The sequence below is a fragment of the Allobosea sp. genome (assembly GCF_017308075.1).
Lineage (GTDB): Bacteria > Pseudomonadota > Alphaproteobacteria > Rhizobiales > Beijerinckiaceae > Allobosea.
Genome location: NZ_JAFKFX010000044.1, coordinates 1 through 57,671, shown reverse-complemented (window position 1 = coordinate 57,671; position 57,671 = coordinate 1). Strand labels below are relative to the sequence as shown.

45 protein-coding genes and 3 pseudogenes (1 of these 48 running past the window's edge) are annotated in these 57,671 nt (G+C 65.5%); 19 read left to right on the top strand and 29 right to left on the bottom strand.

The features are described from left to right. From J0J10_RS22815 to J0J10_RS22800, 4 genes are all read left to right on the top strand, one after another. Positions 1-503, top strand: partial view of a hydantoinase/oxoprolinase family protein gene (locus J0J10_RS22815; RefSeq protein ID WP_291649481.1) — the final stretch only. It extends 1,564 nt beyond the left edge of the window; only the last 503 of its 2,067 coding nucleotides appear in the window; its start codon lies off the left edge, out of view; its stop codon occupies positions 501-503. Positions 504-650: 147 nt separating this feature from the next. Next, on the top strand, positions 651-1,694 hold the full coding sequence (locus J0J10_RS22810) for a TRAP transporter substrate-binding protein (RefSeq protein ID WP_291649480.1): 1,044 nt from the start codon (positions 651-653) through the stop codon (positions 1,692-1,694). Positions 1,695-1,883: 189 nt separating this feature from the next. Further along, positions 1,884-2,504 carry a TRAP transporter small permease subunit gene (locus J0J10_RS22805; RefSeq protein WP_291649479.1) on the top strand — a complete coding sequence of 207 codons (621 nt, stop codon included), beginning with the start codon at positions 1,884-1,886 and terminating at the stop codon, positions 2,502-2,504. Then, on the top strand, positions 2,504-3,790 hold the full coding sequence (locus J0J10_RS22800) for a TRAP transporter large permease (protein WP_291649478.1): 1,287 nt from the start codon (positions 2,504-2,506) through the stop codon (positions 3,788-3,790). Before J0J10_RS22805 ends, J0J10_RS22800 begins: the two co-directional genes overlap by 1 nt. 91 nt (positions 3,791-3,881) lie before the next feature. On the opposite strand, the gene J0J10_RS22795 is transcribed toward J0J10_RS22800, so the two are convergent. The 11 genes from J0J10_RS22795 to J0J10_RS22745 form a co-directional block, all read right to left on the bottom strand. Next, a complete protein-coding gene (locus J0J10_RS22795; protein WP_291649477.1) occupies positions 3,882-4,229 on the bottom strand; it encodes a hypothetical protein in 348 nt (115 codons plus the stop codon). A gap of 138 nt (positions 4,230-4,367) precedes the next feature. Then, positions 4,368-5,993, bottom strand: a complete 1,626-nt coding sequence (phnE, locus tag J0J10_RS22790) for a phosphonate ABC transporter, permease protein PhnE (protein ID WP_291637127.1) — start codon at positions 5,991-5,993, stop codon at positions 4,368-4,370. Beyond that, the gene (phnC, locus tag J0J10_RS22785) at positions 5,990-6,778 is read right to left on the bottom strand and encodes a phosphonate ABC transporter ATP-binding protein (protein ID WP_291637125.1); all 789 of its coding nucleotides are present in this window, start codon (positions 6,776-6,778) and stop codon (positions 5,990-5,992) included. The genes phnE and phnC overlap by 4 nt, the downstream gene beginning before the upstream one ends. Before the next feature lie 20 nt (positions 6,779-6,798). Next, positions 6,799-7,857, bottom strand: a complete 1,059-nt coding sequence (gene phnD, locus J0J10_RS22780) for a phosphate/phosphite/phosphonate ABC transporter substrate-binding protein (protein WP_465247242.1) — start codon at positions 7,855-7,857, stop codon at positions 6,799-6,801. 98 nt (positions 7,858-7,955) lie between these two features. Next, positions 7,956-9,053 carry an ABC transporter ATP-binding protein gene (locus tag J0J10_RS22775; RefSeq protein ID WP_291649476.1) on the bottom strand — a complete coding sequence of 366 codons (1,098 nt, stop codon included), beginning with the start codon at positions 9,051-9,053 and terminating at the stop codon, positions 7,956-7,958. Positions 9,054-9,055: 2 nt separating this feature from the next. Next, positions 9,056-10,771 carry an ABC transporter permease gene (locus J0J10_RS22770; RefSeq protein WP_291649475.1) on the bottom strand — a complete coding sequence of 572 codons (1,716 nt, stop codon included), beginning with the start codon at positions 10,769-10,771 and terminating at the stop codon, positions 9,056-9,058. 152 nt (positions 10,772-10,923) lie between these two features. Next, complete coding sequence (locus tag J0J10_RS22765) at positions 10,924-12,261, bottom strand: ABC transporter substrate-binding protein (RefSeq protein WP_291649474.1); 1,338 nt, start codon at positions 12,259-12,261, stop codon at positions 10,924-10,926. Positions 12,262-12,466: 205 nt separating this feature from the next. After that, entirely contained in the window at positions 12,467-13,819 is a 1,353-nt protein-coding gene (locus J0J10_RS22760) for a sigma-54-dependent transcriptional regulator (protein WP_291649473.1), read from the bottom strand. After that, a complete protein-coding gene (locus J0J10_RS22755) occupies positions 13,816-15,759 on the bottom strand; it encodes an ATP-binding protein (protein ID WP_291649472.1) in 1,944 nt (647 codons plus the stop codon). The genes J0J10_RS22760 and J0J10_RS22755 overlap by 4 nt, the downstream gene beginning before the upstream one ends. Then, the gene (locus J0J10_RS22750) at positions 15,756-17,129 is read right to left on the bottom strand and encodes an ABC transporter substrate-binding protein (RefSeq protein ID WP_291649471.1); all 1,374 of its coding nucleotides are present in this window, start codon (positions 17,127-17,129) and stop codon (positions 15,756-15,758) included. Before J0J10_RS22750 ends, J0J10_RS22755 begins: the two co-directional genes overlap by 4 nt. A 104-nt stretch (positions 17,130-17,233) precedes the next feature. Next, positions 17,234-17,524 carry a hypothetical protein gene (locus tag J0J10_RS22745; protein ID WP_291637111.1) on the bottom strand — a complete coding sequence of 97 codons (291 nt, stop codon included), beginning with the start codon at positions 17,522-17,524 and terminating at the stop codon, positions 17,234-17,236. A 288-nt stretch (positions 17,525-17,812) separates the two neighbouring features. Here J0J10_RS22745 and J0J10_RS22740 point away from each other — a divergent pair, with 288 nt between their 5' ends. After that, positions 17,813-18,457, top strand: coding sequence for a DUF47 domain-containing protein (locus J0J10_RS22740; protein WP_291649494.1), 645 nt, complete (start codon positions 17,813-17,815; stop codon positions 18,455-18,457). A gap of 12 nt (positions 18,458-18,469) precedes the next feature. After that, positions 18,470-19,483 (top strand): inorganic phosphate transporter, encoded by a 1,014-nt coding sequence (locus J0J10_RS22735; protein WP_291649470.1) that lies wholly within the window; start codon positions 18,470-18,472, stop codon positions 19,481-19,483. 21 nt (positions 19,484-19,504) lie between these two features. On the opposite strand, the gene J0J10_RS22730 is transcribed toward J0J10_RS22735, so the two are convergent. Continuing rightward, positions 19,505-20,521: a LacI family DNA-binding transcriptional regulator gene (locus tag J0J10_RS22730; protein WP_291649469.1), complete on the bottom strand. Its 1,017-nt coding sequence runs from the start codon at positions 20,519-20,521 to the stop codon at positions 19,505-19,507. Positions 20,522-20,706: 185 nt separating this feature from the next. Here J0J10_RS22730 and J0J10_RS22725 point away from each other — a divergent pair, with 185 nt between their 5' ends. The 5 genes from J0J10_RS22725 to J0J10_RS22705 all read left to right on the top strand — a co-directional run bounded on the left by J0J10_RS22725 (position 20,707) and on the right by J0J10_RS22705 (position 26,974). Beyond that, positions 20,707-21,723, top strand: coding sequence for a TRAP transporter substrate-binding protein (locus J0J10_RS22725; protein ID WP_291649468.1), 1,017 nt, complete (start codon positions 20,707-20,709; stop codon positions 21,721-21,723). 84 nt (positions 21,724-21,807) lie between these two features. Then, positions 21,808-23,685 carry a TRAP transporter large permease gene (locus J0J10_RS22720; protein WP_465247241.1) on the top strand — a complete coding sequence of 626 codons (1,878 nt, stop codon included), beginning with the start codon at positions 21,808-21,810 and terminating at the stop codon, positions 23,683-23,685. A 30-nt stretch (positions 23,686-23,715) separates the two neighbouring features. Continuing rightward, a complete protein-coding gene (locus J0J10_RS22715) occupies positions 23,716-24,255 on the top strand; it encodes a VOC family protein (RefSeq protein ID WP_291649467.1) in 540 nt (179 codons plus the stop codon). Positions 24,256-24,409: 154 nt separating this feature from the next. After that, positions 24,410-25,687 carry a ribulose-bisphosphate carboxylase large subunit family protein gene (locus tag J0J10_RS22710; protein WP_291649466.1) on the top strand — a complete coding sequence of 426 codons (1,278 nt, stop codon included), beginning with the start codon at positions 24,410-24,412 and terminating at the stop codon, positions 25,685-25,687. Between the two features lie 6 nt (positions 25,688-25,693). Continuing rightward, a complete protein-coding gene (locus tag J0J10_RS22705; RefSeq protein ID WP_291649464.1) occupies positions 25,694-26,974 on the top strand; it encodes a four-carbon acid sugar kinase family protein in 1,281 nt (426 codons plus the stop codon). Positions 26,975-27,076: 102 nt separating this feature from the next. On the opposite strand, the gene kce is transcribed toward J0J10_RS22705, so the two are convergent. The 5 genes from kce to J0J10_RS22680 all read right to left on the bottom strand — a co-directional run bounded on the left by kce (position 27,077) and on the right by J0J10_RS22680 (position 34,021). Next, positions 27,077-28,009, bottom strand: coding sequence for a 3,5-dioxohexanoate:acetyl-CoA acetone transferase (kce, locus tag J0J10_RS22700; protein WP_291649462.1), 933 nt, complete (start codon positions 28,007-28,009; stop codon positions 27,077-27,079). A 34-nt stretch (positions 28,010-28,043) separates the two neighbouring features. After that, positions 28,044-28,985 carry a 3-hydroxyacyl-CoA dehydrogenase gene (locus J0J10_RS22695; protein ID WP_291649460.1) on the bottom strand — a complete coding sequence of 314 codons (942 nt, stop codon included), beginning with the start codon at positions 28,983-28,985 and terminating at the stop codon, positions 28,044-28,046. 211 nt (positions 28,986-29,196) lie between these two features. Beyond that, positions 29,197-31,722 carry a branched-chain amino acid ABC transporter ATP-binding protein/permease gene (locus tag J0J10_RS22690; RefSeq protein WP_291649458.1) on the bottom strand — a complete coding sequence of 842 codons (2,526 nt, stop codon included), beginning with the start codon at positions 31,720-31,722 and terminating at the stop codon, positions 29,197-29,199. A 7-nt stretch (positions 31,723-31,729) separates the two neighbouring features. Beyond that, the gene (locus J0J10_RS22685) at positions 31,730-32,611 is read right to left on the bottom strand and encodes a branched-chain amino acid ABC transporter permease (protein WP_291637176.1); all 882 of its coding nucleotides are present in this window, start codon (positions 32,609-32,611) and stop codon (positions 31,730-31,732) included. A 153-nt stretch (positions 32,612-32,764) separates the two neighbouring features. Continuing rightward, a complete protein-coding gene (locus J0J10_RS22680; protein ID WP_291637091.1) occupies positions 32,765-34,021 on the bottom strand; it encodes an ABC transporter substrate-binding protein in 1,257 nt (418 codons plus the stop codon). Positions 34,022-34,139: 118 nt separating this feature from the next. On the opposite strand from J0J10_RS22680, the gene J0J10_RS22675 reads away from it, so the two are divergent. The 5 genes from J0J10_RS22675 (at position 34,140) to J0J10_RS22655 (ending at position 38,376) form a co-directional block, all read left to right on the top strand. Further along, positions 34,140-34,907 (top strand): GntR family transcriptional regulator, encoded by a 768-nt coding sequence (locus J0J10_RS22675; RefSeq protein ID WP_291649456.1) that lies wholly within the window; start codon positions 34,140-34,142, stop codon positions 34,905-34,907. A 68-nt stretch (positions 34,908-34,975) separates the two neighbouring features. Further along, the gene (locus J0J10_RS22670; RefSeq protein ID WP_291649454.1) at positions 34,976-35,752 is read left to right on the top strand and encodes an SDR family oxidoreductase; all 777 of its coding nucleotides are present in this window, start codon (positions 34,976-34,978) and stop codon (positions 35,750-35,752) included. 179 nt (positions 35,753-35,931) lie between these two features. After that, positions 35,932-36,369: an SxtJ family membrane protein gene (locus J0J10_RS22665; protein ID WP_291649452.1), complete on the top strand. Its 438-nt coding sequence runs from the start codon at positions 35,932-35,934 to the stop codon at positions 36,367-36,369. 13 nt (positions 36,370-36,382) lie between these two features. Further along, positions 36,383-36,532, top strand: a complete 150-nt coding sequence (locus J0J10_RS22660) for a DUF5989 family protein (RefSeq protein ID WP_184231721.1) — start codon at positions 36,383-36,385, stop codon at positions 36,530-36,532. An 11-nt stretch (positions 36,533-36,543) separates the two neighbouring features. After that, a complete protein-coding gene (locus tag J0J10_RS22655; protein ID WP_291649449.1) occupies positions 36,544-38,376 on the top strand; it encodes a carbamoyltransferase family protein in 1,833 nt (610 codons plus the stop codon). Between the two features lie 106 nt (positions 38,377-38,482). Here J0J10_RS22655 and J0J10_RS22650 read toward each other — a convergent pair. The 10 genes and pseudogenes from J0J10_RS22650 to J0J10_RS22605 form a co-directional block, all read right to left on the bottom strand. Next, positions 38,483-38,782, bottom strand: a pseudogene (locus tag J0J10_RS22650) (5-methyltetrahydropteroyltriglutamate--homocysteine S-methyltransferase); the annotation flags it as partial. 83 nt (positions 38,783-38,865) lie between these two features. After that, entirely contained in the window at positions 38,866-39,183 is a 318-nt protein-coding gene (locus J0J10_RS22645; RefSeq protein WP_291649447.1) for an ABC transporter substrate-binding protein, read from the bottom strand. 679 nt (positions 39,184-39,862) lie between these two features. After that, on the bottom strand, positions 39,863-40,906 hold the full coding sequence (wecB, locus tag J0J10_RS22640) for a non-hydrolyzing UDP-N-acetylglucosamine 2-epimerase (protein WP_291649445.1): 1,044 nt from the start codon (positions 40,904-40,906) through the stop codon (positions 39,863-39,865). Positions 40,907-40,921: 15 nt separating this feature from the next. After that, positions 40,922-42,895: an asparagine synthase (glutamine-hydrolyzing) gene (asnB, locus tag J0J10_RS22635; protein ID WP_291649443.1), complete on the bottom strand. Its 1,974-nt coding sequence runs from the start codon at positions 42,893-42,895 to the stop codon at positions 40,922-40,924. A gap of 137 nt (positions 42,896-43,032) precedes the next feature. Then, a complete protein-coding gene (locus J0J10_RS22630) occupies positions 43,033-46,245 on the bottom strand; it encodes a methyltransferase domain-containing protein (protein WP_291649441.1) in 3,213 nt (1,070 codons plus the stop codon). Positions 46,246-46,269: 24 nt separating this feature from the next. Beyond that, complete coding sequence (locus J0J10_RS22625; RefSeq protein WP_291649440.1) at positions 46,270-47,601, bottom strand: glycosyltransferase; 1,332 nt, start codon at positions 47,599-47,601, stop codon at positions 46,270-46,272. Further along, on the bottom strand, positions 47,598-49,403 hold the full coding sequence (locus J0J10_RS22620) for an ABC transporter ATP-binding protein (RefSeq protein WP_291649437.1): 1,806 nt from the start codon (positions 49,401-49,403) through the stop codon (positions 47,598-47,600). Before J0J10_RS22620 ends, J0J10_RS22625 begins: the two co-directional genes overlap by 4 nt. Continuing rightward, complete coding sequence (locus tag J0J10_RS22615; RefSeq protein WP_291649435.1) at positions 49,396-50,196, bottom strand: ABC transporter permease; 801 nt, start codon at positions 50,194-50,196, stop codon at positions 49,396-49,398. Before J0J10_RS22615 ends, J0J10_RS22620 begins: the two co-directional genes overlap by 8 nt. A gap of 8 nt (positions 50,197-50,204) precedes the next feature. After that, the gene (asnB, locus tag J0J10_RS22610) at positions 50,205-52,136 is read right to left on the bottom strand and encodes an asparagine synthase (glutamine-hydrolyzing) (RefSeq protein WP_291649433.1); all 1,932 of its coding nucleotides are present in this window, start codon (positions 52,134-52,136) and stop codon (positions 50,205-50,207) included. A 319-nt stretch (positions 52,137-52,455) separates the two neighbouring features. Beyond that, positions 52,456-53,568, bottom strand: a pseudogene (locus J0J10_RS22605) (IS3 family transposase). Between the two features lie 60 nt (positions 53,569-53,628). Between J0J10_RS22605 and J0J10_RS22600 the strand changes: the two are divergent. The 3 genes and pseudogenes from J0J10_RS22600 to J0J10_RS22590 all read left to right on the top strand — a co-directional run. After that, a pseudogene (locus J0J10_RS22600) lies at positions 53,629-53,805 on the top strand (IS3 family transposase); the annotation flags it as partial. Positions 53,806-53,857: 52 nt separating this feature from the next. Further along, positions 53,858-54,526: an IS5 family transposase gene (locus tag J0J10_RS22595; protein WP_465247244.1), complete on the top strand. Its 669-nt coding sequence runs from the start codon at positions 53,858-53,860 to the stop codon at positions 54,524-54,526. A gap of 173 nt (positions 54,527-54,699) precedes the next feature. Next, positions 54,700-56,154, top strand: a complete 1,455-nt coding sequence (locus J0J10_RS22590; protein ID WP_291649431.1) for a glycosyltransferase family protein — start codon at positions 54,700-54,702, stop codon at positions 56,152-56,154. Positions 56,155-56,195: 41 nt separating this feature from the next. Here the strand turns inward: J0J10_RS22590 and J0J10_RS22585 are convergent, their stop codons facing one another. Next, a complete protein-coding gene (locus J0J10_RS22585) occupies positions 56,196-57,044 on the bottom strand; it encodes an IS3 family transposase (RefSeq protein WP_291649492.1) in 849 nt (282 codons plus the stop codon). Next, positions 56,993-57,343 (bottom strand): transposase, encoded by a 351-nt coding sequence (locus tag J0J10_RS22580; protein WP_291649491.1) that lies wholly within the window; start codon positions 57,341-57,343, stop codon positions 56,993-56,995. The genes J0J10_RS22585 and J0J10_RS22580 overlap by 52 nt, the downstream gene beginning before the upstream one ends. Between the last annotated feature and the right edge of the window lie 328 nt (positions 57,344-57,671).

Here is a 57,671-nt window from a genome sequence, read left to right as displayed (position 1 = left end):
CGACGGCGCATCTGAAGTCCTGGTTCAACGGACCGATCCGGATCGAGCGCTCGGCCGAGATGCGTTATGGCGAGCAGATTTTCGAGGTCGACGTGCCGCTCGACGGGCTCGACCTCGACGATGCGGGCGCGATGACCGAACTGGTCGAGCGCTTCCATCGCCGCCACGAGGAACTCTACACCTATTGCTCGCCCGGCCAGGAGGTGGTGCTGGTCAATGCCCGCGTCGCGGCCGTCGGCCTGGTCGAGCCGCCGCGCGACGAGCCGGGCGTCGCCGTTTCCGGCGAGGCGCCGCAGCCGGCGGGGACGCGCCGTGCCTTTTTCGGCGAATGGCGCGAGGTGCCGGTCTTCCGCTTCGAGACGCTGGGCCCCGGCAACGCGGTCGAGGGGCCGGCGATCGTCGAGGCGGAGACGACCACCGTGGTGCTGAATGATGGGGACAAGCTCGGCGTCAACGGGCTCGGCTGGCTCGACATTGCGCTGAAGCCGCGGCCCGGTGCCTGAAACCCGGCGCTGTCGCCGTTTTCGCAGGCATCATATGCGCAGGCTAATAATCGTATACGAACTGGGTATTTGACGATCAAGCTGCTGAAAATTCAAGGTATTTCAGCAGGGAAACCGAAAGCTACAACCAAGAAGAGGGGTCGTGTCATGTCCGTCCTGAACTGGCTCGGAGGAGCCTTCATCACTGCGGCCATGGCCGTAAGCGGCCAGGCCGCCGCGCAGACCAATCTCAAGGTCGTGGCGCCCTGGTCGAACCTCAATGCCTATGGCAAGGTCGAGCAGCCTTTCTGGTCGAAGACGTTCGGCGAGCTCACCGGCGGGCAGGTCACGGCCCAGGTCACCTCCTATTCGGAGCTCGGACTGTCCGGCGTCGAGCTGCTGCGTCTCGCCAAGCTCGGCGTCTTCGACATCGCCCATATCGTCGTCGGCTATTCGGTGGCGGACGATCCGGTGATCGAGGGGCTCGAGCTCTCGACCCTGATCCAGGACATTCCGACCGGCCAGAAGGCGCTCGACGCCTATCGCCCGGCCGTCGCCGAGACGCTGCTGAAGAAGCACAATCTCGTCCTGCTCGGCGCCTATCCCAATCCGAGCCAGGTGCTCTATTGCCGCGAGCCGGTGAAGAGCCTCGCCGATCTGAAGGGCCGCAAGGTCCGCTTCTACGGCGCCAGCATGAACGACTTCATCTCGGCGGCCGGGGCGGTCGGCGTCAGCGTGCCGCTGGCCGAGGTCGTGCCTTCGCTGCAGCGCGGCGTGGTCGATTGCGGCATCACCGGCACGCTGACCGGCTATTCGTTCAAATGGCCGGAGGTGACCAAGAACCTCTACACCATGCGCTTCGGCTGGGGCCTGACCCTGATCGCCGCCAGCAAGGCGAAGTGGGATGCGCTGCCGAAGGATCGCCAGGAGGCGACGCGCAAGGCCGTCGGCACCCTGGAGCAGGAACTCTGGGCGCTGGCCGCCTCCGACGACAAGGCCGGCGTCGACTGCAATACCGGCCGCGCCGCCTGCCCCTATGGCGCCCCTGCCGCCATGGCGCTGGTCGAGCCCTCGGCGGCCGACGAGGCCGAGCGCAAGCGCATCCTCCAGGATGTCGTGCTGAAGAAGTGGGCGGGCCGCTGCGACAAGGCCTGCGTCGAGCAGTGGAACGCCACGGTCGGCAAGGTCGCCGGCGTCACCGCGGCTCCCTGATCGCGATCTCGCCCGGCGCGTCAGGCGCCGGGCGAGATTGTTTGCCGGAGCCGGCAAGCGGGCATTGCCAGAGGGGCCGCGATACGGTCTTTCGTCTTGGCGCCAGCCGTGCGGTTCGCACGGCTCCGCAAATCGCATCGCAGTGCCTTTGCCCCGATGCGAGCCCAACCAGCGCGAGGGAAGAGAGTGATGGATCCGGTGACGCGCCCGCAGGGGCGAGAAGGCGGTACGCTGGGCCGGCTGGACGATACCTTGCGCCGCCTCGCGCGGGCGATGCTGCTGGTCGCGGGCTGGGGCCTGCTGCTGCTCGGCATGCTGGTCGCGGTCGACGTCGCGGCGCGCAACACGATCGGCCGCAATATCGGCGGCGTCGACGAGATCGCCGGCTACATCTTCGCCATCGGGATCTCCTGGTCGCTGGCCGAGGCCTTCTACGCCCGCAGCCATGTCCGGATCGACTTCCTCTACCAGAAAGCGCCGCCCGGCCTGCGCTCTCTGCTGGACGTTTCATCGATCCTGGCGCTGGGCTTTGCCGCCGCCTTTCTCGCCTTCAGCGGCTGGCTGGTGGTGTCCGGTTCCTGGGGCATGGCTTCGCGTTCGGCGAGCGTGCTGCAGGTGCCGCTGGTGATCCCTCAGGCGCTCTGGTTCGCCGGGATGCTCGTCTTCCTGGCTGCGCTGCTGGTGTCCTCGCTTCAGGCCTGCCTTGCCCTCGCGGCCGGACGGCATCCGGAGCTGGCGGCACGCTTCGGCATCATGTCGGCTTCGGAAGAGGCCCAGGAAGCGCTCGGCGCCCGCGAGGAGAAAGCCTGATGCTCGCCAATGCCTCGCTGCTGCTGGCCATTCTGATCGGCGCTAGCCTGCCGATCGCCGCGACGCTGATCATCTGCGCGCTGCTGCTCAGTGCGATCTATTCGCCGCTGCCGCTGTTCCTGGCGGCCTCCGAGATCTTCTGGAAGGTCTCGACCGAGTTCACCCTCACCAGCGTGCCGCTCTTCATCCTGCTCGGCGAGATCCTGCTGCGGGCGGGCATCGCGGAGCGCATGTACGGCGCCGTCGCGCTCTGGCTCAACCGCCTGCCCGGCGGGCTGCTGCATGCCAATATCGGCGCCTCGACCCTGTTCGCTGCTACCTCCGGCTCCAGCGTCGCGACCGCGGCGACGATCGGCACTGTGGCGCTGCCCGAGGTGCGCCGGCGCGGCTACAATGAACGCCTCTTCCTCGGCAGCCTCGCCGCCGGTGGCACGCTCGGCATCCTGATCCCGCCCTCGATCCACCTGATCATCTACGGGATGATCACCAACACCTCGGTGCCGAAGCTTTATCTCGCCGCGGCCATTCCTGGGCTGTTGCTGGCGGCGTTGTTCTCATTGATCATCGTCGTGATCTGCATGGCCAAGCCCGGTTTCGGCGGCGAGCCGATCAGGGCGACCTGGCGCCAGCGCCTTACCAGCCTGGTCGATCTCGTCCCGATCCTGCTGCTCTTCCTCGTCGTCATCGGCTCGATCTATGCCGGCTTCGCAACCCCGACCGAGGCGGCCTCGCTCGGGCTCGTCTTCGCGGTGGCGCTCTCCTGGTGGTATGGCAAGCTCTCGCTGGCGCTGCTGCATGAAAGCTTCATCGGCGCGATGAAGGCGACGGCGATGATCATGCTGATCGTGCTCGCCTCCTATTTCCTCAATTTCGTGCTCTCGGTGATCGGGCTGTCGCAGCAGCTGACCAGCTTCATTTCCGGGCTCGGCCTGTCGCCGCTGCAGACCATGCTGGTGATCATCGCCTTCTTCGTGGTGCTCGGCTGCTTCCTGGAATCGCTGTCGATGCTGGTGACGATCACGCCTCTGGTCGCGCCGATCGTGATCGGCCTCGGCTACGACCCGATCTGGTTCGGCGTGATCCTGACGATCCTGCTCGAGCTGGCGCTGATCACCCCGCCGGTCGGCATCAATCTCTACGTTGTCCAGGCGATCCGCGGCCGGGGCAGCATCCAGGACGTCATCGCCGGTTCGTTGATCTTCGTCGTCAGCATGTTCGCGCTGATCGGGCTGCTGCTGGCCTTCCCCGAGATCGCGATGTGGCTGCCGACGCATTACGGCGATTAGAAGAGCCGGTCTTCGGTTCGCACCGACATCTTCCGTCCTCCCGGGCCGGGCCCTGGAGGACGTTTTGTTTCTGGCACCTCTGTGTCCCGGCTCAGCCGCAGCCCGTACGACAGGTGATGCGGCTGACTCTCGCACGCTCCTCGCCATAGGTCGCGACTTCGATCGTCACGGCGCCGCGGCGCCAGAGAAAGAGGCAGGGCGCCACGCCCGTGCCGGCACAGGCGAACATTTCCGGCCGGCCGGCGCAGCGCCTGTCGCCCGGTCGGCACGGATCGGCGCCCGGAAGGTGCAGTGGTGCCCAGCCCTGGGCCAGCAGCGCCTTGCGAGCCCGGCCATAGTCCTGTCCCTTTGGAAATCTCGGCAGCGCATCCATGGTGCTGGCGCTGGCGCAAAGAGCGAGCAGCGCAGCCAGAGACAGGACAGAGCGCGTGGCGGGCATCGGCCTGTCCTCCGGCGCGGCGGCCTTCGCCTGCGTCCGCCCGCGCCCAGCAATAGCCGGGGTTCGCGCCCTGGCGCGATGCCGGCCCGGACGCGAAGCCCGGGCGCGGCGATATCGTGGCCGATGACGAGCCCGGGGTCAGATGACGCGGGCGCGGATTACCGAGGTGACGAGCTCGGTCGCGACGACGACGGCGAAGATCACCACGAGGACGAGGCCGACCTGGTCCCAGTAGAGATTGTCCATCGCCGCCTGGAGCGCGACGCCGAGGCCGCCGGCGCCGACCAGGCCGAGCACGGCGCTCTCGCGGACATTGATGTCCCAGCGGAACAGGCTGACGGCCAGGAAGGCCGGCTTCACCTGCGGCCAGAAGCCCTTGAGCAGCACGGCGCGGCGGGGTGCCCCGGCGGCGCGCAGCGCCTCGATCGGGCCGGGCTTGGCCTCCTCGATCGCCTCGGCCAGGAATTTCCCGGTGAAGCCGATCGAGTGGACGGCGACCGCCATCACGCCGGCGAGCGCGCCGGGACCGAAGACCGCGACGAAGAGCAGGGCCCAGACCAGGGTGTGGACCGAACGGGTCGCGACCAGGATGAAGCGGCCGAGCGTGTTGACCCAAACGGAGGAGGAGACGTTCCGGGCGCACATCAGCGCGACCGGCGTCGCCAGCAGGATCGCCAGGATGGTTCCAAGCGTGGCGGTGTGCAGCGTCTCGACCAAGGCCGTCTGCACCGTGCTGGCATAGTAGCTCCAGTCGATCGGCCACATCCGGGCGAACAGGTCGACCGTCTGCTGCGGCGCGTCGTAGAGGAACTCCGGGATGATCTCGATGGTCTGGAACGACCAGCCGAGCGCCAAAGCGGCGATGCCCCAGAAGGCGAGCCGCAGCGTCCGCTCCGTCGTGGTGAAGCGGTGCCAGACCATACCGGAGGGGCCGCGCTTGACCTCGCCTGTCGGCGCCTCGTCCTGGTAGATCCGGCGCATGAAGGCCGAGAGCACCTCGCCCGCCATCACGGCCGCGATGATCGCGATGATGATGGTCAGCACGAAGTCATAGTCGAAGCGCTGGAAGGCGGTGAACAGGGTCGCACCGATGCCGCCGCCGCCGACCAGGCCGACCAGCGCCGAGTTCCTGAGATTGGAATCGAGCTGATAGGCGGCGAAGCCGATGAAGCGCGGCAGGACCTGCGGCACCACGCCCATCACCACGACGGAGAGGAACGGCGCGCCGGCGGCGCGCAGCGCCTCGATCGGCTTCATCGACATTTCCTCGATCGCCTCCGCGATCAGCTTGGCGATGAAGCCGAGCGTCGCGACGATCAGGGCGAGGATGCCGGCGAGCGCACCGAAGCCGACCGCCTTGACGAACAGGATCGCGACGATGACCGGGTGGAAGGTGCGGCAGAGCGCGATCAACCCCCGCGCCGCCACCGTCACCGGCAGCGGCATCAGGTTGCGGGCGGCGAACAGGCCGAGCGGCAAAGCGAGGAGAACGCCGGCGCCGGTCGCGATGATCGCGATCTGCAGCGATTCCAGCATGCCGTCCAAGAGCAGCTGCATCTTGTCGGCTGCGGTGTTGGGCGGGAACATCCGGCCAAGGAAGCGGGCACCGTTGTCGAGCCCCTGGACGAAGCGCTCCCAGCGAATGTCGAGGATCTGCGCGGCATAGGCGACATAGGCAAGGAACAGCAGGGCGCCGATGCGCAATGGCCAGTTCGGCGGGAAGGCGCGGCTGCGCAGGCTGCCGGTGGCGGGAAGCGCGCTCATTCCATCCAGCCTTCGCCGCCATAGATCTCGGCGAGATGGGAATCCTGCAGGCCCTCCGGCGGGCCGTCATAGACGATAAGGCCCTTCGACATGCCGATGATGCGCCGGGCGAAACGCTTCGCCAGCGCGACATTGTGGATGTTGACCAGGACCGGGATCGAGCGCTCGCGGCCGACCTCGGCGAGCAGCTCCATGATCTCGACCGAGGTTTTCGGATCGAGCGAGGAGGTCGGCTCGTCGGCGAGGACGAGATCCGGTTCCTGCATCACGGCGCGGGCGATGCCGACGCGCTGGCGCTGGCCGCCGGAGAGCTGGTCGGCCCGGCGCGTCGCGAAATCGCCGAGCCCGACGGATTCGAGCAAAGCGAAGGCGCGGGCGATGTCGGCCTCCGGGAAACGCCGGGTCCAGCTGCGCCAGACCGGGACGTAGCCGAGCCGGCCGCAGAGCACGTTCTCGATCACGGTCAGCCGCTCGACGAGATTGTACTCTTGGAAGACCATGCCGAGGCGGCGCCGCGCCTGGCGCAGTGCGTCGCCCTGGAGCTTCGCCAGATCGACGCCGTCGAGCATGATCGAGCCCGAGGTCGGGTCGACCAGCCGGTTGATGCAGCGGATCAGCGTCGATTTGCCGGTGCCGGACGGGCCGATGATGGCGACGGTGCCGGGCTCGTCGATGGTGAGGGAAATATCACGCAGGACGGGCTGGCCGGCCCGGTATTCCTTGACGAGATTGCGGATGATCAGCGTCCGGCAAGTGCCGGACGCTTCGTTTGGCAGGGCGCTCATGAGATGCGGCTGCTTTCCGATCAGGGAGCCTTGGCCGGCGCGGGCTGCGCCTTCTTCTTGGCGGCGGCATCCGCCTCGCGCTTCGCTTCGGCGTCGTAGGCGGACTTGTTGTAGGGCGTGCCCGACTTCTCGGCGACGTCGCGCACGATCGCCCAGTCCTTCTGGTAGGTGATCGGCAGGAAGCGGTCGTCGCCGTTGAACTCCTTGGTCATCTCCGGGGTGAAGCGGAAGGAGAAGAAGCAGTCGGTCAGCTTCTTGGCGAGCTCGGGCTTCAGATCGTGCGCATAAGCGAAGGAGGAGGTCGGGAACACGGCGCTGCGGTAGATCTCGCGCGTGTCGTCCTTCTTGATCGTGCCGCGCACGATCATCCGCTCATAGACGTCGCCGGCGACGGCGCCCATGTCGTAGTCGCCCGAGACGACGCCGAGGATCGACTTGTCGTGCCCGCCGGACATCAGCGGCTTGTAGTCCTTCTCGGCCTCGAGCCCATGTTCGGGGAAGAGCACGCGCGGGGCGAGATTGCCCGAGTTGGACGAGGGCGAGGTGTGGGCGACCTTCTTGCCCTTGAGGTCGGAAAGCTTCTGGTAGGGGCTGTCCTTCTTGACGACGGCGACCAGGTTGTAGCCGCGCACGCCGGCCTCGGAGCCCTTGGCGGCGAAGGGGATCGCGCCGGCGAGATTGACGGCAAAGCCCGTCGGGCCGGTCGAGAAACCGGCGAAATGCAGGCGCCCGGACCGCATGGCCTCGATCTCGGCCGAGTTGGACTGGACGGGGTAGTAGACGATGCGCTTGCCGGTGCAGGTCGCGAGATGGTCGGTCAGCGGCTTGAAGATGTTGGCATAGACCGCGGGATCCTCGACCGGCGTATAGGCCCAGACCAGCGCCGAGGGGTCCTTCAGCTTGGAGGCATCGGTCGGGACGTCGGCGACGAGATCATTGTTCGCATCGCAGTAATTGGTGTCGAGCTGGCCGCGGTTCGGGCAGGAATCCTGCGCCTGGGCGGGGGCGGCGACGACGGTCGCGAGGGCGAGGGCCAGCGGCGCGACCGTGGCGAAGCAAGCGGATTTCAGGTTGAACAAGGCGTCTTCACTCCCTTTCGACGAAGCTCCACTCGAGGAAGCCTTGTCGGTACTATGTGACACAAAACTGTCACAATCCAGTCATGCGGCAAAGACCATCAGCCGGCAAGCCACATCAAAGCGTGCTGCGGCAGGGTCAAAGTCGCGTCGCTGCCGATCTCGTGGAGGTCCGCGCCGGACTGGAAAGGCAGATCGACGGAGACCTCCGCATTGCCGATCCGGGCGCCGTAGCGGACGCTCGCCCCGAGGAATTCGCGATGGACGATCCGGCAGGGCAGGGCGATCAGCCCGGGGGCGGCAGCACCCGCGGCCAGCAGGTTGGCGTGCTGCGGACGGAAGACCAGCCGGGCGCCTTCCGGCACTTTGCGATCGGCCGGGATCGGCAGCGAAAAGCCGCCCTCGATCGCGAAGCTACGCGCCGCGCCGGCGCCGGTGACCTTGCCTTCCAGGATGTTCGCCGTTCCCAGGAAGTTGGCGACGAACAGGTTCGCGGGGCGCTCATAGAGCTCCATCGGCGTGCCGACCTGCTGGACCACGCCGTCGCTCATCACGGCGATGCGGTCGCAGATCGTGTTGGCCTCTTCCTGATCGTGGGTGACGAAGATCGTCGTCAGCCCGAGGCGCTGCTGCAGGTCGCGCAGCTCGCGGCGGACCTGCACGCGCATCTTGGCGTCGAGATTGGAGAGCGGCTCGTCGAGCAGCAGCACCTTGGGCTCGACCGCGACGGTGCGGGCGACGGCGACGCGCTGCTGCTGGCCGCCGGAGAGCTGGGAAGGCCGCCGGTCGGCGAGATGGGCGAGCCCGACCAGCCCGAGCGCGGCCTCGACGCGGCGCTCGACCTCGGCGCGCTTCACGCCGCGCTCCTCGAGCCCGAAGGCGACGTTGCGGCGAACCGTCATATGCGGCCAGAGCGCATAGGACTGGAAGACCATGCCGACATCGCGCTTCCAGGGCGGCAGGTCGGTGATCTCCTTGCCGCCGATCCGGACATGGCCGGTATCGGCCTGGTTGAACCCGGCGATCAGGCGCAGCAACGTGGTCTTGCCGCAGCCTGAGGGGCCCAGGAAGGCGAAGAACTCGCCCGGCTGGATCGCGAGGCTGACATCCTTCAGCACATGGTTGGTGCCGTAGGATAGGTTGACGCCTTCGATGTCGACGGAGACAGCCGGCGTGGTCAGTGAGACGTTTGCGTTCATGGTCAGTGGCCCATTCCCTTGGCCTTCTGGCTGCGTTCGATGATGAGATGCGAGATGAAGGTGCAGGCGGCGACGAGGAGGACCGCGACGACGCCGAGCGCGGCGCCGGGCCCCCGGCCGGCGGCCGATTGCATGAAGACGTAGAGTCCGTAGGCGAGCGGCGCGTCCGAGTTCGACTGCACCAGCATCAGCGTCGCCGAGAGCTCGACCGCGGCGGTCGAGAACGAGGTGACGAAGCCGGCGAGGATGCCGCCGGCCATCAGCGGCACGACGATGCGGCGCACGGTGCGCGACTTGGTCGCCCCGAGATTCTCCGCAGCTTCCTCGAGCGAGACCGAGATCTGCTGGAGCGCCGCATAGCAGGCGCGCAGCGCATAGGGCAGGCGCCTTATGGCGAGCGCCAGCACGATGGTGATCCAGAGCGACGCCAGCGGCGTGCCGTCAGGCAGGGTCACGCCGTAGAAGGTCCTGAGATAGCCGATGCCGAGCACGACGCCGGGGATGGCGAGCGCGGCCGTGGCCATCCAGTCCAGCCATTCGCGGCCGATCAGCTTGGTGCGCAGCACGAGATAGGCGATCGCCACGCCGAGCACGATGTCGATGCCGCCGGCGAGGGTGGCATAGATCAGCGTGTTCTTGATGTAGACCGAGCTCTCGCCGAAGACGCGGCCGTAATGGGCGAGCGTGAAGGCGTCGGGCAGCGGCGAGTACGACCAGATCGTCGCGAAGGAGAGCAGCAGGAGGCCCATATGCGGAGCCAGCACCAGCGCCAGGATCAGGAAGACGGTGCCGTAGCCGAGCACGGCCTCCCAGCGCGTCATCTCGCGCTTGGCGAGACCGCCGCCGCCGCGCTGGGTGGTGGCGTAGTCGCGCCCCTTCAGAGCCCGCGCCGAAAGCCACATGGCGGTGACCGAGGCGACGATCAGTACGACCGAGATGACGTAGCCCATCGGGTCGGCGATGCCGATCGAGGTGACGCGTAAATAGGCCTGCGGCGCCAGCATGTCCTTGACGTTGAGCAGGAGCGGGGTCGCGAGGTCGTCGAAGACCTTGACGAAGACCAGCGAGGCGCCAGCGAGATAGCCGGGCATGGCAAGCGGGAAGACGATGCGCCGGAACAGCCGGAAACCCGAGGAACCGAGATTCTGCGCGGCCTCCTCCATGGCGCGGTCGATATTGCGCAGCGCCGCCGAGAGATTGATCAGGATGAATGGGAAATAATGGACCGATTGGACGAAGATGACGCCGTTCAGCCCTTCCATGAAATCGATCTTGAAGCCGAACCAGTCGTCGAGCAGCAGGTTGATCGAGCCGTTGCGGCCGAAGAAGAGCTGCATCGCGACCGCGCCGACGAAGGGCGGCATGATCAGCGGCAGGAAGCCGAGGGTCTGGACGATGGCGGCGCCGCGGAAGACGAAGCGCGTGGTCAGGTAAGCCAGCGGCAGGGCGAAGACCGAGGCCCAGACCACCGACATCGCCGAGACGTAGAAGGAGTTCCACAGCGAGCGCATGAACAGCTCGGTGCGGAAGAAGTCGTAGAAGTTCACCAGCGTGAAGTTCGAGGTGCCCTTCTCGGTGAAGGCGACGTAGATCACCGTCGCCACTGGCAGTACCAGGAACATCAGCAGGAAGGCGGCGATGGCGAGCGCGAGCGCGATCTGGCCGGGCGTTGCCGCCAGGCGTCGGGCGCGGGGAGCCGAGGTCGGGATTGCGGTCATGGTGATCCTGATCGTCGACGAAAGGGCGCAGCGTCACCCGGGCCGCAGCCTCGCGGGCCAGCCGGGAACCGGCGCGGCTTGGGGCGCCGGGACGGGCCCCGGACCCGTGCGGCTTCGCCGCGGGTCCGGGGTGACGTTGCGGTTCGAGGGCCTTACTTGGCGGCCTTGAGCGCTTCTTCCGCCTTGACCTTGGCCTTGGCGTAGTTCTCGCGGGCGAAGCTCGCCCATTGCGCCTCGACCTCGGCCTGGCGCGCGCCCTTCTCCTTGCCGCCGGTGAAGGCGGCGCGCAGTTCAGGGCTCGAGGCCTGGATCTGCGTCACGGGGAGCGCAGCGATCAGGGCGCGGGCCTCGTCGGCAAGCGCCTTGGCCTGCGGGTTAGGCTTCTTGGCGAGCGCGGCATCGACCTCGTGCAGCGTCTTGGTGACGCCCTTCAGCGCATCGAGCTGGAAGGAGATCAGCTGGTCGAACAGCGTGTCGACCACGGCGGTGCGGGCCTCCGACTTGTCGACGTCAAAGCCGATCATCTTCTGGAAGCGCGGATCGGTGAAGGGGTTGGGATAGTCGTCGCCGGCCTTGGCGTAGACAGCCGGATTGACCGGCAGGCGACGGATGCCGGGCTCGAGCAGCACTTCCTGGCCGGTCGGGGAGAGCAGGAACTCGATGAAGGCCTCGGCGGCCGCCTTGTTCGGCGGGTTGGCGACGATGCCGACATTGGCCGGGACGACGGTGGTCACGCTCGGATAGACGAACTTGACCGGGAAGCCCGAGGCCTGCGCCGAGAGGGCGAAGAAGTCGATGACGATGCCGACGCCGACCTGCCCGGAGTTGACCGCCTCCGGCACGCCGAAGGAACGCTCGGTGATCGAGCGGAAATTGCCGGCCATGTTCTTGATGGTGCGCCAGCCATTCTCCCAGCCTTCGCCCTGGAGGATGGTTTCGATGGTCAGATGCGTGGTGCCCGAGCGGGCGGGCGAGGCAATCGAGACATGGTCGTAGAAGACCGGCTTGGCGAGGTCCTGCCAGTCCTTCGGCTCGGGCAGCTTGTTGGCCTTGGCGTAGCGGTCATTCCACATGATCCCGTAGCCGGAGGCCGCGAAGCCGAAATAGAAGCCCTGCGGGTCGTTGATCGGATAGGAGCCGATCTTCTCGGGGATGCCGGTGGCCTTGGGCTTGTAGGCGGTGAGCAGCTTCTTGCCCTTCAGCACCTCGAAGGCGTCCGGCGCCGAGGCCCAGAACAGGTCGACCTGGTTGTTGGCCTTGGTCTCCTCGACATATTTCACACCGGCATTGGTGTTGCGGTTCTGGACCTCGAGGGTGACGCCGGGAGCCGCCTTCTCGAAGGCCTTCTTGATGGGGTCGGTGACGTCCTTGGAGAAGGAGGTGACGACCGTGACCTTGCCGGCAGGCGCCTGGGCGATGGCGATGGTCGCGAACGAGGCGCTCAGCGAAAGACCGAGGGTGGCCGCCAGTGCGGCTCTGCGATTGAGCATGGTTTCCTCCAGGGCAATTTCTTCAGTTCGACCTCGAGGTCGATGCATCCTGGACAGCAACTGCGATGCCAACCGCTGCTGCCTTTGAAACCATTCAGGAATCCGGCGGCATGTTACCTGGATGGCCCGATAACGGGGTCGCTCCGGTAACCTGCCGGTATGGGCGATGGGTCAGCGCGGTAACATGAGGCGGCAGCCTGGCCGCTCAGTCGGCGAGCGCGGCCGAGCCGCCGAGCCCGTAGCGCCGCATCTTGAGGTAGAGCGTCTTGCGGGTGATGCCGAGCGCTCCGGCGGTGACGCCGATGCGCCCGCCATGGCGCTTCAGCGCGGCCCCGATCGCTTCCGCCTCGGCGAGAGCGACCTCTTCCTCGAGCGTCCGCTCGATGCCGCTTGCGGTGGCGGCGGTATCGAGGTCCTCGAAATCCTCGTCCATGCCGAGCAGGCTGCGTTCGGCGGCATTGCGCAGTTCGCGGACATTGCCGGGCCAGTCCTGCCGTGACAGGCGCTGCAGGAGATCGCGCCCGAGCGGTGGCGCGGAACGGCCGACGCGGGCCGCGGCCAGCGTCAGGAAGTGTCGGAACAGCATCGGGATGTCCTCACGCCGGTCGCGCAGCGGCGGCAGGCGCAAGGTCACGACATTGAGCCGGTAGACCAGATCCTCGCGGAAGCCGCCGGTCTTGGCGAGGGCGGCAAGGTCTGCCTTGGTGGCGGCGACGATGCGGATGTCGACGGCGATCTCGCGATTGGAGCCGAGCCGCTCGATGCGGCGCTCCTGCAGTGCGCGCAGCAGGCGGACCTGCGCCGCCATCGGCATGGATTCGATCTCGTCGAGGAAGAGCGTGCCGCCGCTGGCATGCTCGATCTTGCCGATCCGGCGCTCGCGCGCGCCGGTGAAGGCGCCGGCCTCGTGGCCGAAAAGCTCGCTCTCGATCATGGTCTCGGGGATGGCGCCGCAGTTCACGGCGACGAAGCGGCCGGCACGGCGCTGGCCGAGATCGTGCAAAGCACGCGCCGCGACCTCCTTGCCGGTGCCGGTCTCGCCGAAGAGCAGGACGTCGGTGTCGGCGTCGGCGAGGAGCGCGAGCCGCCCGCGCAGCTTGGCGATGGCCGGCGAATTGCCGACCAGGCGCGCGGCCCAGGGGTCTTCCGGCGCGACGCCGGCGCGCAGCGCACGGTTCTCGATGATCAGCCGGCGATACTCGCTGGCGCGCCTCACCGTCTCGATCAGCAGCACGGGATCGGCCGGCTTCTCGACGAAATCCCAGGCGCCGTCGCGGATCGCCTTCACCGCCATCGGGACATCGGCATGGCCGGTGATCAGCACGACCGGGATTTCCGAGTCGATCGCGGTCACCGCCGACAGCAGGCCGAAGCCGTCGCGGCCGGGCATGCGGACATCGCTGACGATGACGGCGGCGCTGTCGCGGTTGAGGAGGGCGAGCGCGGCATCGCCGGAGCGCCTGGCTGCGACCTCGAAACCGTCGAGCTCCAGCGTCAGCCGCCAGGCTTCGAGGACCTCGGCGTCGTCATCGACGAGGATCACCTTCGGGGCGCTCATGCGTTCGCATCCAATGGGGCCATGACATGGGTGGTCGTGCCCTCGAGCGTGATCAGGAAACGCGTGCCCGCGGGGCCGGTTTCCGCCACGGCGAGGGTGCCACCCAGGTCCTTGATGATGTTGTAGGACAGGGAAAGACCGAGGCCGAGCCCCGAGCCGACTGGCTTGGTCGTGAAGAAAGGATCGAAGATCCGCTCGACATGCGGGCGGTCGATGCCGGGACCGTTGTCCTCGACCCAGAGCCCGACGCTGCGGCCACTTCGCCGCGCGCCGACCGTCAGCGTCGCGCCCGCCCGGCCGGCGACGGCGTCGAGCGCGTTGGCGATGAGATTGACCAGCACCTGCTCGAGCCGGATCTCCTCGGCGTGGACATGGAGCCGGTCGCTCGGCAGCTCGCGCTTCAGCGTCACGCCTTCTGCCGCTAGGCGCGGCTCGAACAGGGACAGGGCGGTTTCGAAGACCTCGCCGACCTCGACCGGGGCGAGCACGACGCCGGGCTTGCGGGCGAAGCGCCTGAGATGGGCGATCAGCTCGGCGGCGCGGGTCGTCAGGGCCTGGATTCGGGCGAGGGCCTGGCGGGCATCTTCCGGACGGTCGCGCTCGAGCAGCAGCGCGCCGTTATGGGCATGGGAGCGGATCGCGGCGAGCGGCTGGTTGAGCTCGTGGCTGAGCCCCGCGGCCATCTGGCCGAGGGCCGCGAGCTTGGCGGCCTGAATCAGGTCGTCGCGCGTCTGGCGGAAGACGGCGAGCGCGCGGGCGAGATCGCCGAGCTCGTCATTGCCGGCCTTGGGCAGAACGGCGGAGGATTGGCCGCTGGCGATGCTGGTCGCGGCCTCGGTGAGGACCCGCAGCCGCGCCACGAGATGGCGCCGGACATAGAACCAGCCGATCAGCAGCGCCCCGAGCAGCGAGGCGGCGGCGATCGCCAGCAAGAGGTTGCGCCCCAGCAGGATCGCCTCGGCCGAACGCTCGGCGGCGGCCTTGGCCACGGCCTCGGTGCGCTGGACTTCCTGCGAGACCAGCGTGCCGAGCTCGGTGACGAGGCGCCGGCTCTCGAAGATCAGGCGCTGCGCGTCGGCCAGCGCCGAAAGCTCGGCGCGCTTGATCGCAGGCAGCCCGGTCGTCGTGTCGGCGAGGCCGATCAGGCGCTGGGTGATCTGGCGGACGGTGATGGTGTCGGGCCAGCCGGTGAGGGCCTTGGCCTCGACCTCGAGCTGGTCGACCGCTTCGCCGATGACATGGCCGGTCTGCTCCATGTCCTCGCGGGTCCGCACCGCGCCCAAGCGGCCGAACAGCCCGACGATCAGGTTCGCCTGGGCGTTCAGCGTCATCAGCGCCTCGCTCTTGCGGGTCTCCTCGCGGATGGCGTTCGGGCGGCTGGTTTGCGTCGCGACCGTATTCGCCTGCCCGAGCGCGGTCTCGATGTTGAACCGGGCATCGTCGGTCAGCGGCTCGATCTCGTCGAGCAGATCGGCCTGGAGCCAGCGCAATTCCTCGCCGAGGGCGCGGTTGCGCTCGCCAAGCGGGAAACGGCGTTCCGAGACGGCATCGATCGCCGCGAGATTGCCGCGGATCGCGGTCGCGACCGAAGTCAACGCCGGCACGTCGAAACCGCCCTGCTTGCGTTCGGAGAGGACGCGGTCGAGCTCGTCCAGGCGCTCGCCGACGGCGCGCCGGCTGCGCTCATAGACGTCGCGCCGCTCGGCATTGGCGAGCTCCGGCATCGCCGAGATCACGCGCGCGCTGGCCTCGGCCAGCCTTGCTGCCGAGGCGAGGCCGGGAAGGTGGTCGCTGGCGATGGCGGCGAGCTCCTTGCTCAGCCGCTCATAGGAGATGACGCCGACGATGCCGGCGCCGACGGCGAAGAGGCCGACGCCGAGGAAGGCGGCGATCAGGCGGCCGCCGATGCCGAAACGCCGGCCGGGCCAGAGGCGTCTCACGGCCTCGCTCCCGCAAGGCCGTCCTCTGCCCCGGCCCAGCCCAGGCCGACGAGCCGTTCGGTCGCCCTCCGCAGGGCGTCGGCGGCCTCCGCGGCATGGCCGGCGATCGCGGCGCGGATCTCGGCCTCGAGCTTCGCCTGCGCTTCGGGCGGGGCAACGCCGCGCGGGACGCGGACGAGGTTGCGGAAGCGCTCGGGCTGCTCCAGCTGCGCGGCCGCGACCGGCGGACGGGTGAGGGCGGTGCGGGCCTGCGTCAGAAACTGCGCCGCCTGCTCGTCGGGATGGCGAAGGAGCGCCGCTTCCATGGCCTGTAGGCTGCGCCAGAGCCGGGCATGCTCGGCGCGCCGGAAGGTGATCCATTCGTCGAAGATGATGTTGACGAGTTCGTAGCGGCTGGCCGAGAGGCCGGCGTCGAAACGGGTCTTGCTGAACAGACCCGCTGTTTCCGAGAGATGCGGCGGCGTCTCGTTAGGGCCATAGGCGGCCGGCGAGACCGCGAGGCGGCCGATCCGCGGCTCGCGCAGCAGCCTTTGGCCTTCGGGAGACAGCACGAAGTCGACGAAGAGCTCGGCCTCCTTGGGATTGGGCGATGTCGCGAGCCGCGCGATGCTGGCCGGCGCGAACAGCGTCTCCTCCGGCAGCACGAAACGGTTGGTTTCGGCTTCGCCGGTGCCGGAATCCGTCAGGAAATCGATGGAGATGCCGATGCCGAAGCGGCCGCGCGCGACGCCGGTGGTGACGCCGAAGCTGCGCGCGGTCAGTGTCGCGAGATTGCCGCCGATCGCCGACCAGAGCGCCCAGCCGCGCTCCCAGCCGAGCGATTGCAGCAGCGCCTCGACCATCAGATGGGTGGTCCCGGAGCGGGCCGGCGAGGTCAGGCCGATATGGCCGGCATAGGCGGGAGCGGCGAGGTCGGACCAGTTGCGCGGCACGGGCAGATTGCGCGCCGAGAGATAGCCGGGGTTGTAGACCAGCCCGTAGCCGGAAATGGCGAAGCCGAGATAGCGGCCGGCAGGGTCGTTGACCGGATAGCCGGCGATGCTCTCCGGGGCGCCGGTGGGGCGCGCCTGCAGAGGCGCCAGCAGTCCGGCCTGCTTCAGCAGCTCGAAGGCATCGGGTGCCGAAGCCCAGAACAGATCGGCCTCCGGCCGCTTCTGAGCGTGGATGTCGGCGAGCGCGGCGGTCGTCTTGCGCTGCACGATCTCGACGGCGATGTCCGGGTGACGGGCGCGGAAGGCGACGCGGAAAGGCTCGAAGAAGGAAGGCGGGAACGAGGTGACGACCTGGACGCGACGCGCCTGCGCCGGGCCGGCGGCGAGCCAGCCAAATGCGGAAAGGGCAAGCCAGAGACAGAGGGCGCGGCGGCTCATCGCACCGTCATATAGCCGGGCAATCGGCAGGCATAGATCGGCCGTGCAGTCGCCGGGCCGGGGGAAGGGCCGCGGTCGGCGGCCCTTCGCTCATGTCGTGCCTGTCACTTCACATGCAGGAGAACGGCGCCTTCCAGGACGGTGGGAGCGCCGACGCCGGTATTGCCTGCGTGCTCCTTGATCCACTCCTTCGCCATTTTCAGGCTTTCATCGGTGCCGGCCTTGTCCTTGCAGACCGTGACGGAAACCCCGCCATCGGCGGTGCGGATCAGCGCGTAGTTCGAGAAGCCCGTTACCGTCCGCATCAGCTTCTCGACATCTGCCTTGCGCTTCTCGAGCAGGTCGAAAAGCTCCTTGGCGCCCTTGCCGGAATAGGTTCTGACGATCGCGTGCATGGCCAGTCCTCCGTTCAAGGCCCCGCCAGCCGCGATAGCTATGCGCCTGCGCGCAGTGCTTGCCAATTCAAGATGACGCAAGGGAGGGCGCTTTGGCCCCGGCGCGCATTGCTCCGGCGAGGTACTCCCTTCGCTCCCGCGAGACGGCAGGGAGAAAGCATCTGTGCAGCGGCGCAGGATATGGTTGCAGCGGTCATGAAACTGTCACACAAGCTGGCGGCAATTCGGCTCGTATCCTGCCGCGACGAAGGCGGCGCGGCTGGCCGTGCGATCACGACGAGGTGCGCGGTGCTCGGCTGGTTTCAGAAGCTGCTCCCGAAAGAACCCAAGTTCTTCGATCTGTTCGAGGCGCATGCGGTCACGCTGGTCGCGGGCGCCAGGGCGCTGGATTCCCTGCTCGCCGGCCGCGTCTCGATCGAGAGCGGCTGCGCCGAGATCTTCAAGCAGGAGCACCTGGCCGACGAGATCGCCGGAGAGGTCATGCATGAGACCGGCCGGAGTTTCATCACCCCGTTCGACCGCGGCGACATCGAGGAGCTGATCGGCTCGATGGACGACGCGATCGACCAGATGCGCAAGACCGCCAAGGCGATCGCGCTCTACGAGGTCGAACGCTTCGAGCCTGATATGGCCGAGCTCGGCGTGGTGGTGGTGCAGGCGTCGGAGCGCGTCGCGCGGCTCCTGCCGATGTTGCGGGACATCAAGAAGAACGCCGTCGCGATCGGGGCGCTGGCCAAGGAGATCGGCGCGATCGAGGAACGTTCCGATGTGCTGCACGGCCAGGGACTGAAGGCGCTGTTCAGGGCGCATCGCGGCGGCGAGGCGATGGGCTTCATCGTCGGCGCCGAGGTCTACGACCATCTTGAAAAAGTGGTCGACCGGCTGGAGGACGTCGCCAAGCGGGTCAGCCGCATCGTGCTCGAACATCTCTAGGCGGCGCGCGCCGTGGACCTTTCCGCCGTCGCCACCTCCCTGATCTTCCTGATCGCCGTCGCCCTGCTGTTCGACTTCCTGAACGGCCTGCATGACGCCGCGAACTCGATCGCGACCATCGTCTCGACGCGGGTCCTGCCGCCGCGCTGGGCGGTTTTCTGGGCCGCCTTCTTCAATTTCATCGCCTTCCTGTTCTTCGGCCTGCATGTCGCCCAGACCGTCGGCTCGGGCATCATCCAGGCGGCGATCGTCGACGACCGGGTGATTTTCGGGGCGCTGACCGGAGCTATCGCCTGGAATGTGCTGACCTGGATCGCCGGTATCCCGTCGAGTTCCTCGCATGCGCTGATCGGCGGGCTGGTCGGCGCCGGGCTCGCCAAGGCGGGCTTCTCCTCGATCGTCTGGTGGGGGCTGGGCAAGACCTTCGTCGCGATCTTCATGTCGCCGGCGATCGGCTTCGCGCTGGCGCTGCTGCTCGTGCTGTTCGTCTCCTGGAGCTTCCTCAAAGTGGCGCCGATCAAGGCGGACAGCACCTTCCGCTCGCTGCAATTCGTCTCCGCCTCGCTCTATTCCCTCGGTCACGGTGCCAATGACGCGCAGAAGACCATGGGCATCATCGCCGTGCTCTTGTTCTCGCATGGTCTGATGGGCGACAGCTTCTCGGTGCCGTTCTGGGTGGTGATCTCCTGCCAGGCGGCGATGGCGCTCGGCACGCTCTGCGGCGGTTGGCGCATCGTCCACACCATGGGCTCGAAGATCACCCGGCTGACGCCGCAGCAGGGGTTCTGCGCCGAGACCGGCGGGGCGATCACCCTGTTCATGGCGACCTATCTCGGCATCCCCGTCTCGACCACGCACACCATCACCGGCGCGATCATCGGCGTCGGGGCGGCGCGCCGGATGGCGGCGGTGCGCTGGGGCGTGGCGCGCGGCATCGTCTTCGCCTGGATCGTGACGATGCCGGCCGCGGGCGCGATCTCGGCCGCCGCTTATCTCCTCTCCGGCTATTTCCTGACCGGGCGCTGAGGGGCGCCCGGCACATCGGTCTCAGGGCAGGTTCTCGCGCAGCACGATCTCGGTGCTCGGCCGGCTCGTGCCCTCGGTCGCAGGACGGCCGGCACGCAGATTGGCGAAGATCGAGACGCAGGTCATCAGCGTCGCCTGCGGGTGCTGGGTGATCACGGCGTCCATCGTGCCGTCGATCAGCAGGGCACGCGTGTCCAGCGTCAGCCCGTGGCCGACGAAGACGACCTCGTGCTGGCGCCCGGTCTCCTTCAGGGCCCGGCCGATGCCCTCGGCGCCGCCGCCGATATTGTAGATGCCGGCGAGATCAGGGTGCTGCGCCAGCAGTGTCCTGGTCTGCCGGTAGTTCTGGCCCTCGTCGTCATGGCCCTCGCGCAGGCCGACCACATCGATTGCCGGGTAGAGCTCCTGGAACAGATGGAGGAAGCCCATCTCGCGCTCCTCATGGGCGCGGTAGCTCAGACTGCCGGCGATCATTGCGACCTTGGCGGGGCGGCGGCCGATGAAGCGGGCGACGAGATAGCCCGCCGTGCGCCCGGCCGAGCGGTTGTCGAGCCCGACATAGGCGACGCGGCGGCTGTTGGCGATGTCGGAGATCAACGTCACCGTCGGCACGCCGCGCTCGGCGAGGCCGTCGACCGCTTCGCGCACGGAAGGGTGCTCCAGCGCCATGAAGGCGATGCCGTCGACGTCGCGCGCCGCCTGGCGCAGATGCTGGGCGAGGAGCTCGGGCTTGAAACTCTCGATGTACTCGACCCGGGCCCGCATGTTGAAGGAGGTGAGCTGATCCTGCGCGCCGGCGATCTGGCGGCCGAGCAGGGTGAGGAAGCGGTTGGTGCCGGCCGGCAGCAGGAAGGCGAGCCGCAGCGGCCGCAGGGCGCTCGCCGGTAGCGCGCCTTCCATGACGTAGCCGAGCTCTCCGGCCGCCTTGAGCACGCGCTGCACAGTCGCCGCCCGCACGCCCGGCCGCTGGTTCAGCACCCGGTCGACGGTCGCGGTCGAGACGCCGGCGAGCTTCGCGACATCTTCGACCCGGGCCATTTGGCGGCGGCGCGGGGCGACCTCCGAGCTGACGTCCAAAGGCAGCGCCGGTGTTGAAATCGGGATATTCATTCCATCAAAAACCATCATAAAATGAGCTTGATGACCATCAGACGTGATTTCTATCCTGAGTGCAAGACGATCAAGAGCAATCAAATCGCATCAAGCGAATCTGGGAGGACATCATGACCGGACTGACCCGCCGCGCTGCGTTGCAGAGCCTTGCCGCCGTTCCCGCTGCTTCGCTGATCGGCATGCCGATGATCGCGCGGGCCGCCGAGATCGAGCTGAAATACGGCAACAACCTGCCGCTCAGCCATCCGCTCAACATCCGCGCCCAGCAGGCGGCGGAGCGCGTCGCCAAGGAGACGAACGGCCGGGTCGAAATCAAGATCTTCCCGAACAACCAGCTCGGCGGCGACACCGACATGCTGAGCCAGGTCCGCAATGGCGGCATCACCTTCTTCACGCCGTCGGCGCTGGTGATCGCGACCTTGGTGCCGGTCGCGGCGATCAATGCGGTCGGCTTCGCCTTCGCCGATTACGACCAGGTCTGGAAGGCGATGGACGGGCCGGTCGGCGCGCATGTCCGCGCCGCGATCGAGAAGGTCAACCTCTACGCCTTCGAGAAGATGTGGGACAACGGCTTCCGCCAGATGACGACCTCGGGCAAGCCGATCGAGCAGGCCGCCGACATGGCCTCGTTGAAGATCCGCGTTCCGGTCTCGCCGCTCTCGATCTCGATGTTCAAGGCGCTCGGAGCCGCGCCGGCCAGCCTGCAGTTCTCGGAGGTCTATTCGGCGCTGCAGACCAGGGTCGTCGACGCGCAGGAGAATCCGCTGCCGATCATCCAGGTCGCCAAGCTGTTCGAGGTGCAGAAGCATTGCGCGATCTCGAACCATATCTGGGACGGCTTCTGGTTCATCGCCAACGGGCGCGCCTGGCGCGGCCTGCCGCCGGATATCCAGAAGATCGTGGCGTCCGCGATCAACGATGCCGGCGTCGCCCAGCGGGGCGACATCAAGAGCCTGAACGAGACCGTGCAGGCCGATCTGCAGTCGAAGGGGCTTTCCTTCAACAAGACCAATCCGGACAGCTTCCGGGCCAAGCTGCGCGAGGGCGGCTTCTACAAGGAATGGCAGGAGCGCTTCGGCGCCGAGGCCTGGAGCCTGCTCGAAGGCGCGGTCGGCAAGCTCGCTTGAGCGAGCCGACCCACCGGATCAAGGTCGTCCCGGGCCTCTCCGTGAGCCCCGGGACGACCAGGAACAGCTAAGAAGGAACTCGCCATGGCCGGGCACATCGCCTTGATGCCGACGCAGGCCGTGCCTGCGACCGGGCTCGGACGCCTCGCCGACCGGCTCGACCGGGCCGTCGGAGCGATGGTCGAGGCGATCGCGGCGGTGCTCGTCCTCACCGAGATCGTCATCCTCGGTGCGGGGGTCACCGCCCGCTATGCCTTCCACGCCCCGCTGGTCTGGTCGGACGAGCTCGCCTCGATCCTGTTCCTGTGGCTCTCCATGCTCGGCGCGGTCGTCGCGCTTCGGCGCGGCGAGCATATGCGGATGACCGGCCTCGTTTCCCGCGTCGGGCCGCAGACGCGGCTCCTGCTCGAGGCGCTCGCGATCACCGCCGCCATCGCCTTCCTGGTGATGATCCTGCCGGATGCGCTGGACTATGCCGAGGAGGAGCGCTTCATCGTCACGCCGGCGCTGGAGATCGCCAATAGCTGGCGCGCCGCGGCGCTGCCGATCGGCATCGTCTTGATGCTGTTCGCCGCCTTCTGCCGGCTGCTGCGCTTCGGCTCCTGGAAAACCGTCGTGCTGGCAGCCGGGATAACCGTGGCGTTGGTCGTGCTGTTCTATGTCGCAGGTCCGGCGCTGAAGCCGCTCGGCAAGCTCAACCTCCTGATCTTCTTCGTCGGCATCGTGGCGGCGAACGTCTTCGCCGGCGTTCCGATCGCCTTCTCCTTTGCGCTCGCCACCTTCGGTTATCTCTCGTTGACGACCTCGACGCCGATGATCGTCATGGTCGGCCGGCTCGACGAGGGTATGAGCCACCTGATCCTGCTCGCCGTGCCGCTCTTCATCTTCCTCGGTGCGCTGATCGAGATGACCGGCATGGCCCGCGCCATGATCCAGTTCCTGGCCTCGTTGCTCGGCCATGTCCGCGGCGGGCTCTCCTATGTGCTGGTCGGCGCGATGTATCTGGTCTCCGGCATCTCCGGCTCGAAGATCGCCGACATGGCCGCGATCGCGCCTGTCCTGTTCCCGGAGATGCAGAAGCGCGGCGCCAAGCCGGGCGACCTCGTCGCGCTGCTCTCGGCGACCGGCGCGCAGACCGAGACGATCCCGCCCTCGATCGTCCTGATCACCATCGGCTCGGTCACCGGCGTCTCGATCGCGGCCCTGTTCACCGGCGGCATGCTGCCGGCTGTCGTGCTCGGCATCGCGCTCTGCTTCGTCGTCTGGCGGCGCAATAGGGCTGAGGACCTCAGCGACGTCACCAAATATTCGAAGCGCGAGATCGGTAGGCTCTGCCTGATTGCGGCGCCCGCCATCGCGCTGCCCTTCGTGATCCGCGCTGCGGTGGTCGAGGGCGTCGCCACCGCGACCGAGGTCTCGACCATCGGCATCGCCTATGCCGTGCTGGCCGGCATCCTGATCTACCGCCAGTTCGATTGGCGCCGGCTGAAAGGCATGCTGGTCGACACGGCGTCGCTCACCGGCGCGATCATCTTCATCATCGGCTGCGCGACAGCGATGGCCTGGGGGCTGACGCAGTCGGGCTTCTCGCAGGACCTCGCCAAGGTCATGGCGGCGGTGCCCGGCGGCAGCTGGGGCTTCCTCGCGATCTCGATCGTCGCCTTCGTCATCCTCGGCAGCGTGCTCGAAGGCATCCCGGCGATCGTGCTGTTCGGACCGCTCCTTTTCCCGATCGCCAAGCAGATCGGCGTGCACGAGGTGCACTATGCCATGGTCGTGATCTTCGCGATGGGCATCGGGCTTTTCGCGCCGCCCTTCGGCGTCGGCTATTACGGCGCCTGCGCGATCTCGAAGATCAATCCCGACGAGGGGCTGAAATACATCTGGGGCTATGTGCTCGCCCTGCTTGTCGGCCTCGTCATCGTCGCGGCCGTGCCGTGGATCTCCATCGGCTTCCTCTGATTCCCCTCTCGACAGCGAAAGACCAAAACCATGAGCCGCTTCTTCGGCCAGATCCGCCAGGCGGGCTATGTCGTCCCCGATATCGAGGCGGCGATGGATTACTGGAGCCGGGTGCTCGGCGTCGGCCCGTTCTTCTACAATCCGAAGGTTCCGATCAAAAACTACCGGTACAAGGGCGAGGAATACGAGCCGCATAATTCGGTGGCGCTCGCCAATTCCGGGCCGCTGCAGATCGAGCTGATCCAGTGCCGCAACGCGGTGCCGTCGATGTACAAGGACTTCACCGATGCCGGGCATACCGGCCTGCAGCATGTCGCCTACTGGACCTCGGACTACGATGCCGACATGGAGCGGCTGCTTGCCGAGGGCTTCAAGCCGGTGATGTCGGGTGAGGTCGGCGAACGCGGCCGCTTCGTCTATTTCGACACCCACTACCATCCCGGCACGGTGATCGAGCTCTCGGAGGTCGCCGGCCCCAAGGGCGAGATGTTCCGCCTGATCCGCGAGGCGGCGGACAATTGGGACGGAAAGGACCCGGTGCGGCCGTTTCCGGATCTGAGCAGGCTTTGAGGCTTTCGTCTTAGCTCTGCGGTCGTCCCGGGCGACCGTAGGGAGACCTGGGACCTATGCCTGAGCCTCGCTGAATTAGGCTCAGGAATGGGTCCCGGATCGGCGCCGCCGAAGGCGGCTTGTCCGGGACGACCGCCTTGGTGAGTATAGCGACATGTCCGCAGCCGACCGTTTCGAAGCCTCCTATCTGATCGAGACGCCGCTCGACCCGCGCAAGGTTGCGGAGGTGATGGCGGGCGAGCAGTCCTGTGGCACCTTCACCCGCGTCGCCGGGGAGACCGATGAACTGCGCGAGCGGGCGCGGGCCGTGGTCACCAATGTCGCGGTTCTCGAAACGGTGGACGAGCCGAGCCTTCCCAATGCCTGGCTGGCGCGCAAGGGCGTCGACGGGCCGTGGCGGCGGGCGCGGGTGACGATCTCCTTCCCGGTCGACAATGTCGGCGCCAATCTTGCGACGCTGGCCTCGATCGTTGCCGGTAATCTCTATGATCTCGGCGAGGTCACGGGTCTCAGGCTCGACACGATCACGCTGCCCTGGTCCTTCCGCCGACGCTTTGCCATGCCGACGCAGGGCATCGCCGGAACGCGCCGGCTCGCCGGGGTCGCCAGCGGGCCGTTGGTCGGCTCGATCATCAAGCCCAATGTCGGTTTGAGCGCATATGAGACGGCCGAGCTGGTCGCGGGGCTCTGCGCGGCCGGGCTCGATTTCATCAAGGATGACGAGATCTGCGCCGATCCGGTGCATGCGCCGCTGGCCGAACGCGTACCGGCGGTGATGTCCGCCGTCAGGCGCCATCAGGACAGGACCGGCAAGGCGGTGATGATCGCCTTCAACATCACCGACGAGACCGATGCGATGCGCCGCCATGCCGACCTCGTGGCGCAGGAGGGCGGCACCTGCGTGATGGCGAGCCTGAACTGTTGCGGCTTCTCTGCCATCGAGACGCTGCGGCGCTCGACCGATCTCGCTTTGCACGGGCACCGCAACGGCTATGGCGCGATCTCGCGTCATCCGCTGCTCGGCATCTCCTTCCAGGCCTATCAAACGCTCTGGCGCCTCGCCGGCGTCGACCACATGCATGTCCATGGCGTGCAGGGGAAATTCGCGCAGGAGGACGAGGAGGTCGTTACCTCGGCGCGGGATTGCGTGACGCCGCTGACCGACGGCGCCGATGACCGCGTCATGCCGGCTTTCTCCTCGGGGCAATGGGCCGGCACGGCCCAGCCGACCTTCGACGCGATCGGCCATGCCGACCTGCTGTTCATGTCGGGCGGCGGCATCCTCGCCCATCCCGGCGGGCCGGCGGCCGGTGTCGCCAGCATCCGCCAGGCCTGGGAGGCGGTCGCCGGCGGGGTGCCGGTCGCGGAGGCGGCGCAGCAGCACCCCGAACTGAAGCAGGCGCTCGCCTTCTTCGGCCAGTCGGCGGGCTGAGCTGCCATGGCCGGAGCGCTGCCCCGTTACGCCTGGTATGGCGACGATTTCACCGGCTCGACCGATACGCTCGCGGTGCTCGCCGAGGGCGGGCAGAAGGCGCTGCTCTTCCTGCGGATTCCGACCTCAGAGCAACTGGCCCGTGCCGGTGATCTCGACGCGCTCGGCATCGCAGGCGCGACGCGGGCGATGGCTCCCGAGGCGATGGCGGCCGAACTCGAGGCGGCCGGCGGCTTCCTTGCCGGGCTCGGCATCGGTCTGCTGCATTACAAGTGCTGCTCGACCTTCGACAGCGCGCCGCATCTCGGCAGCATCGGCGCGGCGGTGCGGGCGCTGCAGCCGCATTTTCCCAACAGCCTCCTGCCGATCATCGGCGGCCAACCCAATCTCGGTCGCTACTGCCTGTTCGGAAACCTGTTCGCGGCAGCCGGCACCGGCGGCACCGTGCACCGCATCGACCGCCATCCGACGATGAGCGTCCATCCGGCGACCCCCATGGGCGAAGCGGATCTGCGCCTGCATCTTGCGGCGCAGGGGCTCGGCGATATCGGGCTGGTCGATTATCGCAGCTATGGCGATCCCGGTGGCCTCGCGGCGCGTCTCGCCAAGGGCGCCGGCCCGCTGCTCTTCGACATTGCGCGCGTCGAGGATCTCGCCGTGGCTGGCCGGGCGATCGCCGCACGGGCGGCGCTTTCGCCCATGCTCGTGGTCGGCCCGAGTTCGGTGGCGCAGGCGCTGGCCGGCACGCCGCTGCTCGGCGGTGGCGACAAGGCGAGCTGCGCTTCAACGACACCGAAGCCGTCAAGCCCGGTGCTCGCCCTCGTCGGCAGCCTCTCGCCGGTGACGCGGGCGCAGGTCGAGGCCGCTTCGGGCTATGCCCGGATCGCCGTCGATCCCGCCCGCCTGCTCGGGGAGTCCGGCCATGCGGCGGCGCTGCGCGACGAGGCGCGGCGGTTGCTTGGGGAAGGTGATGTCATGCTGGTCACCGACCGGCCTGCCGGCGCGCCGGGCGATACCGCCAGCGTCGCGAAAGCGACGGGCGAACTCTTGCGCGCCATCGTGGCGGAGGCTGCGATCGGCCGGCTCGTGGTGGCCGGCGGCGATACCTCGACGCTGGCCGTGCGCATGCTCGACATCTGGGGGCTGTCGCATCGCGCAGCCCTGGTGCCGGGCGCGCCGCTCTGCCTCGCCCATAGCGACGATCCACGGCTCGACGGGATCGAGATGGTGCTGAAGGGCGGCCAGATGGGGCCGCCCGACTTCTTCACGCTGGTGGCGGGGCGCTGAAGCGCGCCGCTCTCGTTCGGAATCAGGCCGTCATCCCGGAGCTGCGCCGCTGGCGCGGCTTGTCCGGGATGACGGAACGGGTGTGCGGAAAGCCGGCAGGCCCTAGAAATTGACCTTGTCGGCGCCCTTGAGCTGGAGCTGCTCGCGGGCATCGTCCGGTGTCGCGATCTCCAAGCCGAGGCCCTCGACGATCTGGCGGGCGGCGCGGACCTGATCGGCGTTGGACTTGGCGAGCTGGCCCGGGCCGAGCCAGAGCGAATCCTCGAGGCCGACACGCAGATTACCGCCCATCGCGACTGCCATCGCCGCGATCGGCAGCTGGTGGCGGCCGGCGCCGAGCACCGACCAGTGATAGTCGTCGCCGAAGAGCCGGTCCGCCGTGCGCTTCATGTGCATGACGTCTTCCGGATGCGGGCCGATGCCGCCGAGGAGGCCGAAGACCGACTGGACGAAGAAAGGCGGCTTGACCAGCCCGCGGTCGACGAAATGCGCAAGCGTGTAGAGATGGCCGATATCGTAGCACTCGATCTCGAAGCGCGTGCCGTTCTCGGCGCAGGTGGTCAGGATGTTGGCGATGTCCTTGAAGGTGTTCTTGAAGACGCGGTCGTCCGAGCCTTCGAGATAGGGGCGCTCCCAGTCGTGCTTGAACTCCTTGAAGCGGTTCAGCATCGGGTAGAGCCCGAAATTCATCGAGCCCATGTTGAGCGATGCGACCTCGGGCTTGAAATGGGCGCAGGGCTTCAGGCGTTCCTCGACCAGCATGGTCGGCGCGCCGCCGGTGGTGATGTTGATGACGCAGTTCGAGCGCTGCTTGATCACCTTGAGGAAGGGCTCGAAGGCCTCGGGCGACTGGTCGGGCTGGCCGGTCTTCGGATTGCGGGCATGGACATGGACGAGCGCCGCGCCGGCCTCGGCCGCGCCGACGGCGGCGTCGATGATCTCATCGGGCGTCACCGGCAGATAGGGCGACATGGATGGCGTATGGATCGCGCCGGTGACGGCGCAGGTGATGATGACTTTGCGGTTCTTCGCCATGCGATACGTCCTTCGAGGCTGATTGGTCTTGAATTCAGTCCGGCTTGTGCTGCGAGGCGCGCTTGTGCGCCTGCAGCGCGGCGAGGCGGCTGTCGCGCCAGTCGCTCAGGCGCTTGACGCGCTCTGCCTCCTGCGCGCCACGCCATTCGCGCATGACTTCGGCGACCGTCTCCGGCTTGAACGGGTTGCCGAGCCCTTCCGAGGATTTGACCATGCGGTCGAGCGACTCGGAATAGCGGGCGCAGTAGTCGGGAATGCCGCCCGGCGCGTTGAGTTCGATCGTTTCGAACGGGCCCATGAAGGACCAGCGCAGACCGAGCCCGTCACGGATCGTCTTGTCGACATCCTCGGCACTGGCGACGCCTTCGCCGACAAGGCGGAAGGCTTCGGCGAGCAGCACGGCCTGGAGACGGTTGAGCACGAAGCCGGCCTTCTCCTTGCGCAGGGTGATCGGCACCTGGCCAGCCTGCTCGTAGATCCGCTTGGCCTCGGCGACGACAGCCGGATCGGTCCAGGGCGCCGGGGCGAGCTCGACGATCGGCACCAGATGCGGCGGGTTGACCGGATGGGCGACGAGGCAGCGGGAGCGTCCCGGCAGCGCGTCGGAAAAGGCTGAGGCCATGATGAACGAGGTCGAGGAAGCGAGGATGGCGCCCGCCGGCGCGAGCCGGTCCATCTCCGCGAACAGCTCGCGCTTCGCCTCGACCGTTTCGGGACCGTTCTCCTGGGCGAGAATGATGTCCTTCAGCGCATCGGCGAGATCGGCGGCGACACGGATGCGGGCCAGCGCCGCCTTGGGATCGTCGACCAGCCCGTGGCCGGCGAGTTCCTCGAGATTGGTGCCGATATGGGCGCGCGCCGCCTGAGCGGCCTCCTGCTTCAGATCATAGAGCGCGACCTCGAAGCCATGGCTGGCGAAGACGGTGGCCCAGGCACGGCCGATCAGGCCCGAGCCGACGATGGCGATCTTGGTCATAAGGCAGTGTCTCGATTGGTGTGGTCGGACGCGGGGAACCCCTCTCCTGGAAGGAGAGGGGCAGGGGTGAGGTGTGCGGGAGAGAAGTCGTTGGCTTGAACATGGCCGTGCGGCGAGCGCTCGCGCAACGGGTCGAGCCGCCTGCGCCTCACCCTGCCCTCTCCTTCCAGGAGAGGGGTCCCCGCGCCTCTGTCGTCTCTCGGGCGGTTCATCACAGCCACAGAACCTGCCGGCGCAGCGCCAGGTCCTGGCTCAGCGCCCGCGAGGGGCCGGTATGGGTGACCTGGCCGCGTTCGAGCACGACGGTACGGTCGGAGAGTGCGAGCGCGAGATCGAGATGATGGTCGACGATCACGATGGCGATCTCCCGGCGCAGCTTGTCGAAGGCCTCGAACAGCTCCTCGACGACGGCGGGCGCCAGCCCCTCGAAAGGCTCGTCGAGCAGGAGCACCCTGGTGTCGCCGGACAGGGCCCGGGCCACCGCCACCATCTGCTGTTCGCCGCCGGAGAGGTAGTCCGCCGGCGAATGCCAGCGTTCCCGAATGCGCGGGAAGAAGGAGAAGATCTTCTCGTCCTCCCAGCGTACGCCATTGCCGGTCAGGCGCTTGAGGCGGCCGAGCTCCATATTGTCCTTGACGCTCATGCCGGCGAAGAGGCCGCGCCCCTGCGGGACATAGGCGATGCCGGCGCGCGCGATTCGGGCAGGCGGCAGCCGGGCGATGTCGCTGCCGGCCAGCATGATCGCGCCCTGGGCCGGCGGAGCGATGCCGGTGATCGTCTTGAGCAGGGTCGACTTGCCGGCGCCGTTGCGCCCGAGCAAAGCGACGATCTCGTTCTCGTGCACGTCGAGCGAGACCTGCCGCAGGATGTGGCTCTTGCCGTAGAAGGTGTCGACCTCATTGAGCCCCAGCAGGACCTTGGAGCCGGCGGCGCTTTCGCGGGGCTTCTCGGCGAGCGCATGGGCGCCGGAGCCGATATAGACCTCCTGCACCTTGGGGGAGGAGCGAGCATCCTCGACCGTGCCGTCGACCAGGACGGACCCCTCGTTCATCACCGTGACATGGTCGGCGATCGCGAAAACGCGGTCGATGTCGTGCTCGACCAGCAGCACCGGCAGGTCGCGCGAGATCGACTTGATGAGGTTGCCGACGCGCTCGCGCTCGGCCGCAGCGAGGCCGGCGAGCGGCTCGTCGAGCAGAAGCACGCGCGGGCTCGTCGCCAATGCCAGCGACATGTCGAGCAGGCGCTGGCCGCCATAGCTCAGCGAGCCCGCTTCCGCCGTCTCGATGCCGGAAAGCCCCATGGTCGAGATGACCTGGCGGGACTCGTCGTTGATCTTTTCCAGCGCACCGGCCGCGCGCCAGAAGCCGAAGCGTTCCGGAGCCCGCGCCTGCACGGCGAGGCGAACGTTCTCGGCGACGGAGAGCGTCGGGAACAGGTTGGTGATCTGGAAGGCGCGGCCGATGCCGGCTTGCGTGATCGCCTCCGGCGAGAGCCCGGCAATGTCGCGCTGGCGCAGGCGGACTTCGCCGCGATCCGGCGGGAACAGGCCGGAGATCAGATTGAAGGCGGTCGTCTTGCCGGCGCCATTGGGGCCGATCAGCGCATGTAGCTTGCGGTCTCGCATGGTGATGTCGACGCCCTCGACCGCCTTGATGCCGCCGAAGCTCTTGGCGAGGCCTTTCGCGGCGAGGATCGTGCCGTCGCCGGCATCGGCCGGCTTCATGAAGGCCGGGAGCTCGACCGCGCCGGCCTTGCGCGCCGACATTGCGGCATCCTCGGCCGGGACCTTGCGGAACGGCTTCAGCAGGCGCTGGCCGACGCCGACGAGCCCGTCCGGCGAGAAGACGATGAAGGCGACGAAGAGCAGGCCGAACCAGAACAGCCAGTTCTCGGTGACGCTGGAGAGATAGTCGCGGAAGACGACGAAGAAGAGCGCGCCGAGCGCCGGCCCGAGGAAGGAGCGCATGCCGCCGATCACCACCATCGCCAGCAATTCGCCGGAGAAGGCGACCGAGATCGGCTCGGCCGAGGTCATGCGGTTGTTGAAGAGGAGGAGCGTGCCGGCGAGCCCGGTCAGCATCGCCGAAAGCGTGAAGGCGACGAGCTTGTAGCGGGTGGTGGCGTAGCCAAGGAAGCGGGCGCGCTGCTCGTTCTCGCGGATCGCGACCAGGACGGTACCGACCGGCGAGCGATGGAAGCGCCAGAGGCAGTAGACCACACCAAAACCGATCGTTGCGACCAGTGCGTAGAAGGGCAGGGCGGTCTCGAAGTCGATGCCGGCGAAGAGCGGGCGCTTGATGCCCCCGAGCCCGTCCTCGCCGCCGGTCACGCTGGTCCAGCGGAAGGCGACCGAATAGACCATCGCGGTCAGTGCCAGCGTCAGCAGCGAGAAATAGACGCCCCTGCGGCGCAGGATCAGCGCGCCGAAGCCTACGGCGACGAGCCCGACGAAGACGAGCGCCAGCAGGATCGGCAGCACGAACTGGCCGGGTAGCCAGTTGCGCTGGATTAGGCCTGCCGCATAGGCGGCGAGGCCGAACCAGGCGCCATGGCCGAAGGAGACCAGGCCGGTGGTGCCGACCAGGATGTTCAGCGCCATGCAGGCGATGGCGAAGACGACGATCTCGGTCGCGGAGGTGGTGCCGAGCCCGATCGCATGCATCAGCGAGGGCAGGGCGGCCAGGCCGATGGCGGCGATGGCGAGTGGGAGGTAGTCGCGTGCGGTCGGGTTCATCGCGGCCTCACTCGAAGCGCTGGATGCGCTCGCCGAACAGGCCGCGCGGACGGAAGAGGAGGACGAGCAGCATCATCAGATAGATCACCGCGGTCGACCATTGCGTGAAGCCGAGGCCGATGGTGATGCCCTTGACGAGGCCGACCATGATGGCCGCGACGACGACGCCCCAGAAGGAGCCGAGCCCGCCGATGACGACGACGACGAAGGCCGGGGTGATGATCTCCTGGCCCATGGCGGGATGGATCGAGTAGATCGGCGCCAGAAGCACGCCGGCGAGGCCGGCAAGGCCGATGCCGATGCCGGCGATCGTCATCATGTAGGGCTGCAGGGAGATGCCGAGCGCACCGACCATGTCGGGGTTCTGGACGCCGGCGCGCACGACGCGCCCGAAGGCGGTGCGCTGCAGCAGGAACCAGAGGCCGAGCACGCAGGCCGCCGCGATCAGCAGCAGCAAGGCGCGGTAGCGCGAATAGATGAAGTCGCCGATGAAGATCTGGCCGCGCAGCTCCGGCGGGATCGAGAAGGAAAGCGGTGGCGCGCCGAAGATCATGCGCAGCGATTGCTCGGCGACCATGGCGAGGCCGAAGGTGAGCAGCAGCGAGAGAATGGGATCGGCTCTGTAGAAGCGCTGGAACAGCCCGCGCTCGATGACGATGCCGAGCAAAGCGACCAGCACCGGCGAGGCGATGATCGCGCCGCCGAAGCCGAGATGGGGCGCGAGCACGATCGTGAGATAGGCGCCGATCGCATAGAAGGCGCCATGCGCGAGGTTGACGATGCCGCCGAGCGAGAAGATCAGCGACAGGCCGAGCGCGATCAGGAGGTAGTAGACCCCGTCGAGCAGCCCGTTCAGCACCTGCTGGATGAAAAGGGTGAGCAAGGGAATGCCTTTGCAGTTTCGATCCGTCTACCGCGCGGTCATCCCGGGCGACCGAAGGGAGACCCGGGATCCATGCCTAAACGGTTCAGGCATGGATCCCGGATCGGCGCCGCTGCCGCGGCTTGTCCGGGATGACCCCGCAAAGAAGCGCAGGCGGCCTCAGCTCATCTTGCAGACGGCTTCGTCGCCCTGGGTCGCGATGACCTCCATGCTCTCGTTCGGGCCGGGGATCGGCGGCGAGGAGGTGAAGAGGTCCCACTGGTTCTTGACCTTGGCGGCGGGCAGCGCGGTGATCGCGTACATCTCGCTGATCAGCTGATGGTCGGAGGCGCGGAAATAGCCCTCGCGCGTCTTCAGCACGTCGAACTTGGCGCCCTTCTCGAGATGTTCGAGAATCTTGGCGGTCTCGGCGCTCTTCAGCTCGTTCATCGACTGGGCCATCATCTTCACGGCCATGTAGTCGCCCCAGGCCTGGTTCTCCGGGGGCTTGCCGTACTTCTTGGTGAAGGCGGCGACGAAGGTCTTGGTGCCGGGGGTCTCGATGAGATGGTGCCAGACGCAGGGCCAGATGCCGCCGAAATTGTCCTTGCCGGCAGCCCAGGCGAGGGCGGTGTCGAAACCGAAGCCGGCGACCGGGAAGGTCAGGCCGAACTCGGAATACTGCTTGAGGAAGTTGGTGATCTGGTTGCCGGCGAGGTTCGAGATCACCATGTCGGGCTTGGCGGCCCGGATCTCGAGCAGCAGGGCGGAGAAGTCGGTCGCGTCGGTCGGCACCAGCTTGTCGGCGGCGAACTGGCCGCCATTGGCTTCCATGAAGCGTTTGGCGACCTTGAGCAGGTCATGACCGAAGGCGTAGTCGGCGGTGAGCGAGAACCATTTCTTGCCCTTGACCAGGCCCTGCTCCATCAGCGCCCGGCCGCAGCTCTTCACATACATCGAGTTCTGATGCTCGACATGGAACATGTAGCGGTTGCAGTTCTCGCCGCGCAGCGCGTCCGAATTGGCGCCGGTGTTGACGAAGAGCGTCTTGGTCCGGCCGGCGACCTGCGCGATGGTCAGCGCCGAGGCGGAGGAAATCTCGCCGATGATACAGGCGACCTTGTCGCGCTCGACCATGCGCTCGGCCTTGGTCGAGGCGGTCTGGGGGTTGACCGAGTCTTCCTTCAGCAGTTCGAGCTTGCGGCCCATGATGCCGCCGGCGGCATTGATTTCCTCGGCGGCGAGGTCGGCCGCCATAACGCCGTATTCGCCGAGCGGGCCGAGGAAACCGGTGCGCGGCGTCAGATGTCCGAAGCGGATCGCGTCCGGTGTCTGCGCCAGGATGATCGAGGGGCTGGCGATCAGCCCCGTCGCGGTCACGCCGAGCCCGGCCAGCGCCTGGCGGCGCGAAAGGCCGGTTTTCTTTTGATCTGACATTTGGTTCCTCCCAGAACGCATTCCGCGCCTCTTGGCGTCGGGGCTTCGATGTCGTTCGTCTCGTTTGCGGTCTTCGTGCCGCTTGTCGTGATCTGTGATCACAGTTAGGTTGGCAGACATGACGGTCCCTGTCCAGTCCTCCCGCCGGTCGTCCGAGCTGGATGCCGCTGCCGCTGCGCCCGCGGCGCCGGAGGGCGCTGCCCTGGATGAAATCGGTTCGCTCGCCCGCGAGACATTGGGCGAGCGGGTCACGGAGGAACTGCGCGCGCTGCTCATTTCCGGACGGCTGGCGCCCGGCGAAAAGCTCTCGCTTCGCCGCGTCGCCGAAGCGCTCGGGGTCTCGATGATGCCGGTGCGCGAGGCGGTGAACCGGCTCGTCGCCGACAAGGCTCTCGAGGTCCTGCCGGGCCGGGCCGTACGGGTGCCGGTGCTGACCCTGGCGCAGTTCCGCGAGCTGACCCGGGTGCGTCTCGTCGTCGAGGGCTTCGCCGCCGAGGAGGCGACGAAGATCGCGACGCCCGACCAGATCGCCGTGATCGCCAGCCATGAAGACGCGTTCCGGCAGGCGGCGAGCGCTGACCCACCAGATCTGGCGGGGGCGGTCGCAGCGAATCGAAACCTGCATTTTGCGCTCTACGAGGCGGCCGGGATGCCTCTCCTGGTCGAGACGATCGAGCGGCTCTGGCTCAAGGCGGGCCCGATCCTCAATCTCGACATGCGCGCCGAGGCGCGCCGGCTCGACCGCGGCAGCGCCGTCCTGATGCACGCGGCGCTCGTCGTCGCGCTGCGCGAACGCGACACGGCGGCGGCGCGCGAGGCGCTGGCCGAGGATATCCAGCAGGCCGCGGACCATATCGAGGGCACGGGAAGGCTGGCCGAGGGATAGGGCCGGCAAGGATTGCAATCACGACCGGCAATGGCCGGCAAACGACAAAAGGCAAAGGGACGGAAACGATGGATATGACGATCAAGGGCCTGCGCGTGCTGGTGACGGCCGGCGCCAATGGTATCGGCCGCGCGACGGCGCGGGCCTTCGCGGCGGAAGGGGCGAGGGTCCATATCTGCGATGTCGACGAGAAGGCGCTGGCCGCGATGGCGCAAAGCGATCCTGCGATCACGCGCTCGGTCTGCGATGTTTCCGACCGCAAGGCAGTGGCGCGGCTGTTCGACGAGGCCCTGATCGCGCTCGGCGGGCTCGATTGCCTCGTCAACAATGCCGGCATCGCCGGGCCGACCGGTCGTGTCGACGAGATCGCGCCCGAGGACTGGGATTCCTGCGTCGCCATCGACCTGACCGGCCAGTTCAACTGCACGCGGCTGGCGGTCGAGCACCTCAAGCAGTCGAAGAACGCCTCGATCGTCAATCTCTCCAGCCAGGCCGGCAAGCACGGCTTCCCGCTGCGCTCGCCCTATGCGGCGGCGAAATGGGGCGTGATCGGCTTCACCAAGGCGCTCTCGGCCGAGCTCGGCGAGTTCGGCATCCGCGCCAACGCGATCTGCCCCGGCCTCGTCGACGGGCCACGCATCCAGAGCGTGATCGCCAACAAGGCGCGCTCGCTCAACGTCTCGCATGAGGAGATGACCGGGCGGCTCTTCGCCGGCGTCTCGATCAAGCAGTTCGTCGATCCCAGCGACATCGCCAAGCAGATCGTCTTCCTGGCTTCGCCCTTCGCCAAGACGATTTCCGGCCAGGAGATCTCGGTCTGCGGCGATACGCGGATGCTGAGCTGAGGCGCTGGCGTCATGCTCACCCTTGTGGCGAGCATCCACGGCTTGAACTCGACACCTTAGGAAGGAAGACGTGGATGGTCGGGACAGGCCCGACCATGACGGCAGAGCTCGCGGCCCGCTTGCCCTCGACCTTCGCCCCTTAATCGCCTAGAGGATGCCGCCTGGACAGGAGCGGCGGCTTGGCGAAGGGCGTGCATCACGAATTCGGGGCCGGGGCCGGCCATGACGATGGTGAGGGATCGAGCGATCGCTCCTTCGGCCTCGTCTTCGCGGCCGTCTTCGCGCTGATCGGCCTCTACAACGCCTGGCACGATGGCCGGGCCTGGCCCTGGCTCGCGCTCGTCGCTGCCGGCTTCCTCGCCGTCGCGCTGATCCGGCCGGCGGTGCTTGCGCCGCTGAACAGGCTCTGGATGAAGTTCGGCCTGCTGCTGGCTGCGATCATCAACCCGATCGTGCTCGGCATCCTGTTCTTCCTCGTCTTCACGCCGACGGCGCTGGTCGCCCGGCTGGTCGGCAAGGATTTTCTCAAGCTCAAGTCTCAGCCGCAGGCGAAGAGCTACTGGGTCGTCCGCGATCCGCCGGGACCGGAGCCGGTCTCGATGAAAGACCAGTTCTGACAGGGAATAACCGATGTCGTTCCTGCGCGAGTTCTTCCGCTTCATGGCGGCGCGAAAGAAGTTCTGGCTGGCGCCGATCCTCTTGATGTGCGTGCTGCTCGGCGGCCTGCTGTTCCTGACCAAGGGCAGCGCGATCGCGCCCTTCATCTACACGCTGTTCTGAGCCGCAAGCGCATGCGCGTTCTGGGGATATCGGGGCTCTATCACGACAGCGCGGCGGCGCTGGTCGTCGACGGGCGGATCGAGGCGGCGGCGCAGGAGGAGCGCTTCACGCGCAAGAAGCACGACGCCGAGTTCCCGAAACATGCGGTCGAGTACTGCCTCTCGGTCGCCGGTTGCGGGCTCGATCAGCTCGACGCCGTCGTCTTCTACGACAAGCCCTTCATCAAGTTCGAGCGCCTGCTCGAGACCTATCTCTCCTTCGCGCCGCGCGGCTTCCAGTCGTTCAAGATGGCGATGCCGCTCTGGCTGCGCGAAAAGCTGTTCCAGAAGCAGATCATCGCCAAGGAGCTGAAGAAGCTCAGTCCCGGCTTCGATGTCGGGAAGCTGCTCTTCACCGAGCATCACCTCTCGCACGCCGCCTCGGCCTTCTATCCCTCGCCCTTCGAGGAAGCGGCGATCCTGACCATGGACGGGGTCGGCGAATGGGCGACGATGACGCTCGCCATCGGCAAGGGGAAGGACCTCAAGGTCCATAAGGAGCTGCATTTCCCGCATTCGCTCGGGCTGCTCTACTCCGCCGTGACCTATTATATCGGCTTCAAGGTCAATTCCGGCGAGTACAAGGTGATGGGGCTCGCCCCCTATGGCGAGCCGCGCTTCGCCCAGCTGATGCTGGAGAAGCTGGTCGACCTCAAGGAAGACGGCAGCTTCCATCTCGACCAGAGCTATTTCAACTACGGCGTCGGCCTGACCATGACCAACGACAAGTTCGCCGCGCTGTTCGGCGAGCCGGTGCGTGGGCCGGAGCAGTTGCTGACCCAGTTTCACATGGACATGGCGGCCTCGATCCAGGCGGTGACCGAGGAGATCGTGCTCAGGCTCGCCCGTTCGGTGCGGGCCGAGACCGGCATGAAGAATCTCTGCCTCGCCGGCGGTGTCGCGTTGAACTGCGTCGCCAATGGCAAGCTGCTGCGCGAGGGCATTTTCGAGGGCTTGTGGATCCAGCCGGCGGCGGGCGATGCCGGCGGCGCGCTCGGGGCGGCGCTGGCCGGCTACCATCTCTTCCACGGCAAGCCGCGCGAGGTTCCGGAAGCCGGCGATGCCATGCGCGGCAGCTATCTCGGCCCGAGCTTCAGCACGGCCGAGATCGAGGCCGAGCTGACGGCCGCCGGAGCGAAATTCGCGGTCCTGGATGATGCCGCGCTGATCGAGGCGACGGCACAGGGTCTCGCCGACGGCAAGGCGGTCGGCTGGATGCAGGGGCGAATGGAGTTCGGCCCGCGCGCGCTCGGCGGCCGCTCGATCCTCGGCGATCCGCGCTCACCGGCGATGCAGAAGACGCTGAATCTCAAGGTCAAGTATCGCGAGAGCTTCCGGCCCTTCGCGCCTTCGGTACTGCGCGAGGATGTCGCCGACTGGTTCGATCTCGACGGCGACTCGCCCTATATGCTGCTGGTCGCCGATGTCCGCGAGGAGCTGCGGCGCGAGATGACGGCACAGGAAAAGGCGCTGTTCGGCATCGACAAGCTGAACGTGCCGCGCTCGAGCATTCCGGCCGTCACCCATGTCGACTATTCGGCCCGGATCCAGACCGTTCATGAAGCGACCAATCCGCGCTATCACCGGCTGATCTCGCGCTTCAAGGTGCTGACCGGCTGCCCGGTGGTGGTCAACACCTCCTTCAATGTCCGCGGCGAGCCGATCGTCTGCAATGCGACCGACGCCTTCCGCTGCTTCATGGGCTCGGAGATCGAGCTCCTGGTCGTCGGCAACTGCATCCTGCGCAAGGAGGATCAGGACCCGGCGCTGAAGCTCGACTACAAGGACGCGTTCGAGCTCGATTGAGCGAAGGCGTCATTCTCGGGCGGAGCGAAGCGCAGGCCCGGGAATCTCCAGCGGGAGATGCCCGAGTCAGGCCCCGGTCAAGCCCGGGCATTACGCAGGACCAGGCTCAGACCCAGACTTCCCTGGCGACCTCGACGATCATGGCGAGCTTGGCCCAATGCTCCTCCTCGGCCAGCGTGTTGCCCTCCTCGGTCGAGGCGAAGCCGCATTGCGGCGAGAGGCAGAGCTGGTCGAGCGGAACGAACCTGCTGGCCTCGTCGATGCGGCGCTCGAGATCGTTCTTCCTCTCCAGCACACCGGTCTTGGAGGTGACGAGGCCGAGAACGAGATGCTTGCCCTTCGGCAGGAAGCGCAGCGGCTCGAAGCCACCGGAGCGGTCATTGTCCCATTCCATGAAATAGCAGTCGAGGCACGGTCGCCTTTGGCAGCGTGAAGGAACTGCGCACGATATAGGCAATTTCTCGGTGATCGAGGCGGTCGCGGCTGCTATCACGATGGTCGGCACCGTGGCCTGGGTCGAGAGCGGCGCGACCGCGAAGACGAGCGGGGCAGGCCGAAGCCGGTGAGGAAGGAAACCTTCTGTTTGACGATCATCTCCTGTGCGATGCGCTTGGTCTGGTCGGCGACGCCTCCATCGTCCTGCACCACGAGCTGGATCTCCCTGCCGGCGACGGTGTCGCCGTGCTGGGCGATATAGAGGTTCGTAGCCGCCTCGATCTGTCGGCCGGTCGAGGCGAACGGTCCGGTCAATCTGGACGAAATGCGGTTTCCGCCCAGCGCGGCCTTGCTACCGAGGCCGGCCCTCATCATGCTAGCGCCGGTCTGGGGCTGCAAAGCCGTCCGGGCGTTTCCCTGCTTACAAGGAATTCGCAGGGAATTCTTATCCGAATCTGCGGTGCGGCGAGCCGGCCATTCAGGCGAAAGATGTGCCGATTCAAGCTTTAACGGCAACTGCCGACGTAACCCGGGCAGGGATTTTCGACATGCATTTCAGTGATTTTATGGTTGTCGATCAGGGATTTCCGGCGCGATCAATCAGCGCGAGGATTTTGGTCGAGCAGCCGCGGCGCGAGCGGGCGATGGCCTGACAGCGCTTCCCCCCTTGTCCGCCCAACGCCAATCGATGCCTTCTCGGCGCAGGTGTCGATGAGCATCCTTGAGGGACCGCCGGCGCTCGCGCGCGGTCTCCCGCGCCGGAGGTCTTCATCCCCTCCATGGCCGCGCGGGCTGCGCAACCCGGACCTGCTACGCTGCCCGCGCTGGCGCCGAGGCCAACCGTCCACTAACAATCACCTTGGACCTCTCGGCGGCGGATCACTAGCAACCAGCCATCTTTCAGATCACGGCTCAAAGTCGCTGAGACAGGTCTTCGCGGTTCCTGGGGAGGAGACCAACTGCTGGCTTCAATCCCAAAGAGTATCGAAACTCTCGGTCCGAATGCAGGCTCCGGCTCGCTCGCCGAAGCCGAAAAGGACACCAGCTTGCGTCATGCCAGAAAGCGGGCGACGGTAGATGCAATTGTTTCGGCCGCGCGGCCATCTCCATAGTCGGGAATGTCCGTCCGCTGCGGTTGCGGCTCGCTATCAGTCCATAGCCTATTCCAGCCGGCTGCGAGCGTCTCGACCCATTCGGTCTCGTCGCGGAGGGTGACGCAGGGCACGCGGTGGAAGTAGGCCTCCTTTTGCAGCCCGCCGGAATCGGTCAATACGCCGACCGATGCGTTCACGAGCAGTGCCATGTCCAGATAACCAAGTGGCTCGACCACGCGCACGCCTTTGGGCGTGCGGCCGGTGCGACGCATTAGCGCGGCTGTGCGGGGATGAGCCGGCAAGATGATCTGGATGTCTCGAGCCATATCCTCTAGATAGCGGCAGATTTGTTCGAACCGAGCGGGATCGTCGGTGTTCTCGGCACGGTGAATCGTGGCAACCATATATTGTCCGCGAGCGACGCCGAGCCGCGCGAGCACCTCGGAGCGGCTGCGCGCCTTGTCGATGGCGGCGAGCGTTGTGTCGTACATCACGTCGCCGGTCACGCTGACACCCCGCGTGATGCCTTCCGCTGCCAGATGGTCGACCGCCGCCTGTGTCGGGCAGAACAGCAGGTCGCTGACATGGTCGACTAGAACCCGGTTGACCTCTTCCGGCATGGCCCGGTTGAAAGAGCGTAGCCCGGCTTCGACATGGGCGAGCGGAATCCGTAGCTTGGCGGCAGCTAGCCCGCCCGCTAGAGTCGAGTTTGTGTCACCATAGACGAGAACGAGGTTGGGCTTGTCCGCAACCATTGCCGCCTCGAGGCCCTCAAGCATACGCGCCGTCATCGCGCCATGGGAGAGGCCGTGGACGTCCAGATTGCGGGCGGGTTTGGGAATTTCGAGCTCTTCGAAAAAGACATCAGACATCATCGGATCGAAATGCTGCCCAGTGTGGACCAGGATTTCTTCCAGCCCAGCCTGACGCAGCGCGCGCGAAACCGGTGCCGCCTTGATGAACTGCGGCCGCGCGCCGACGATGGTGAGAACTCTGGGCATCGGAAATCCTTGGGATCAGGCAGCCTGGCGGCTGGAATGTTCGAGTGTGCGCCGGATCGGCTCGGGAGCGGGACGGGCTGTGCGCGGCAGGAAGGCGTCGACATAGTGCCGGTGCCAGAGTTCCACGGTGATGTACCGGTAGAGCAGCCAGCTGCGGTCCACCGCACCAGACTGATGCTGATCCCAGTAATACTGGACGCTGTCGCGCGAGACGATGCCGCGCTCGAGGAAGCGCTGTGAGAACAGCAGCTCGTGCGCGGCGTCTTTGTCGCGGCCTTCGCGAATCCAGCGGGCGGCGGGGGTTGGATAGCCCATCTTGCTGCGCCTCCAAGCCACCTTGGCGGGCAAGATCGGCTCAGCCGCCTTGCGCAGGACCCATTTGGTCCAAGAATCCCGGATCTTCCATTCGGCGCCGAGCCCGAGCGCGAATTCGACGATGCGGTAGTCGAGCAGCGGCACGCGCGCCTCGATGGAATAGGCCATCGAGTTCCGATCCTCATAGTGCAGCAGTGCCGGAATGGACTGCGTGAGCACGTGATTGCATAGCGCGTTTGACAGGCTGTCAGGATAGTGGCTCTCGAGCTGACGCTCGATGCGCGCCGTGCCGACCCGCTCAGTCAACGACGGATGGAAGAAGGGCGGCTCCGATGGGGCCAGCGCAGCGCCGCTCGCGGCGGCCCGCCGGGCCTGGAATTTTCGCCAGGCGCGTCGGCCGGTGTCGAGCAGCGACGAGCCTTGGACTCCCGCGATCCAGGCCCCGCCATGATGGCGCATCACCTGCAGGACGAGCGCCGCAGCGGAGGCCTTGCGGCCGGAGGCGAGCAGGTCGTTCACGCGGAGCGCGTAGTAGGGCAGATATCCTGCGAACAGCTCGTCAGCGCCCTGGCCATCGAGGATGACTTTGACATGGCGCGACGCCATTTCCATCACATTGAACTGCGTGTAAAGGCCGGGGCCGGCCGTCGGCATGTCCTGGTGCCAGGTGATCGTCGCCAGATCGTCGAGCAGGTCGCCGTTCGGAGTGCGGCGGATATCGTAGCCCTGGCAGCCGGTATGGTCCCGCACGGCCTGAACGAATTCCTCCTCGTCATACTCCTTGCCCTTGTAGAGGCCGGAGAAGGCGCGGATCGGCTCCGGATGCAGCCGACTCATCAGGCCGACTAGCGTGCTTGAATCGATGCCGCCTGAAAGGCAGGTACCGACCGGTACGTCGGCGCGCATGTGCAGAGCCACGGCGCTGTCGAGCAGTTCACGCATCCGCTCGACGGGGTCGCCCTGCACCCAGCGATCTGCGAAGGCGGCCGGATCGACATGCCAGTAGCGGTCGATGGACATGCTCCAGCGCGATACGTCCAGCGTCAGGCTTCGCCCAGGCTCGAGCTGGAACACATTCTTGAAAAAAGTCTCCGGCCCGTCGTCGACCGCTCCCGACGGAAGGAAATGGGCAAGCATAGCGTGATCAGCGCGGCGCAGATCGGGAAAGGCGGCGAGCAGGGCCTTCGCTTCGGAGGCGAAGGCAAAGCGTCGTTCGTCGAAGACATAGTGCAGAGGCTTGATGCCGAAACGATCGCGCGCGGCAAACAGGCGCTTCGTACGCTGGTCGAAGACGACGAAGGCCCACATGCCGTTCAGCTTGTGGAGACAATCGGGTCCCCATTGCTCAAAGGCCTGCAGCAAGACTTCTGTGTCGGAAGCCGTCAGGAATCGCCGGCCGTGCGCCTTTAGTTCCTCGCGCAGCTCAATGTAATTGTATATCTCGCCATTGAAGACGATCGCGAGAGCGCCGTCTTGGCTGATCATCGGCTGATGGCCGCCTTCAGACAGATCGATAATCGACAGGCGACGATGGCCGAGCGTAGCGGTTCCGTGGACATGAACGCCGCCGTCATCGGGGCCGCGATGGAAGATCGCAGCATTCATCGCCTCGACCTCGGCTAAGCCGGCGGGCCGAGACGGGTCGCGCCACACAAGACCGGAGACGCCGCACATGGATCAACCTTCCTCGTTCGGGAATTGCTTCTGGCTGGACGCTTATCCGACATACCGACGTTGATCCAGAGCGTCCGGCGCACCTGCCTTCGGCGGATCTACGATACCGGTTTGCGGGGCGACGTCGTGTCGCCCACTCACCGCGGCGCCATCGAGCGCAGGCAGGCGTCGAGGAATATCGGCTCCTGCGCCGCCCATACCATGCGCGGGGCAGCAGCCTGCGCGCCACTGCGGTAGCGAGCCAAATCCATCTCGGCCATGCGGTCAATGCCGGCGGCGATGGCTTGCGGGCTCGTCATGGCATGGGCAATGCCGGCTCCTTGATCAACCACGTAGCGTCGCAGTTCGGGCAGGTCATTGGCCAGGATCGGTAGGCCTGCGACCAGGAACTCGAACATTTTGTTGGGCGTGCAAAGCGTCGTGTTCACATCGATGCCCGGATAAGGAATGATGCCGACATCGGCCGAACTCGTGTAGCTGAGCAGGACATCCTGGGGCACGGCCGGATGGAAAAACACTCGCTTGCCGAGCAGGTCGCGCTCACTGGCAAGCGCCTCGAGCTCCCGCCGCTTCTCGTCGCCCGGACCCATGAAAACAAGGACGACATTCGGGTCGCGTACATACGCTAGCGAGACCGCAAGCGCCTCGAGATTGCGGTTGAGGGACAGCCCGCCTTGATAGAGGAAGAGTTTGATGTTGTCGCCGAAGCCGAAGGTTTCGCGCAGCTTGGACGTACGGGGAAGCGGCAAGGTTAGTGTGGAGGCGTCGGGCGCGTTGATCAGCACGGTCGGCTCAGGAATGTCGTAGCGCAGGGCCATTTCCTCTGCGATCGACTTGTTCACCGTCAACACGCCATCGGGAAGCGAGGCTAGCGCCTTTTCGGCGCGGCGGTACAGCTCGATGCGCTCGGGGCCGAAATACTGCTGCTCGGGATAGAGCTCGTGCGCGTCGTAGATGATACGAGCGCCCATCATGTCGGCAGCCGCGATGGCGGCGGGCAAGACAGGCAGGTCGTGGGCCACGACAAGTTCAGCCGGACGGGTGAGCGCTGCATTCAGGAACTGGTGCGTGTAGAAATAGACCTCTTCCCAATTGAAGTCGAAGCGGCCGAGCCGAGTCTGCGAGACGTCTCGACGGAATTCGGGAGGCCGCATCGTGTCGATGCGGATGATATCGACTTCCGGAAACTGCAATCGATCCAGATCTATCGGCTCGGGATAGGGCGCGGCGACGACCAGTACCTTGGCTCCGGCCTGAGTCAGCGTGCGCGCCTCGAGCAGCACGCGCCGGTCGATGCGGTCGTCCGGCACTATCATCGTCACGGTTCGTGGCAACTCGCCATAGCGAGGGCTGGCGCGCGGCACCGGCGCCAGCTCGGCTGGCGAGCCGCCCAAAGGTTCCAAATTCGCGGGCGTCTCTAACGGCGCAGGCAACTCCGGGGCCGGCACTAGAATCGGCGGGCCGCGGCGGCGCGAGAGGTTGCGCAGGCCATGCACCATGGGGCGCAGAAACAGCCGCGTTCGGTCCATAACCTTGCGCAGATGGAAGGTCGACTGTTCCAAAGTGTCCAAACGATCGGTAATGGACTTCAGCTTGAAGGTGAGGCGGGCCGCTGCGAGTTCACAATTCGATAGAATGCCGGCTTGCGTATCGAGCGCTTCGCCGAGATTCTGCAGGCGCTTCTCCACTACAGCGACAGTTTCGAGCGCCTGCGCCTCCACCGCTGCGGACATCTGCTGCATGCGGGATTCGTGAGCCGCCATCGCCGCATTACGCTCCTCAGCCCAAGCGATGGGGGCGCTTCCCTGGGGCAGTGCGGACGCGGAAATCTCCTGCAGGCGGGCTTTGAGCGCAGCGGTGGCCCAGCGATCACGAGCGGCCCGGGCCTCGAGCCGGCGCTGATTGGCTTGGGCCTCGCTGAAACTGAAAAGGAGTTGCTTAAGAGTGCGAGGCGGCTGATCGAGGGCGCCCTCGCGAGCGGGATAATGCTCAGCTTGCGCGAACCAGTCCGGAATCCGCCGCTCCGGGCCGCGCAGCGAGGTGGCTATCTCTATATCGCCTGCTTGGCGCACAAGATAGCGGGCCTCTCCTGGCGCTGCGCGGGACGCACTTGTCCGCTGCTGTATGATGACGGCTGCCTTCAGGCAGGCCGGGGCATCGACGCTCACATGGAAAAGGTAGCCGTACTCGGACGGGAGGATCATCTCCAGGGGCGTGCTCAGCGTGTTGTCGCCGGCTGGCAACTTCAATTCTGCCAGAATGCGATAGTCGCCCTTTTCATGAACGAGCACGCGGGCGGTGGCCGGCGCAGCCAGCCCTGCGAAGCTCAGCGCAAGAACGGCGTCCGGCTCGAGTGGGGCGAAGAAGCCGAATCGCAGAGCGCTTCCGGGTATCAGGCTGGCGCCTTCCTGCGAGAGCGTGACACCCTGTTCGGGGCAGGCATAGGGAGCAGGCGAGACGGTCGGGAGATCCGAGCGTTGCAGGGCCTCGAAGCGGCTACCGGCGAGGGATAGTCGATCCAGCTGCGATCCAGTGGCCAGCGCTGCGTTGTAATCGAGAGCCGTCTCCGTAGCCCAAGCTCTGGGCCAAGTCGCGACATCGTCGCCTTCCGACCGCATGTAAAGGGCCATTATCTCGGTACGACGCTGATAGCCATCGATCCGTTCAGGCATCTCGCAGAGCAATTGGGCCTGCTCGCGACGGGCGTCGGAGAGCGCCGCTTCCAGCGCGGGGGTTGTCCCTTCCTCACGGATTCTACGCCGAAGCTCTTCGACGGGGTGGGTCTCATCCTCCCACTCTACGCCAGAGAATACCGCACGCACCAGCCGGAAGGACGGGACAAGGGACTTCATCATGTCCAGATCAAAGGAGTGGCAATGCCGGTTCACATGCTGGCGGAGGCCGTCGACCAGCAGTTGACCGCGCGCCAGCCATTCCGCGAACGGGGTGGTGATGATCACATAACGAGCTGCGACGCGCCCGATCTCGGCGAGAGCCTTGGCTCGCGGCGATGCTTCGAAATGCTCGATGATATCGTTGGCCATCACCAGATCGAAGGAGCGATCGGCGAAGGGCAATGCGGTGGCGTCGGCAATCTGAGTTGGCCGCTTCACATGGGCGAGCGCGACCGGGCTGAGGTCGACGCCTATGACATCGCGGTCCGCGGGCAGCCGGTCCGTGATGAAACCGTCGCCACAACCCACGTCTAGGATCCGGGTCGCATCCTCGGGCAGCACAGCCAGAATATCGGCAACGACTTCACGCAGATAATCTGGCGCCCCGCCCCAGTGTGCAGAGTCGAAGTAGTCCTGCTCATAGCGGTATTCGGTCGCCGCGCTGTCCTTAGCCATTCTCGTGAATCCCTTGCGGCGCGCTCAGGCGACGGCGTTCTCGAAGAAGCGCAGAAAGATCGGCTCTTCCTCGCGCCAGTTGTAGCGTGTGTGCGCCGCTTCCCAGGCGCGGCGCCGAGAGGCATCCAGCTCGCCTTCATCTGCAAGCATGGTATTCAAAGCGTCCGCAATGGTACGGGGCGACAGGTCGCCAAACAGTGTCCCGGTCCGCTCGCGTCGGGTCAATGCTCGCATCTCCGGCAGATCCGAACTCGCGGTCGCCAGCCCTGCCATCATGTATTCGAAGATTTTGTTCGGTAAAGCGGCTTCGGTGTTGAGGCAAGAATTGACGAAAGGACTAAGACCGATGTCGCAGTTGCTAGCGGCGGGGATGAGGCGCAGCACCGGCTCCGGCGACCGGAAGACGAGTCGACCGCCTAATCCGAGGGCGTCGGCCTTCTTCTGTAAATTAGTCTCATAACCACCAACACCGCGGAACTCGAACACCGCGTGCTCGACCAGTGGAATGGCTGCGATGATCTCGTCAAGGCCGCGATAGGGGTAGTAGGCGCCGTGATACAGCACGCGGCGAGGTGAGTTCCGCCTCTCAAGAAGCGAGGGCTCAACCTGGAGCGAGGAGTCGGGAACGTTGAGCACGGTTTGCGCTCCGCTCGCCCCATGCACCTGGGAGAGATAGGTCCCGATCGTGTCGCAGACGGTCATGATGCCGTCACTGCGCGGCGCCAGCAGCCCTTCTAGGCGGTGATAATAGTTGCGCCAGAACTGCGAGCGCATCTCGTTGGAGAGTTGCTCGGGATAGATTTCATGGGCATCGTAAATCAGTCGTGCCCCGCAGGCCTCCTTGAGCATCACCCCAGCAAGCAATGTGTCGAGATCGTTGCAGAACACGATGTCGGGGGCCAGTTTGGAAACGTCGCGGAAAATTGCGAGATTGATCACCGCTATCGAGCGGATTGCCGCGATCTCGTCCTCCAGACGCCGGCGCGGCCCCTTCTTGCCTCCCAAGAGGCAGCGTAGCGAATTGACTTGCTCCTGAGCCTCATCGATGAGACGGCGCAGCCCGCGCGCCCGGTCAAGCGACATTACGGCCGGGTGGGCTTGCTCGATGATTTCGCCCGCCAACGGCGACTCCGCCGCAAGCTGTGCCATAGCCATGTCGCTGTAATCGGAGGGGACGTCGATGCGCAGCAATGGCAGGCCATCGGCAGTCGTCTCCCGCCCGGGCGCATCCGAGACGAGGTGATGCACCCAGACATCGAAGTTGCGCGCTCGCAGGCTCCGGGCAGTGCGCAGCACGCGGGGGTCACGCCGTGTGTCGTTCAGATTGAGGATTGCGACTTTGCGCGCAGTGCTCATCGGCGTTTTCCGGATCGGGCCAGCGGCTCAACGAGCTGTGACCAGCGCCCGCTCTGGCGAACCATGCCGCGGGGATATGGCTCGAAATCCTCCTCGACGACCTTGATCGGATAGCGGCGGTCATGGAGATCGTATGCTGCATCTTCCGGTGCACGTGTCGGATCGAGCAGACGAAAAATCGCGGCCGATACAATATAGTCGCCGGCTCCGATCAGAAGCTCCCCCATGTCGAGCCGTATGGTCACACGGGCAGGGCCAGGTACCGGCTCCGGCGGAGCTTCGCGTGGGCTGATCAATTGGGTCGTGACCGCACCGTCCGGCCGATATATGGCGACGACACCGATCGGGCGGTCTTCGAGGCGGCCACACTCGATCTCGAATACCGCTGAGACGGGCTGCCCGGATACCAGCGTGCGCCGCTCTACGTCTTGAGCGTCGCGAAAATGGAAGTCGACGATACGAGCCACGCCGTCCCGGAGCGCCACGTCGGGGGGGGGAGAGGCAGCAGCCGGTGTAAACGCGTCGGGGCTCTCGATCGCTTCTGAATTGTCATCCTCATTCAGCTGGCTGGGCAGGTCCAATCGGATCGTGCGCCACCCTCCAGTCGGATCGGGGTCGATTGCGCCCAGGGCAATATAGCCGTCGAGCTCGGCATCCCAGCGCTCCACCAGCGTACGCGTGCTGCGCCCGGGAACAACATCGAGCTCGATCCAAGCGCCAGGAACGATCAGCGAGCGGTCGACTGTGAACGGGGCATGCAGGAAGGTGCCGCCAAAATCGCCGAATGCGCGCCCCAGGCGCCCATTTCTCGTCATTGGCGCAGCCCAGTTGGTCCGGTTGGCCTCGATTACCACCGCGACCTGACCAGCGACGTCGCGACCGCCCAGTGCAACTTCTCCCAATGTCTCTGCGCCGGCACCTACGCCGATGCGCGAGATATGCAATGCCTCCTTCGGGGCGATATCTCCTTCGCCGATCAGGCGAAATAGGGCACGATTGAGGCCGCCCGCTTGGACCGCACGGCGTGACAGGCGCATGGCACGGGCCTGCAATGCAACTTCCTGTTCCTCGCGGATGTGGGCCTGATAGGCGCGAGCGACACTCGTCATGTTGCCCTCCGCGCGCATGCAGCCTTGGTGAATCCAGACTCCGCGCTCGCACAGCATCAAGGCGGAGCCCATATCGTGGGAGACGAACAGTACCGTCGCACCGTGAGCTGTGATATCGCGCACGCGCTGCAGGCATTTGCCGAGGAAATAGGCGTCGCCGGCGCCGAGAATCTCGTCGATGATCAGGATGTCCGGCGGGCGCGCCGTCGCTGCGGCGAAGGCGAGGCGCGCATACATGCCGGCGGAATACTCCTTCATCGGCCTGTGGATGAAGTCGTCGAGCTCCGAGAAATCGATCACCTCTTCGACTGCCGCGGCCATCTCGGCAGCCGGCACGCCTTGGATCGCAAGCGAGGAACGCACATTGTCTAGCCCGCTGAATTCGGGATGAAAGCCCTCGCCCAGACCGAACAGCGCCTTGACTCGGCCATTGACGATCACCTCGCCGGAGGTGGGCGTCAACTCTCCGGAGACATGGCGCAATAAGGTCGATTTGCCAGCGCCGTTGCGCCCAACCAGCGCAACACGCTCGCCGCGCCTGATGTCGAAGCTCAACCCGTCAAGCGCCAAGAACTCGTCATAGCGCCCTTTCGGGACAGGAAAGCCGAGCAGACCCAATGCCCGCCACCCGTTGGTGGTGTAGCGCTGGTAGATCTTACGCAGGTCGCGGATCGAGATTGCAAACTCAGACAAAGTCGAACACCAGTGGCCGGAGGCGGCGGATCACATAGAATCCGATAAAAAAAACCGCCAACGAGATTACGGACATAATCGACAAGGTCAGAACGGAGACCGTTCCTTCGAACAGCATGTCCCGGTAGAGGAAAATGAATCCGGCCAATGGGTTGAAAAGTGCCAAGGTTGCGAGGCCAGCAGGCAGCATGTCCCGGGTATAGGCGATGGGTGAAATCATCATCAGCATTAGGACCAAGATGGGCAGAAGCTTCTGGATATCGCGCATGAACACGTTCAGGGTCGCGAGCAGCCAGACCAAACCAATCGAGAACATGATCTGGAGAACTACAACGATCGGAACCAGCAGTTGCGAAAGATGCGGGCCCTGTTTCCAAAGCGCTGCCGCCAGCACCATCATAAAGCCGGGTGCCATGGCGACGTAGCTCGCAACGACATCGCGCACCGGAAGTATCTCGTATGGGAACATCAGGTTGCGGACCATGGTCGCATTGCTGACGATGCTCCCCGATCCGACCGTCAGCGCTTCGGCAAAAGCCAAGAAGGGCACCAAACCGCAGAAGATCGCAAGTGTGTAGGCCTCGGGCGATAGATCGGGCACGCGCACTTGGAGCACGTGCACGAAGACGAAGGTGTAGACGCCCAGAAAAAGCAGCGGATAGAGTGCTAGGAAAAAGAAGCCGAACGCGCTTCCAGCCACCCTGTCGCGCAGGCTTTGACGCACCAGCGCAGCAGTCACCCGGCGCTGAGTGACGAGCAGGCTGAACGGGCCAGCTTTGACCGGATTCGACATGGTGCGGGTCACGGCGAGGGAATTGGTGCTTTGGAATCGATGGCGAGCGCCCGCCATGCGGCGGCACGGTCATGGAACATCTGATGCCAGAGTTCGAGCGAGAGCAAGCCCCAAGTCTTGCGCGAGAACGGCTGCGCTTTGTCGAAATTGGCGAGAATTGCTTCGCTATTGAAGAGGTCGCGCTGACGCGAGCGCTGCTGGTCGAAAATTTCGCCGACGAAGCCCTTGAGCGGTCCGGAGAACCATTCATTGAGCGGGACGGGGAAGCCCATCTTGTCGCGGCGCTCGACAATAGAGCGCGGCAGGTCGGGGCCGAAGACCTCTTTAAGAAAACGCTTCAATTGCCCACCCTTGAATTTGATCAACGCCGGGATCGTTGCCGAAAGCTCGACAATGGAGGCGTCAAGGAAAGGCACCCGCGATTCCAGCCCGTGCGCCATCGACATACGATCCTCCACCTGAAGCAGGGCTGGCAGCAGGCACTTGAAGTCGAAATGCGTCATCGAGTCGAAATAGGCTTCCTTGCGGACGTTCTTTTCGGAGTTGAAGATCGCGCCGAAGCGCTCTGCGACTCCACGCATATCGAGAGCCTGCCAATCGACCTCGTGGGTCATGTCGGCGGAGCGGTCGATCAGGGCGAGATAGCGTTGGTCGAGCGGCCCGAACAATCCTTTCGCAAAGAATTTGGAGAGGAGCGGCTTGTACTCGCGCAGCACGCTGAGGTTGGGGATAATGGACTCTGGCGTAACGACGAAGGCGCCGTCACGATAAGTGCCGTCGATCGCCGCTTTCAGCGACTGTTCGAGGTAAGCGACGAGATAGCGCGCATAACCGCCGAATAGCTCGTCGCCGCCTTGACCGCCAAGCACAACTTTAACATGCTGGGATGCAAGTCGCGAGACGGCGTATTGCGGAAACGAGCCAGGTCCGGCCACTGGAGCATCGAGGTGGTAGATGACTTTAGCAATGGATTGGCGAAAGTCATCGCTTGTTATATCGGCGACGTGGAGTTTCATGCCTCCCATCTCGCAGGCGGCACGTGCATACTCGCTTTCATCATAGCCCATGTGATCGGTAAAGCGACCATTAAAGCCTATCCGCGCGAAACTCGCTTCCCGGCTAGCCAGCAAGGCGACCAGGCTTGAATCGAAGCCGCCGGACACATAAGCGCCGACCGGTACGTCGGAGCGGAGATGAAGCTGCACGGAATCGAGCAATTCTTCGCGCAATTTCTGCGCAAACCAACGCTCGGTATGGTTCTCGTCCAGCTCGTAGGACACGTCCCAATACCGCTTTATCTCGAGGACGCCGTTCTCAAACGTTAGATAGTGGCCGGGCATCAGCTGTCTGACGCCGCGGAACAAGGTCTTATCACCGATCGTGTGCTGGAATGTCAGATACTCGGCGAGCGCGTCGGCATCCGTGGTGATTTCAGGCAGAAATGGCAAAAGCGCCTTCATTTCCGACGCAAAGCGTAGAACGCCGTTGGAAATGACGTAGTAGAAGGGCTTAATCCCGAAACGATCGCGTGCTGCAAACAGTCGATGCCCGTCCCAGATCGCAAAGGCGAACATGCCACGGAGTCGGCTTAGGCAATCGACGCCAAAAGCATCGTAAGCGGCCAGAATCGTCTCCGTGTCTGAGTGGGAACGAAACGTCCAGCCCGACGACAGCTCTGTCCGCAGCTCAAGGTAGTTGTAGATTTCGCCATTGTAACTGATGACGTTGCCAGACTGACCGATCATGGGCTGGCTTCCGGTCACGGACAGCTCGATGATCGTCAGTCTACGATGGCAGAGACCGCATTTCCCATCAGGTGAGACCCATTCGCCGGCGCCGTCAGGGCCACGATGAGCGATGATTCGTCCCATCGCTTCCAGGGACGAGTGCACTGCACGTGCCTCGCCAGCTGGTCCAACGATACCCGCAATTCCGCACATAGACGATCTAATCTCCGCTCGCAGCGCTGCCTAAGCCCGCTGCCGGAGCCCCTTTGCCATAGTTCAGCTTCCATGCCAAGAAAACTCCGCCCTTAATCCAATTCAAATATCTAAGAAAAAAATCTGGAATTGTCGCTGTTTTGTAAATAATCGTGAATTCATGTTAAGTATTGCTCCATTGGTCCGCCCCTATTAGGTGGCTCATTTACAGTCTAATGCATTGTCGGCTTTCCAGTCATGTCTGGTCATGGTTTTGGCGTTGGCACAATGGTGGTCGGCGCCGTTGGACGGTCCCCGGTTTCGTGGACAAAGCCGAGCCTCACGCCGAGGCGCGTTCGAACGCCTCGGGACTGATGCCGCCGAGATGGCTGTGACGGCGAGTTCGGTTGTAGAACGTCTCGATATAGTCGAAGACGTCGGCGCGCGCCAAGGCGCGGGTCTTGTAGATGCGTTTCTGGATCCGCTCCTTTTTCAAGCTGCTGAAGAAGGATTCGGCGACCGCATTGTCCCAGCAGTTGCCGCGCCTGCTCATGCTGGTTTCGAGCGAATGGGCAGCGCAGAACCGTTTGAAGTCGTCGCTGCCGTACTGGCTGCCCTGGTCGGAATGCACCAGGACACGCCCGTCGGGCTTGCGGCGCCAGACGGCCATGAGCAGGGCATCGAGGGCCAGTTCGCGGCTCAGCGTCGGTTTCATCGACCAGCCCACCACCTTGCGGGCGTACAGATCCAGCACCACGGCCAGGTAAAGCCAGCCTTGCCAGGTCCGGATGTAGATGATGTCGGTGACCCAGACCTTGTTGGGCGCGTCCACCGTGAAGGCTTGCTGCAAACGGTTGGGCGCGACGAGGGACGGGCGGCCGGCCAACGCCCGAGGCTTCCTGTAGCCACGGACGGCCCGGATCTTGTGGCGCCGCATGAGCCGCTCGACACGATGCAGGCCGCAGGTCTCGCCCACTTCCCGCAGGTCGCCGAACACCCTTCGGGCCCCGTAAATCTCGTGGCTGGCCGCGTGGGAGTGCCGAATGAGCTCCAGCAACCGGGCATCCTCGGTGTCGCGATCAGACACCGGGGCATGAAGCCATGCATAGAATCCGGCCCGGGCAACCCGCAGGACACGGCACATCAGCGTAACGGCATATTCATGCCGATTCTCGTTCATGAAGCGGTACTTCACTCGGGTTGCCTGGCAAAGTACCGCGCGGCTTTTTTTAGAAGATCGCGCTCCTCTTCAACCCTGCGCATCTCAGATCGCAGCCGGAGGATCTCGCTTCTGGCTTCCAGCAACTCCTTCGATTGCTGCTCGGATCTGTCGGGTTAAGCCGTCTTGACCCATTTATACAGACTATGCGCTGACACCCCCAGACGTGCTGCGACATCAGGACGGAGTAATCGCCTCTTCCTTGAACTCCGGTGCAAATCTCTGCGAACTCATGACCAACCTCCTATGCTCAAAGGATAGGTCGGCGGTGTCTAACGGACCGGGGGCAGTCCAGTCGAGACGTTCTTCAAGACGCTCAAGAGCGAACTTGTCTGGCGCACCGTCTTCCAGAGCCGCGCCGAGGCGACCGCCGCGATCGGCCGCTATATCGATGGCGTCTACAATCCCGTCCGGCGCCATTCGGCGCTAAACTTCATCAGCCCACTTCAGTTCGAGAGGCAGGCCGGGTAAACTCGAAAAAGCTCTCCAAAATCGCGCGGCAAGTCCACTGGCGGGTGCCGTGATGAGTGATTTGCTTCTGCTGAGCGAGCGGCAGATGGCGCGTATCGAGGGTTACTTTCTGCTGTCGCATGGAGTTCAGCGGGTCGATGATCGGCGGGTGGTGAGCAGGATCGTCTACGTGATCCGCAACGGCCTGCAGTGGAAGGACGCGCCGAAGGGCTACGGACCGCTCAGGACGCTTTACAACCGCTTCATCCGCTGGAGCCGGCTCGGCGTGTTCGATCGGATCCTTGCAGGATTGGCCGGCGACGGGCCGAAGCCGGAGCGGATCATGATAGACGTGACGCATTTGAAGGCGCACCGCTCGGCGGCGAGCCTGCTCAAAAAATGGGCTGTTCCGCGCCGTATCGGGCGCACGAAGGGCGGGCTGAACTCCAAGCGCCACACCGTCTGCGACGGCGAGGGCCGCCCGCTCGTCATGCTGCTCTCGGAAGAACAGATGAGCGACCATAGGGGGGGCAAGCCCCGTGCTGGCTGCCCCGCCGCCGGCCATAATTGTCATCGCCGATCGCGGCTACGAAGCACCCCGTTCCGCCAGGCGCTCGTCGCCAAAGGCATCGAGCCCTGCATTCCATCGAGCCCCCTTCGCAAGATCGCCTATCCCAACGACAAAGCCCTCTACCGCCAGCGCCACAGGATCGAGAACCTCCTCGCCAAACTCAAGGACTAGCGGCGCATTGCGACCCGCTATGACCGATGCGCACACACCTTCTTCTCAGCCATCTGCATCGCCGCCTCCGTCATCTTTTGGCTATGAGCAATGAGTCCTGAGCATAGGCGTGATCCTGCCGCGGATACAGCGCGTTGCGTTTAGCTTCCTTCTCCGCTATTTGGCGAGCAATGTTGCTGGGCACCCAGCTGAGCTCGATAGCTTCAACCAATATGCCCAGCCCTGATCTTTCGTTCTGCAATCAAAACGATCTCAATTTTTTTTCTCGTGCCTTTGCAGCACGATCTGGTCGTCCTCCGCGCATAGGGTTGGTATGCCGATCGGCGATCGCGGACGATCCTCGCGTGCGTCGGCAAGGCGATCTCTTTCAGGCCGCCGGCTGGGATGTCTTCGCAATTGGGCTGAGCGGTTCCCTTTCCCCCCAACCAACTTGGCCGATTCATGCCATTGAGCCCGAAATTCACGGACCAGCGGGAATGGAGGCCCGCACGACCCCCGCACGGACAGCGATCAAATCGATGTTGGCTGGCGGCGGCATCGTGCAGGCAGCCCGGGCAGTCTTCTCGCTGCTCCGCAGCGACAGGAGCGCGGCTATATGGCTCGCCAAACGAGCTTGGAGCAGTGTAGAGGGAGTTTTCACAGTGGTCGCACCAGCGCTCGCTGATGGCATTTATTGGCGTCGCAGTCCTGACTATCGCCGACTGCTGTCACTCGGCAGAGCGCAAATGGCGGATTTTTGGCTGGGCAGCGATTGGACAAGCCTTCCTATTGTCCAGCGCCTCGCATTGGAGGCTGGCGTCCCTTACGGTTATGACGCGCACGAGTTCGCGGTCGATGAGTACGGGCATAGCAGGCGTTGGCGGCTACTCCATCGGCCATTGGTACGCGCGATCGAGCGCAAAGGTGCGCGCGGGGCCGCATTTGTCGTGAGCGTGTCAGAAGGCATCGCTAAGCGCCTGATGCAAGCGCACGCATTGTCCGCCATCCCGACTGTCGTTCGTAATATACCAACTTACGAGGCGCTGCCGTTTCGTCCAGCACAGCCTCCCTATCGTATATTATACCACGGACTTGTCTCGCCCGGACGCGGACTTGAGAATTGCATTACTGCTATGGCGCTGCTCCCGGCCGGCATGACATTGACTATCCGCGGTCCGGCCGCACCGACTTATCGCGCCCATCTCGAAGACCTTGCCCGCAGTTGCGGTGCATCGCACAGGATCATTTTCGCGACCCCGGTGCCCATGGTCGAACTGGTAGCTCGCGCCAATGAATTCGATATCGGCATTTTCGCGATACCCAACCATTCAGAACAAAATACCTACGTCCTCCCCAACAAATTTTTTGAGTATGTCATGGCCGGCCTGGCGCTTTGCGTCTCCGATCTGCCGGAGATGACTCAGCTCGTTGGGGCTTACGGCCTCGGTGAGACTATCAGAAACACGGATCCGTCCTCGATCGCCACCGCATTAGCCCGCTTAGACACCAAGACCATCGAAGCTGCGAAAAAAGCCTCACTGCGTGCGGCCAGAGAACTCTGCTGGGAGGTCGAGGCTCGCAAACTCCTCGTCCTCGTCGAGCGCGCCGTCACGCAGGCCCGGACGCCTTCCAGAGGAGCGCTGAAGTAAGGACCAAACCTGCTGGAGTGCGCCCCTGCGGGTAGACAGGATCAGGCTGCGGATTTGACCATGAGCCGGGCGTGTTGATCCTCGAACTGCTGCGGACTGAGATAGCCGAGTGCGGAGTGCAGTCGGCTGGCGTTGTAGACCTGATCGATGAAGCGTGGAAGGTCGGCGGCGACGTCCTCGAAGGTTTCATAGGCCATCGGATAGACGGCTTCGACCTTGAGCGTCTTCATGAAGCTCTCGGCCTTGGCGTTATCGTAAGGATTGCCGCGGCGCCCCATCGATCCGACGAGACCATGGTCGGCAAGCGTCTGCCGGTAGAGCCCGGCGGCATATTGCGACCCGCGGTCCGTGTGATGCACGCAGCCGGGTGGCGGTCTTCGGCTTTCGATGGCCGAGCGCAGAGCGGCCAGCGTCAGCCTGACATCGATTGAGCGGCCGATGGCGTAGCCGACGACCTTGCGCGACCAGGCATCGAGGATCACCGCGACGTAGACGAAGCCCGTGGTGATCGCGACGTAGGTGATGTCGGCGACCCAGAGCTGGTTCGGCCCGTCCGGGACCATGTCTTTCGCCAGGTTCGGAAAGATCGGCAGGTCATGATCGCCATCGGTGGTGGCGACATAGCGCCGGCGCCGGCGCGGCTGGAGGTCATGCTCGCGCATCAGCCGTCGGATCCTCTTATGATTGGCGACGAAGCCACGGTGACGCAGCGCCGCTTGCATCCGTCGATAGCCATAGGCCTCGAAGCTGTCGGAGATCGCGACCATCGTCTCGACGAGCGCGGTGTCGTCGATGCTGATGGCCGGCTTGTCGTAGTAGGTTGAGCGCGCGATCCCCATCAGCCGGCATCCTTCTGCGACGGAGAGGCCGCGGGGCCGGTGACGACGGATGTAGCCGCGCTTCTCGGCCGCGGTCCGTGCCTCAGAGCCCCCTTTAGGAACTCGATCTCCAGGGCCTGCCTGCCGACCAGCCGCTCCAGTGCGGCGATGCGCGCCTCGTAGGCTTCGATCGTATCGGCGGCGTCGGCCTCGTCGTCGAAGGCGCCGGCCTCGAACTTCTGGATCCAGATGCGGATCAGGTTGCGCGACAGATCGTGTCGTCGAGCGAGGCTGTGGAGCGTCTCGCCCGCCAGGTAATCCTGAACCACCTGGCGCTTGAATTCGATACTGTGGGAACGATGTCGAACCATGGGCTTTCATCCTTCGAAAGCCCGGCTCCTCGGTCAATCGCCCGCCGTCACGCTGTCCGCCTCACGGGGCGCTCTCCATTCATAACTGGACTCTGCTCTCGCTGTGGTCCGTTCTGGACCGGGTTGCAAACTCGTTCGGGGTGAGGCCGCCAAGGCTCGTATGCGGCCGGTGGGCGTTGTAGGGTCCGGACCCATAAAATGATTGGCGTCGTGGGCTCGGTGTGATTCACGGCTTCCGGGAGGAAGCACGGATGAACCGGGATCGTTTCTGGCTCACGGACGCGCAATTCGCACGGATCGAGCGGCATCTACCGACGGATACGCGTGG

Coding starts and splice junctions, on each gene's coding strand:
- J0J10_RS22805 (WP_291649479.1), top strand. CDS start 1,884: ATGGATCCGGTGACGCGCCCGCAGGGGCGAGAAGGCGGTACGCTGGGC.
- J0J10_RS22675 (WP_291649456.1), top strand. CDS start 34,140: ATGACGGTCCCTGTCCAGTCCTCCCGCCGGTCGTCCGAGCTGGATGCC.
- asnB (WP_291649433.1), bottom strand. CDS start 52,136: ATGTGCGGAATTGCGGGTATCGTTGGACCAGCTGGCGAGGCACGTGCA.
- J0J10_RS22720 (WP_465247241.1), top strand. CDS start 21,808: ATGGCCGGGCACATCGCCTTGATGCCGACGCAGGCCGTGCCTGCGACC.
- J0J10_RS22725 (WP_291649468.1), top strand. CDS start 20,707: ATGACCGGACTGACCCGCCGCGCTGCGTTGCAGAGCCTTGCCGCCGTT.
- J0J10_RS22770 (WP_291649475.1), bottom strand. CDS start 10,771: ATGACCGCAATCCCGACCTCGGCTCCCCGCGCCCGACGCCTGGCGGCA.
- wecB (WP_291649445.1), bottom strand. CDS start 40,906: ATGCCCAGAGTTCTCACCATCGTCGGCGCGCGGCCGCAGTTCATCAAG.
- J0J10_RS22750 (WP_291649471.1), bottom strand. CDS start 17,129: ATGAGCCGCCGCGCCCTCTGTCTCTGGCTTGCCCTTTCCGCATTTGGC.
- phnC (WP_291637125.1), bottom strand. CDS start 6,778: ATGAGCGCCCTGCCAAACGAAGCGTCCGGCACTTGCCGGACGCTGATC.
- J0J10_RS22695 (WP_291649460.1), bottom strand. CDS start 28,985: ATGACCAAGATCGCCATCGTCGGCTCGGGCCTGATCGGCCGTGCCTGG.
- J0J10_RS22810 (WP_291649480.1), top strand. CDS start 651: ATGTCCGTCCTGAACTGGCTCGGAGGAGCCTTCATCACTGCGGCCATG.
- J0J10_RS22765 (WP_291649474.1), bottom strand. CDS start 12,261: ATGCTCAATCGCAGAGCCGCACTGGCGGCCACCCTCGGTCTTTCGCTG.
- J0J10_RS22595 (WP_465247244.1), top strand. CDS start 53,858: ATGAGTGATTTGCTTCTGCTGAGCGAGCGGCAGATGGCGCGTATCGAG.
- phnE (WP_291637127.1), bottom strand. CDS start 5,993: ATGAGCGCGCTTCCCGCCACCGGCAGCCTGCGCAGCCGCGCCTTCCCG.
- asnB (WP_291649443.1), bottom strand. CDS start 42,895: ATGTGCGGCGTCTCCGGTCTTGTGTGGCGCGACCCGTCTCGGCCCGCC.
- J0J10_RS22775 (WP_291649476.1), bottom strand. CDS start 9,053: ATGAACGCAAACGTCTCACTGACCACGCCGGCTGTCTCCGTCGACATC.
- kce (WP_291649462.1), bottom strand. CDS start 28,009: ATGGCGAAGAACCGCAAAGTCATCATCACCTGCGCCGTCACCGGCGCG.
- J0J10_RS22680 (WP_291637091.1), bottom strand. CDS start 34,021: ATGTCAGATCAAAAGAAAACCGGCCTTTCGCGCCGCCAGGCGCTGGCC.
- J0J10_RS22710 (WP_291649466.1), top strand. CDS start 24,410: ATGTCCGCAGCCGACCGTTTCGAAGCCTCCTATCTGATCGAGACGCCG.
- J0J10_RS22705 (WP_291649464.1), top strand. CDS start 25,694: ATGGCCGGAGCGCTGCCCCGTTACGCCTGGTATGGCGACGATTTCACC.
- J0J10_RS22800 (WP_291649478.1), top strand. CDS start 2,504: ATGCTCGCCAATGCCTCGCTGCTGCTGGCCATTCTGATCGGCGCTAGC.
- J0J10_RS22645 (WP_291649447.1), bottom strand. CDS start 39,183: ATGAGGGCCGGCCTCGGTAGCAAGGCCGCGCTGGGCGGAAACCGCATT.
- J0J10_RS22690 (WP_291649458.1), bottom strand. CDS start 31,722: ATGAACCCGACCGCACGCGACTACCTCCCACTCGCCATCGCCGCCATC.
- J0J10_RS22745 (WP_291637111.1), bottom strand. CDS start 17,524: ATGCACGCGATCGTCAGAACCTATTCCGGCAAGGGCGCCAAGGAGCTT.
- J0J10_RS22670 (WP_291649454.1), top strand. CDS start 34,976: ATGGATATGACGATCAAGGGCCTGCGCGTGCTGGTGACGGCCGGCGCC.
- J0J10_RS22730 (WP_291649469.1), bottom strand. CDS start 20,521: ATGGCCCGGGTCGAAGATGTCGCGAAGCTCGCCGGCGTCTCGACCGCG.
- J0J10_RS22795 (WP_291649477.1), bottom strand. CDS start 4,229: ATGCCCGCCACGCGCTCTGTCCTGTCTCTGGCTGCGCTGCTCGCTCTT.
- J0J10_RS22580 (WP_291649491.1), bottom strand. CDS start 57,343: ATGGTTCGACATCGTTCCCACAGTATCGAATTCAAGCGCCAGGTGGTT.
- J0J10_RS22715 (WP_291649467.1), top strand. CDS start 23,716: ATGAGCCGCTTCTTCGGCCAGATCCGCCAGGCGGGCTATGTCGTCCCC.
- J0J10_RS22615 (WP_291649435.1), bottom strand. CDS start 50,196: ATGTCGAATCCGGTCAAAGCTGGCCCGTTCAGCCTGCTCGTCACTCAG.
- J0J10_RS22760 (WP_291649473.1), bottom strand. CDS start 13,819: ATGAGCGCCCCGAAGGTGATCCTCGTCGATGACGACGCCGAGGTCCTC.
- J0J10_RS22625 (WP_291649440.1), bottom strand. CDS start 47,601: ATGAGCACTGCGCGCAAAGTCGCAATCCTCAATCTGAACGACACACGG.
- J0J10_RS22660 (WP_184231721.1), top strand. CDS start 36,383: ATGTCGTTCCTGCGCGAGTTCTTCCGCTTCATGGCGGCGCGAAAGAAG.
- J0J10_RS22630 (WP_291649441.1), bottom strand. CDS start 46,245: ATGGCTAAGGACAGCGCGGCGACCGAATACCGCTATGAGCAGGACTAC.
- J0J10_RS22655 (WP_291649449.1), top strand. CDS start 36,544: ATGCGCGTTCTGGGGATATCGGGGCTCTATCACGACAGCGCGGCGGCG.